54 protein-coding genes and 1 tRNA gene (2 of these 55 running past the window's edge) are annotated in these 56,253 nt (G+C 62.9%); 28 read left to right on the plus strand and 27 right to left on the minus strand.

Translation table 11 applies throughout. The features are described 5' to 3' along the window. A protein-coding gene (locus BLS75_RS26635; protein WP_072452099.1) for a glycogen/starch/alpha-glucan phosphorylase crosses the window boundary here: on the minus strand, positions 1-297 show its beginning. 2,154 nt of this gene lie to the left of the window's left edge; only the first 297 of its 2,451 coding nucleotides appear in the window; its start codon is at positions 295-297; the stop codon falls past the left edge of the window. A 269-nt stretch (positions 298-566) separates the two neighbouring features. Here BLS75_RS26635 and BLS75_RS26640 point away from each other — a divergent pair, with 269 nt between their 5' ends. Continuing rightward, on the plus strand, positions 567-1,007 hold the full coding sequence (locus BLS75_RS26640; protein WP_026020056.1) for a YkgJ family cysteine cluster protein: 441 nt from the start codon (positions 567-569) through the stop codon (positions 1,005-1,007). Between the two features lie 269 nt (positions 1,008-1,276). Here BLS75_RS26640 and typA read toward each other — a convergent pair whose 3' ends face one another. Together typA and thiI are read right to left on the minus strand one after the other, a co-directional pair. Next, positions 1,277-3,097: a translational GTPase TypA gene (gene typA / locus BLS75_RS26645; protein ID WP_019093868.1), complete on the minus strand. Its 1,821-nt coding sequence runs from the start codon at positions 3,095-3,097 to the stop codon at positions 1,277-1,279. A 139-nt stretch (positions 3,098-3,236) separates the two neighbouring features. Beyond that, positions 3,237-4,691 (minus strand): tRNA uracil 4-sulfurtransferase ThiI, encoded by a 1,455-nt coding sequence (thiI, locus tag BLS75_RS26650; RefSeq protein WP_011058762.1) that lies wholly within the window; start codon positions 4,689-4,691, stop codon positions 3,237-3,239. 331 nt (positions 4,692-5,022) lie between these two features. On the opposite strand from thiI, the gene glnA reads away from it, so the two are divergent. The 3 genes from glnA to BLS75_RS26670 all read left to right on the plus strand — a co-directional run bounded on the left by glnA (position 5,023) and on the right by BLS75_RS26670 (position 7,695). Next, positions 5,023-6,429 carry a glutamate--ammonia ligase gene (glnA, locus tag BLS75_RS26660; protein ID WP_011058761.1) on the plus strand — a complete coding sequence of 469 codons (1,407 nt, stop codon included), beginning with the start codon at positions 5,023-5,025 and terminating at the stop codon, positions 6,427-6,429. Between the two features lie 136 nt (positions 6,430-6,565). Beyond that, on the plus strand, positions 6,566-7,120 hold the full coding sequence (locus tag BLS75_RS26665) for a chorismate mutase (protein ID WP_072452100.1): 555 nt from the start codon (positions 6,566-6,568) through the stop codon (positions 7,118-7,120). A 68-nt stretch (positions 7,121-7,188) separates the two neighbouring features. Next, positions 7,189-7,695, plus strand: coding sequence for a DUF4124 domain-containing protein (locus BLS75_RS26670; RefSeq protein WP_072452101.1), 507 nt, complete (start codon positions 7,189-7,191; stop codon positions 7,693-7,695). 3 nt (positions 7,696-7,698) lie between these two features. On the opposite strand, the gene BLS75_RS26675 is transcribed toward BLS75_RS26670, so the two are convergent. Together BLS75_RS26675 and BLS75_RS26680 are read right to left on the minus strand one after the other, a co-directional pair. Beyond that, entirely contained in the window at positions 7,699-8,886 is a 1,188-nt protein-coding gene (locus BLS75_RS26675) for a CaiB/BaiF CoA transferase family protein (protein ID WP_072452102.1), read from the minus strand. A 35-nt stretch (positions 8,887-8,921) separates the two neighbouring features. Continuing rightward, positions 8,922-10,643 carry an acyl-CoA dehydrogenase family protein gene (locus tag BLS75_RS26680; RefSeq protein ID WP_072452103.1) on the minus strand — a complete coding sequence of 574 codons (1,722 nt, stop codon included), beginning with the start codon at positions 10,641-10,643 and terminating at the stop codon, positions 8,922-8,924. Positions 10,644-10,753: 110 nt separating this feature from the next. Between BLS75_RS26680 and BLS75_RS26685 the strand changes: the two genes are divergently transcribed. Both BLS75_RS26685 and BLS75_RS26690 read left to right on the plus strand, forming a co-directional pair. Then, on the plus strand, positions 10,754-11,653 hold the full coding sequence (locus BLS75_RS26685) for a LysR family transcriptional regulator (protein WP_011058756.1): 900 nt from the start codon (positions 10,754-10,756) through the stop codon (positions 11,651-11,653). A gap of 157 nt (positions 11,654-11,810) precedes the next feature. Then, a complete protein-coding gene (locus BLS75_RS26690; protein WP_072452104.1) occupies positions 11,811-13,223 on the plus strand; it encodes an MFS transporter in 1,413 nt (470 codons plus the stop codon). Here BLS75_RS26690 and BLS75_RS26695 read toward each other — a convergent pair. Next, the gene (locus tag BLS75_RS26695) at positions 13,206-14,300 is read right to left on the minus strand and encodes a bifunctional transcriptional activator/DNA repair enzyme AdaA (protein WP_011058754.1); all 1,095 of its coding nucleotides are present in this window, start codon (positions 14,298-14,300) and stop codon (positions 13,206-13,208) included. The two genes, BLS75_RS26690 and BLS75_RS26695, sit on opposite strands and share 18 nt — an antisense overlap. A 371-nt stretch (positions 14,301-14,671) precedes the next feature. Between BLS75_RS26695 and glnL the strand changes: the two genes are divergently transcribed. Beyond that, positions 14,672-15,757: a nitrogen regulation protein NR(II) gene (gene glnL / locus BLS75_RS26700; RefSeq protein WP_011058753.1), complete on the plus strand. Its 1,086-nt coding sequence runs from the start codon at positions 14,672-14,674 to the stop codon at positions 15,755-15,757. Next, positions 15,754-17,190, plus strand: a complete 1,437-nt coding sequence (ntrC, locus tag BLS75_RS26705) for a nitrogen regulation protein NR(I) (protein ID WP_047283560.1) — start codon at positions 15,754-15,756, stop codon at positions 17,188-17,190. Before glnL ends, ntrC begins: the two co-directional genes overlap by 4 nt. Positions 17,191-17,874: 684 nt before the next feature. On the opposite strand, the gene BLS75_RS26710 is transcribed toward ntrC, so the two are convergent. Beyond that, positions 17,875-18,315: a hypothetical protein gene (locus BLS75_RS26710; RefSeq protein ID WP_011058751.1), complete on the minus strand. Its 441-nt coding sequence runs from the start codon at positions 18,313-18,315 to the stop codon at positions 17,875-17,877. Between BLS75_RS26710 and trmL the strand changes: the two genes are divergently transcribed. Next, positions 18,314-18,769, plus strand: a complete 456-nt coding sequence (trmL, locus tag BLS75_RS26715; RefSeq protein ID WP_047283558.1) for a tRNA (uridine(34)/cytosine(34)/5-carboxymethylaminomethyluridine(34)-2'-O)-methyltransferase TrmL — start codon at positions 18,314-18,316, stop codon at positions 18,767-18,769. The genes BLS75_RS26710 and trmL overlap by 2 nt on opposite strands. A gap of 95 nt (positions 18,770-18,864) precedes the next feature. Here trmL and secB read toward each other — a convergent pair whose 3' ends face one another. Genes secB through BLS75_RS26730 form a run of 3 tightly spaced genes read right to left on the minus strand, consistent with a single transcriptional unit; the run spans position 18,865 to position 20,054 of the window. Beyond that, positions 18,865-19,344 carry a protein-export chaperone SecB gene (gene secB / locus BLS75_RS26720; RefSeq protein WP_011058749.1) on the minus strand — a complete coding sequence of 160 codons (480 nt, stop codon included), beginning with the start codon at positions 19,342-19,344 and terminating at the stop codon, positions 18,865-18,867. Between the two features lie 42 nt (positions 19,345-19,386). Continuing rightward, positions 19,387-19,641 (minus strand): glutaredoxin 3, encoded by a 255-nt coding sequence (gene grxC / locus BLS75_RS26725; protein WP_011058748.1) that lies wholly within the window; start codon positions 19,639-19,641, stop codon positions 19,387-19,389. After that, entirely contained in the window at positions 19,641-20,054 is a 414-nt protein-coding gene (locus BLS75_RS26730) for a rhodanese-like domain-containing protein (RefSeq protein WP_011058747.1), read from the minus strand. The genes grxC and BLS75_RS26730 overlap by 1 nt, the downstream gene beginning before the upstream one ends. Before the next feature lie 164 nt (positions 20,055-20,218). Between BLS75_RS26730 and gpmI the strand changes: the two genes are divergently transcribed. From gpmI to BLS75_RS26755, 5 genes are all read left to right on the plus strand, one after another. Continuing rightward, entirely contained in the window at positions 20,219-21,760 is a 1,542-nt protein-coding gene (gene gpmI, locus BLS75_RS26735; protein ID WP_011058746.1) for a 2,3-bisphosphoglycerate-independent phosphoglycerate mutase, read from the plus strand. 165 nt (positions 21,761-21,925) lie between these two features. Continuing rightward, entirely contained in the window at positions 21,926-22,840 is a 915-nt protein-coding gene (locus tag BLS75_RS26740; protein ID WP_072452105.1) for a DUF1460 domain-containing protein, read from the plus strand. Between the two features lie 174 nt (positions 22,841-23,014). Further along, entirely contained in the window at positions 23,015-24,301 is a 1,287-nt protein-coding gene (locus BLS75_RS26745) for a murein hydrolase activator EnvC family protein (protein ID WP_019093876.1), read from the plus strand. Between the two features lie 31 nt (positions 24,302-24,332). Next, a complete protein-coding gene (locus BLS75_RS26750; RefSeq protein WP_011058743.1) occupies positions 24,333-25,643 on the plus strand; it encodes a S41 family peptidase in 1,311 nt (436 codons plus the stop codon). Between the two features lie 115 nt (positions 25,644-25,758). Further along, positions 25,759-26,565, plus strand: a complete 807-nt coding sequence (locus BLS75_RS26755) for a divergent polysaccharide deacetylase family protein (protein ID WP_072452106.1) — start codon at positions 25,759-25,761, stop codon at positions 26,563-26,565. A gap of 38 nt (positions 26,566-26,603) precedes the next feature. Here BLS75_RS26755 and BLS75_RS26760 read toward each other — a convergent pair whose 3' ends face one another. The 7 genes from BLS75_RS26760 to BLS75_RS26790 all read right to left on the minus strand — a co-directional run bounded on the left by BLS75_RS26760 (position 26,604) and on the right by BLS75_RS26790 (position 32,374). Beyond that, on the minus strand, positions 26,604-27,359 hold the full coding sequence (locus tag BLS75_RS26760; protein ID WP_011058741.1) for a substrate-binding periplasmic protein: 756 nt from the start codon (positions 27,357-27,359) through the stop codon (positions 26,604-26,606). Positions 27,360-27,422: 63 nt separating this feature from the next. Beyond that, complete coding sequence (gene hisF, locus BLS75_RS26765) at positions 27,423-28,193, minus strand: imidazole glycerol phosphate synthase subunit HisF (RefSeq protein ID WP_015633827.1); 771 nt, start codon at positions 28,191-28,193, stop codon at positions 27,423-27,425. A gap of 9 nt (positions 28,194-28,202) precedes the next feature. Next, on the minus strand, positions 28,203-28,940 hold the full coding sequence (gene hisA, locus BLS75_RS26770; RefSeq protein WP_019093879.1) for a 1-(5-phosphoribosyl)-5-[(5-phosphoribosylamino)methylideneamino]imidazole-4-carboxamide isomerase: 738 nt from the start codon (positions 28,938-28,940) through the stop codon (positions 28,203-28,205). Positions 28,941-28,982: 42 nt separating this feature from the next. Beyond that, complete coding sequence (locus BLS75_RS26775) at positions 28,983-29,243, minus strand: DUF2164 domain-containing protein (protein ID WP_011058738.1); 261 nt, start codon at positions 29,241-29,243, stop codon at positions 28,983-28,985. Next, entirely contained in the window at positions 29,244-29,882 is a 639-nt protein-coding gene (gene hisH, locus BLS75_RS26780; RefSeq protein WP_019093880.1) for an imidazole glycerol phosphate synthase subunit HisH, read from the minus strand. Then, complete coding sequence (gene hisB / locus BLS75_RS26785) at positions 29,882-30,475, minus strand: imidazoleglycerol-phosphate dehydratase HisB (protein WP_011058736.1); 594 nt, start codon at positions 30,473-30,475, stop codon at positions 29,882-29,884. The genes hisH and hisB overlap by 1 nt, the downstream gene beginning before the upstream one ends. A 237-nt stretch (positions 30,476-30,712) precedes the next feature. Continuing rightward, positions 30,713-32,374, minus strand: a complete 1,662-nt coding sequence (locus tag BLS75_RS26790; protein WP_072452107.1) for an OFA family MFS transporter — start codon at positions 32,372-32,374, stop codon at positions 30,713-30,715. Between the two features lie 342 nt (positions 32,375-32,716). Here BLS75_RS26790 and BLS75_RS26795 point away from each other — a divergent pair, with 342 nt between their 5' ends. From BLS75_RS26795 to BLS75_RS26815, 5 genes are all read left to right on the plus strand, one after another. After that, positions 32,717-34,942 carry an AsmA family protein gene (locus tag BLS75_RS26795; protein WP_072452108.1) on the plus strand — a complete coding sequence of 742 codons (2,226 nt, stop codon included), beginning with the start codon at positions 32,717-32,719 and terminating at the stop codon, positions 34,940-34,942. Further along, entirely contained in the window at positions 34,939-36,006 is a 1,068-nt protein-coding gene (gene mutY, locus BLS75_RS26800) for an A/G-specific adenine glycosylase (RefSeq protein ID WP_011058733.1), read from the plus strand. The genes BLS75_RS26795 and mutY overlap by 4 nt, the downstream gene beginning before the upstream one ends. Further along, positions 36,003-36,275 (plus strand): oxidative damage protection protein, encoded by a 273-nt coding sequence (locus tag BLS75_RS26805; protein WP_011058732.1) that lies wholly within the window; start codon positions 36,003-36,005, stop codon positions 36,273-36,275. Before mutY ends, BLS75_RS26805 begins: the two co-directional genes overlap by 4 nt. Before the next feature lie 105 nt (positions 36,276-36,380). Continuing rightward, positions 36,381-36,456: transfer RNA gene (locus tag BLS75_RS26810), tRNA-Phe, on the plus strand. A 320-nt stretch (positions 36,457-36,776) separates the two neighbouring features. Then, on the plus strand, positions 36,777-37,931 hold the full coding sequence (locus tag BLS75_RS26815) for a Fic family protein (protein ID WP_072452109.1): 1,155 nt from the start codon (positions 36,777-36,779) through the stop codon (positions 37,929-37,931). Between the two features lie 73 nt (positions 37,932-38,004). Here BLS75_RS26815 and BLS75_RS26820 read toward each other — a convergent pair whose 3' ends face one another. The 4 genes from BLS75_RS26820 to BLS75_RS26835 form a co-directional block, all read right to left on the minus strand. Further along, entirely contained in the window at positions 38,005-38,283 is a 279-nt protein-coding gene (locus BLS75_RS26820) for a hypothetical protein (protein WP_072452110.1), read from the minus strand. Between the two features lie 295 nt (positions 38,284-38,578). Beyond that, the gene (locus tag BLS75_RS26825) at positions 38,579-39,619 is read right to left on the minus strand and encodes a DMT family transporter (RefSeq protein WP_072452111.1); all 1,041 of its coding nucleotides are present in this window, start codon (positions 39,617-39,619) and stop codon (positions 38,579-38,581) included. Positions 39,620-39,821: 202 nt separating this feature from the next. Further along, the gene (locus BLS75_RS26830) at positions 39,822-40,280 is read right to left on the minus strand and encodes a hypothetical protein (protein WP_072452112.1); all 459 of its coding nucleotides are present in this window, start codon (positions 40,278-40,280) and stop codon (positions 39,822-39,824) included. Positions 40,281-40,532: 252 nt separating this feature from the next. Continuing rightward, positions 40,533-40,874, minus strand: coding sequence for an isochorismate lyase (locus tag BLS75_RS26835; RefSeq protein ID WP_011058729.1), 342 nt, complete (start codon positions 40,872-40,874; stop codon positions 40,533-40,535). Between the two features lie 122 nt (positions 40,875-40,996). Here BLS75_RS26835 and BLS75_RS26840 point away from each other — a divergent pair, with 122 nt between their 5' ends. Beyond that, the gene (locus BLS75_RS26840; RefSeq protein ID WP_072452113.1) at positions 40,997-41,326 is read left to right on the plus strand and encodes a hypothetical protein; all 330 of its coding nucleotides are present in this window, start codon (positions 40,997-40,999) and stop codon (positions 41,324-41,326) included. Positions 41,327-41,375: 49 nt separating this feature from the next. Next, positions 41,376-42,353 carry an alpha/beta hydrolase family protein gene (locus BLS75_RS26845; protein WP_041115266.1) on the plus strand — a complete coding sequence of 326 codons (978 nt, stop codon included), beginning with the start codon at positions 41,376-41,378 and terminating at the stop codon, positions 42,351-42,353. Here BLS75_RS26845 and gltS read toward each other — a convergent pair whose 3' ends face one another. From gltS to BLS75_RS26860, 3 genes are read right to left on the minus strand one after another with little or no spacing between them, the layout of a single operon-like run. Next, on the minus strand, positions 42,354-43,562 hold the full coding sequence (gene gltS, locus BLS75_RS26850) for a sodium/glutamate symporter (RefSeq protein WP_065364941.1): 1,209 nt from the start codon (positions 43,560-43,562) through the stop codon (positions 42,354-42,356). Positions 43,563-43,614: 52 nt separating this feature from the next. Beyond that, positions 43,615-44,553: a formimidoylglutamase gene (gene hutG, locus BLS75_RS26855; RefSeq protein ID WP_072452114.1), complete on the minus strand. Its 939-nt coding sequence runs from the start codon at positions 44,551-44,553 to the stop codon at positions 43,615-43,617. A gap of 18 nt (positions 44,554-44,571) precedes the next feature. Further along, the gene (locus BLS75_RS26860; protein WP_019093890.1) at positions 44,572-45,297 is read right to left on the minus strand and encodes an IclR family transcriptional regulator; all 726 of its coding nucleotides are present in this window, start codon (positions 45,295-45,297) and stop codon (positions 44,572-44,574) included. Between the two features lie 259 nt (positions 45,298-45,556). Between BLS75_RS26860 and BLS75_RS26865 the strand changes: the two genes are divergently transcribed. Further along, positions 45,557-45,967: a hypothetical protein gene (locus BLS75_RS26865; protein WP_011058723.1), complete on the plus strand. Its 411-nt coding sequence runs from the start codon at positions 45,557-45,559 to the stop codon at positions 45,965-45,967. Positions 45,968-46,049: 82 nt separating this feature from the next. Here BLS75_RS26865 and BLS75_RS26870 read toward each other — a convergent pair whose 3' ends face one another. The 3 genes from BLS75_RS26870 to gabP form a co-directional block, all read right to left on the minus strand. Further along, a complete protein-coding gene (locus BLS75_RS26870; RefSeq protein ID WP_011058722.1) occupies positions 46,050-46,370 on the minus strand; it encodes a hypothetical protein in 321 nt (106 codons plus the stop codon). 358 nt (positions 46,371-46,728) lie between these two features. After that, complete coding sequence (locus BLS75_RS26875; protein WP_072452115.1) at positions 46,729-48,759, minus strand: DKNYY domain-containing protein; 2,031 nt, start codon at positions 48,757-48,759, stop codon at positions 46,729-46,731. Between the two features lie 186 nt (positions 48,760-48,945). Next, on the minus strand, positions 48,946-50,337 hold the full coding sequence (gene gabP / locus BLS75_RS26880) for a GABA permease (protein ID WP_015633814.1): 1,392 nt from the start codon (positions 50,335-50,337) through the stop codon (positions 48,946-48,948). Between the two features lie 565 nt (positions 50,338-50,902). Here gabP and BLS75_RS26885 point away from each other — a divergent pair. From BLS75_RS26885 to BLS75_RS26910, 6 genes are all read left to right on the plus strand, one after another. After that, on the plus strand, positions 50,903-51,676 hold the full coding sequence (locus BLS75_RS26885) for an ABC transporter ATP-binding protein (protein WP_011058719.1): 774 nt from the start codon (positions 50,903-50,905) through the stop codon (positions 51,674-51,676). Positions 51,677-51,689: 13 nt separating this feature from the next. After that, complete coding sequence (locus BLS75_RS26890; protein WP_011058718.1) at positions 51,690-52,442, plus strand: ABC transporter substrate-binding protein; 753 nt, start codon at positions 51,690-51,692, stop codon at positions 52,440-52,442. 65 nt (positions 52,443-52,507) lie between these two features. Then, on the plus strand, positions 52,508-53,200 hold the full coding sequence (locus BLS75_RS26895) for an ABC transporter permease (protein ID WP_011058717.1): 693 nt from the start codon (positions 52,508-52,510) through the stop codon (positions 53,198-53,200). Next, complete coding sequence (locus tag BLS75_RS26900; protein WP_072452116.1) at positions 53,200-53,889, plus strand: ABC transporter permease; 690 nt, start codon at positions 53,200-53,202, stop codon at positions 53,887-53,889. Before BLS75_RS26895 ends, BLS75_RS26900 begins: the two co-directional genes overlap by 1 nt. Before the next feature lie 49 nt (positions 53,890-53,938). Beyond that, positions 53,939-55,150, plus strand: a complete 1,212-nt coding sequence (locus BLS75_RS26905) for a methyltransferase (RefSeq protein WP_072452201.1) — start codon at positions 53,939-53,941, stop codon at positions 55,148-55,150. A gap of 294 nt (positions 55,151-55,444) precedes the next feature. After that, positions 55,445-56,253 carry the 5' portion of a BBE domain-containing protein gene (locus BLS75_RS26910; protein ID WP_072452117.1) on the plus strand. Its footprint extends 823 nt past the window's final position, so the window shows 809 of its 1,632 coding nt (coding positions 1-809); its start codon is at positions 55,445-55,447; its stop codon lies beyond the right edge, outside the window.

Below are 56,253 nucleotides of genomic sequence, written 5' to 3' on the forward strand. Positions count from 1 at the left end.
GGCCTCGCGGGCCACCTCCAGCAGCCCGAGGTTGCTCAGGCTGTCGAACAGCAGGCGGCCGATAAGGAACTCCAGGGACAGGTAGTACACCCGCTTCTGGCCCTTGCGGTAGATCTGCCGCGTGTGATCCATCCAGTGGTCGACCATGTGGTCCCGCGCGGCCAGGGCAATGGCTTCGAACCAGTCGTGGTCGAAGGCGTGATCCGGGTCTTTGCCTACCGCGTAGGTGAGTTTGGTCAAGACGGCTTCGCGAAAAGCGGCCACCTCAGCGTCGCGAACAAGGGGTTCCTGAGTCATCGATACGACCTCTGACGAGATACACAGTGAGCATGGAATTGTCTGAGCCTAGTCGGTCTGACACGAGGCGAAGGCTCTGGTTCGGCGCTATTTCAAATGGCTCGGCTAAACAGGGAGTCTTCTGCGCCAGCGGGAGAAAAGGATGCAGTTGCCGTGCCGCCAGGTATTGTTCGGCGCCACATGAAGAAAAATCCGACCTAAAGTCGTTCAAAAATCCACCAGTCCCGGTATGATCGCGCGCCCTGGAACACCTGCCGGAAATGACCTTGATGAAGTCCAACCTGATCGCCGCCGCGGAAATCGATCGTCTCGATACCTGGGCCAAGTACACCGCCCCCATGTGCGGCTCCTGCATGTCCAGCTGCTGCACACTGCCGGTGGAAGTGAAGATCAAGGACCTGATCCGCATCGGCATCGTCGATGAGTTCGAACGCGGCGAGCCGGCGAAGAACATCGCCAAGCGCCTGCAGAAGGAAGGCATCGTCGAGCGCTACAACCAGAAGTCGGAAATCTTCACCCTGCAGCGCATGAGCAACAACGACTGCCTGTATCTGGATCGTAAAAGCCGCCTGTGCACCATTTATGACAAGCGCCCGGACACCTGCCGCAACCATCCGAAGATCGGCCCGCGCCCGGGTTACTGCGCTTACAAGCCCAAGCCCCAGGTGCGCCCGACCAATACCAGCAGCCGGACCCTGGAACGTTTCTGAGCCCCGGCCTGCGCCTGCAACCCCGTTCCCCATGTAACCCTGCCGCCCTGTAGCCGCAGCCGAGCCTTGGCGAGGCTGCGAACGGCTGCAAAGCCGCCGCAGTACGGGCTACTGCAGAGTTTCAGATACACCGCTTTACGACCGCTACGCGGTCGAGCGCAGCCTCGCAGGCTCGGCAGTGGCGACAGGACCCGAGCTTTTTCACAGATCAAAAAAAACGCCCCCGGCCGCAAGGCCGGGGGCGTTTTCATTCAGCCGGAACTAAAGACTCAGTTCTTGGCTTTCTTGGCAGCGCGAGTACGCTCGCCTTCGTCCAGGATCTTCTTGCGAAGACGGATGGACTTAGGAGTCACTTCACACAGCTCGTCGTCCTGGATGAATTCCAGAGCCTGTTCCAGGGTGAAACGGACCGGCGGAACCAGGGCGATGGTTTCGTCCTTGCCCGAAGCACGCATGTTGTCGAGCTTCTTGCCTTTGGTTGGGTTCACACCCAGGTCGTTGTCACGGCTGTTCAGACCAACGATCTGACCGTTGTAGATTTCCTGGCCGTGCTCGACGAACAGCTTGCCGCGCGCCTGCAGGGTTTCCAGGGAGTAGGTCAGGGCCTTGCCGGTTTCTACCGATACCAGTACGCCGTTCTGACGGCCGGACATGTGGCCGGACTTCATCGGAGCGTAGCGATCGAAGATCGAGGTCAGGATGCCTGCACCGTTGGTCAGGGTCAGGAACTGGTTACGGAAACCGATCAGACCACGGGCTGGAATGTTGTATTCCAGGCGTACACGGCCCTTGCCATCCGGAACCATGTTGCTCAGGTCACCCTTACGCAGGCCCATTTCTTCCATGACCTTGCCCTGGGAATCTTCAGGGATGTCGATGGTGACGTTTTCGAACGGTTCCTGCTTCACGCCGTCAACTTCACGGATGATCACTTCAGGACGGCCAACGCCCATTTCGAAACCTTCGCGACGCATGGTTTCGATCAGTACCGACAGGTGCAGCTCACCACGGCCGGAAACCTTGAACTTGTCGGCCGAGTCGCCTTCTTCGACACGCAGAGCAACGTTGTACAGCAGCTCCTTGTCCAGACGCTCCTTGATGTTACGGGAGGTCACGAACTTGCCTTCTTTACCGCAGAATGGCGAGTCGTTGACCTGGAAGGTCATGGAAACGGTTGGCTCGTCGACGGTCAGCGGCTTCATCGCTTCAACAGCGGTCGGGTCGCACAGGGTGTCGGAGATGAACAGCTCGTCGAAACCGCTGATGCAGACGATGTCGCCGGCAGCGGCTTCTTCAACGTCTACGCGGTGCAGACCGTGGTGGCCCATCAGCTTGAGGATACGACCGTTGCGGCGCTTGCCGTCGACGTCGATGGCCACTACCGGGGTATTGGGCTTGACGCGACCGCGAGCGATACGGCCAACGCCGATCACACCCAGGAAGCTGTTGTAGTCCAGAGCGGAGATCTGCATCTGGAACGGACCGTCACGGTCAACGCTTGGCGCTGGCACGTTGTCGACGATCGACTGGTACAGCGGGGTCATGTCTTCGGCCATTTCGGTGTGGTCCAGACCGGCGATGCCGTTCAGGGCCGAGGCGTAGACGACTTTGAAGTCCAGCTGTTCTTCGGTGGCGCCGAGGTTGTCGAACAGGTCGAAGATCTGGTCCAGAACCCAGTCAGGACGCGCGCCCGGACGGTCGACCTTGTTGATCACCACGATTGGACGCAGGCCGGCTTCGAAAGCCTTCTTGGTCACGAAACGGGTTTGCGGCATAGGGCCGTCTTGAGCGTCGACCAGCAGCAGCACGGAGTCGACCATGGACATTACGCGCTCAACTTCGCCGCCGAAGTCGGCGTGGCCCGGGGTGTCCACGATGTTGATGTGGTAGCCGTTCCAGTTGATGGCGGTGTTTTTCGCCAGGATGGTAATGCCGCGCTCTTTTTCCTGGTCGTTGGAGTCCATCACGCGCTCGTCGTTGAGCTCGTTGCGCTCCAAGGTGCCGGATTGACGCAGGAGTTTGTCTACCAGGGTGGTCTTACCATGGTCAACGTGGGCAATGATGGCGATGTTGCGTAGATTTTCGATCACTTGTGTATCTCGATCAGAGGATTCGGTGTGCTGACAAATGCTGGCAGCGATTAACAATAGATTCAGGCCTGGCCGTTACAGCTGGACGGCGGCGTCGGGGGGCCGGTGACGCAAGCCACAGGCGAACATCCCCGGGCACTTAGCTCGGTCTATAAACGCGCACATTGGCATGTCCCTCACTGAGCAGATGGTGAGCATGCAGGCGACTCATGACGCCTTTGTCGCAATACAGCAGGTACTGGCGCGTAGGGTCCAGTTCCTTGAAGCGGGCGTTCAATGCATAGAACGGCAGCGCTTTTACTTCGATGCCCGCGAGCTCCAGCGGCTGGTCTTCCTCGGCATCCGGATGACGGATGTCGATGACGATCTGACCGGCCAGCGCTTCACTGACTTCTTCAATCTGCACATCCTGGCCCAACTCGTCGATCACTCGATCGATCGGCACCAGTTTGGCCCGCTCGATCGCACGCTCGAGCACCGCCATATCGAATTCTTTCTCTTCATGCTCGACGCGATGGCGCTTGGCATGGGTCTTGGGGTTCACCGAGATGACCCCGCAGTACTCCGGCATGTGCTTGGCGAAGTCGGCGGTGCCGATCTCCACGGCCAGGTCGATGATGTCCTGCTTGTGGCTGGCGATCAGGGGGCGCAGTACCAGTTTCTCGGTCACGCAGTCGATCACCGACAGGTTCGGCAGGGTCTGGCTGGACACCTGGGAAATCGCCTCGCCGGTCACCAGCGCATCGATGTGCAGGCGGTCGGCGATGCTCGACGCGGCACGCAACATCATACGCTTCAAAATGACGCCCATATGACTGTTGTCGACTTTGCCGAGGATTTCCCCGAGCACTTCCTCGAACGGCACGCTGACGAACAGCACGCGCTGGGAGCTGCCGTACTTCTTCCATATATAGTGCGCGACTTCCATCACGCCCAGTTCATGGGCACGCCCGCCCAGGTTGAAGAAGCAGAAATGCCCCATCAGGCCGCGGCGCATGATCTGGTACGCCGCCACCGTGGAATCGAAACCGCCGGACATCAGGACCAGGGTCTGTTCCAGGGCGCCCAGCGGGTAGCCGCCGATGCCGTTGTGCTGGCTGTGGATCACGAACAACCGTTGGTCGCGAATTTCCATCCGCACTTCGATTTCAGGCTCTTTCAGGGAAATTCCGGCGGCGCCGCACTGCCGACGCAGTTGGCTGCCGACGTATTTTTCCACGTCCATGGAGCTGAATTCATGCTTGCCGGCACGCTTGCAGCGCACGGCAAAAACCTTCCCCGGGAGGGCTTCGCCAAAGTGCTGCTTGCACTTGGCGACGATGTCGTCGAAGTCGCCCAGCGGGTACTCGTCGACCTGCAGGAAATGCGCGATGCCGGGCATGCAGCTCAGGCGCTCGGTCATGTCCTTCAGGGCCTTGGGCTCGCTGACGGCGGTTTCCAGCTCGAGGTTGTCCCACACACCATTGACCACCACGGCCGGGTCCAGGTCGCGGAGCACGGCACGGATGTTCTTCGCCAACTGACGGATGAAACGCGTCCGAACCGGGCGGCTCTTGATGGTGATTTCCGGGAAAACTTTAACGATTAGTTTCATGAAAACAGCGCGCGCTGGGCCAGCCGAAAAAGGGGGGCGCGGATTATAGCGGAAATTGCTCAAGGTTTAACCAGTTTATGTGCAGAAGGTTTTCGATGCACCAAAACGGGTCATTTATTGGCAAAGACGCTACATTGCAGTGCGCCGAATGCCGGCATTCAACCCAATACGTCGCAGAAAGCGTGATTTTGGGGCAGAAAACCCATCTCGGGGCACTGGCATGCAATTTGCTCCCTTGTGAGGCAGGTTGCCATGGCAGAGTATTCGCGCCGGCATCACCCACATTCTAAGGGCACTCCAACACCAAGCCCGAAGCCACCCGGAGGACACTATGTCGAAGTCGGTTCAACTCATCAAAGATCATGACGTCAAATGGATTGATCTGCGCTTCACTGACACCAAGGGCACTCAACATCACGTGACCATGCCGGCTCGTGATGCGCTGGATGAAGACTTCTTCGAAGCTGGCAAGATGTTCGACGGCTCCTCCATCGCTGGCTGGAAAGGCATCGAAGCCTCCGACATGATCCTGATGCCGGACGACGAAACCGCCGTACTGGACCCGTTCACCGAAGAACCGACCCTGATCCTGGTGTGCGACATCATCGAGCCTTCGAGCATGCAGGGTTACGATCGTGACCCACGTGCCATCGCCAAGCGCGCCGAAGAGCACCTGAAAGCCACCGGTATCGGCGACACCGTATTCGCCGGCCCAGAGCCAGAGTTCTTCATCTTCGACCAGGTGAAATTCAAGTCCGACATCTCCGGCTCCATGTTCAAGATCTACTCCGAACAAGGTTCGTGGATGTCCGACCAGGACATCGAAGGCGGTAACAAGGGCCACCGTCCAGGCGTCAAGGGCGGCTACTTCCCGGTTCCACCGTTCGACCACGACCACGAAATCCGTACCTCCATGTGCAACGCACTGGAAGAAATGGGCCTGACCGTCGAAGTTCACCACCACGAAGTGGCGACTGCCGGCCAGAACGAAATCGGCGTCAAGTTCAACACCCTGGTGAAGAAGGCCGACGAAACCCAGACCCTGAAGTACGTGGTGCACAACGTGGCTGACGCCTACGGCCGCACTGCCACCTTCATGCCCAAGCCTCTGTACGGCGACAACGGCTCGGGCATGCACGTCCACATGTCGATCTGGAAAGACGGCAAGAACACCTTCGCAGGTGAAGGCTATGCCGGCCTGTCCGATACCGCCCTGTACTTCATCGGCGGCATCATCAAGCACGGTAAGGCCCTGAACGGCTTCACCAACCCGGCGACCAACTCCTACAAGCGTCTGGTGCCAGGCTTCGAAGCCCCGGTCATGCTGGCCTACTCGGCGCGCAACCGTTCCGCTTCGATCCGTATTCCTTACGTGTCGAGCCCTAAGGCCCGCCGTATCGAAGCCCGTTTCCCGGACCCGGCTGCCAACCCGTACCTGGCCTTCGCTGCCCTGCTGATGGCCGGCCTGGACGGTATCCAGAACAAGATCCACCCTGGCGACGCTGCTGACAAAAACCTGTACGACCTGCCGCCTGAAGAGGCCAAAGAGATCCCACAAGTTTGCGGCAGCCTGAAGGAAGCCCTGGAAGAGCTGGACAAAGGTCGTGCGTTCCTGACCAAAGGCGGCGTTTTCAGCGACGACTTCATCGACGCCTACATCGCCCTGAAAAGCGAAGAAGAAATCAAGGTACGTACCTTCGTACACCCACTGGAATACGAGCTGTACTACAGCTGCTGATCCGGTAGCACCGGCGCAAGCCGCGTGATCAAGAGGCCTCCTTCGGGAGGCCTTTTTTATGCCCGCGCATTTGCCCTGCCCGGGGTGGTTGCGTGCATCATGGGCGCCGTCTCCCCATCAGCAGCCGAGCCCGCCCATGACTTCGCGCCTCAACCTGTGCCTCGCCCTGACTTGCAGCCTGTTCGCCACCGCCGCCTGCGCCAGTGACGCCCCGCCCGCCCTCGCCCCGCTGCTGCAGAGCATCGGCGAACGCCTGGCGATTGCCGATCAGGTGGCCCTGAGCAAATGGGACAGCCACAAGGCCGTGGAAGACCGCCCGCGGGAACAACAGGTGATCGCCGGGGCAACCGCCCAGGCCGCAACCTATCACTTGAGCGAAGAAACGGTTGGGCAGTTCTTCGCCGCCCAGATCGAAGCCAACAAGCTGGTGCAATACGCCCGACTCTCGGCCTGGCACTTGCAAGGCCGGGCACCGGACACTCCGCGCCAGGACCTGGCCGGGCAGATCCGCCCCCAACTTGATCAGTTACAAAAACGCCTGCTGCAGCAACTGGCCGACTTCAGCCCGCAGCGCACCGACCGCCAATGCCCGCAATGGCTGGCCCGGGCCAATCAGGCCAGCAGCAGCGACCCACTGCGACGACTGGCGATGGTTCGTGCCACGGCAGAGTTATGTGTGTTCAAAGGTTAACGGCGCCTGCGCCACGCGCAGCAGCACCCTATGCTGGAGCCTTTCAGGCACCCGCCAGGATCAGCGAGATGCACCTCGTCATTGCTTGCCTGCTGTGGATCAGCGCATTGCCAGCCGGCGCGCAGATCTACCAGTACACCGACTCGGCCGGTAATCGCGCCTATAGCGACCAGCCGCCGGGAACCTCGTACCGGCAGATTGAAACGCCCGCGCCGAATCGCCTCCCCAGCCCGGCCACCCCGGTGCCACATACGCCGGCAGCACAACCTGCCAGCACCCTTCTGGCCTACGAACGGCTGCAACTGAGCGGCGTACCGGAGCACGGTGCCTTGCGCGCCAACAACGGCAGTTTCAGCGTGCAGGTGGAGTTGCAGCCCAGCCTGCGGCCCGGCCACCGTCTGCGCCTGCTGCTGGATGGCCAGCCCTATGGCCAGGCCGGCCAGGGGCCCGCGCTGCAACTGGTGAATATCGACCGTGGCCAGCACCGGTTGGCGGTGCAGGTGCTGGCTGGCGACAAGGTCCTGCAACAGAGCCCGGCCATCAGCTTCACTCTGCTGCGGGCCCGCCGCCCCTGAGCCTCAACCGTGCACCACGCCACTGGCCAGCAGGGCGGCGATGGTCGATTCATCCAGGCCCAGCCCCTGCAATACCGCCCGGGTGTCCTGCCCCAGGCTCGGCGGCGCCGTACGGTAGCTGGCCGGCGTGCGTGACAACTTCACCGGCGAACCTATGCCCCGGTAGCCATCGAGTTCCACCAGCAGCCCGCGATGCCGGGTGTGGGGATGAGCCACCACCTGGTCGACGGTGGCGATCGAACCACAAGGCACCCCCTGGCCGATCAGCCGCGGGGCCAGCAACGCGCCGTCGTGCGCCGACAGGTAATGCTCCAGTTGCTGCTTCAAGGCCTCGCGGTTGACCGAGCGCTTGCCGTTGTCGGTAAAGCGCGGGTCCTCCAGCAACGCGCCGGCCCCCAGTTCCTGGCACAGCCGGGCGAACTGGCGGTCGTTGCCCACCGCCAGGAAAATCGGCTCGCCAGCGGTGCGGTAGCTGTCGTAGGGAGCAATGTTGGGATGGGCGTTGCCCGTGCGTCTGGGCGTCTTGCCGGCGGCGAAGTAGTTCGGCAGGTGCGGGTGCAACAGAGACACGCCACAGTCGTACAGGGAGATGTCCAGTGACTGCCCGAGGCCGCTGCGCTGGCGCTCGTTGAGGGCCAGGAGAATCCCCGCCAGGGCATTCAGGCCTGTGACCATATCGACAATCGGCAAGCCGATGCGCAACGGCCCGCCGTCGCCTTCGCCGTTGACGCTCATCAGCCCGGCCATGGCCTGGATCACCGCGTCGTAACCCGGTAGCCCGCCCAGCGGGCCATCGGCGCCAAAGCCGGAAATCCCGCAGTGGATCAACGCCGGAAAACGCTGGCTCAGCACCTCCTGGTAACCGATGCCCCAACGCTGCAGGGTGCCCGGCTTGAAGTTCTCGATCAGCACGTCGGCGCCTTCCAGCAACTGCATCAGCAGTTCCAGGCCTTCGGGGCGCGACAGGTCGACGGCGATCCCCTGCTTGTTACGGTTGATGCCGCGAAAATACGCCGCGTCATCACCTTCGAAAGGCGGCCCCCAGCCCCGGGTCTCATCACCGCTCAAAGGTTCCAGCTTGATCACCTCGGCGCCGTGGTCGGCCAGGGCCTGGGAGCAGTAGGGGCCGCCCAGCACACGGCTGAGATCGATGATTTTCACGCCCGCCAGGGCGCCTTGGGCAAACGTCATGGATGTACTCCGGCAGATCGGACAAGGACGGCCATTCAGGCCGGCAGCAATTGCATGGCCTGGGCCTGGGACAGCGGGCTTTCATTGGCCAGGCGCGCCAGCAGCTCGGCATCGATCACCGGCTCCAGGCCCAACGGATCGCGCGGCAATACCTTGTGCACCAGCACCAGGTGAGCCAGGGCCAGGCGCCGATGGTCCGCACCCTGGCGCGCGGCCTCCCAGGCCATGAAGATGGCGCTGGCCAGGTGATAGAGAACGCTGCCCACCTGCCGTACCTGCTCGTCCCGGCGCTGCTGCGCCACGGCATGGAAGCCGGTCACGGTGCGCAACAGGGCCGAATCGAACAGCCGGCGGCTCGCCGGTGGCAAATCGGCCTCGGCCAGCAGCCCGGCCAGATAGCCCTGCAACGGCTCCAGCGCCTGCTCCCGAGTCACCGCCCGGGCAATGTCCAGGGCGACGATGTTGCTGGTGCCCTCCCAGATCGACCCCAGGTGCGCATCGCGCACCAGCCGGGCATCGCTCCACTCCTCGATATAGCCAACCCCGCCGCGCACTTCCATGGCATCGCCGGTCACCCGGCGGGCATCACGGCAGGCGCGGAACTTGATCAGCGGCGTGAGGATCCGCACGCACTTGCGCGCCGTCTCATCGCCGCCATCGGCCCGGGGCAGCAAGCTGGCGATCTGCATGAACATCGAGCGCGCCTGTTCGGTGGGCAGCATCATCTTCAGCAACTGGCGCTGCATCAGCGGCATTTCGATCAGGTGCTTGCCGAAGGCCCGGCGCTGGCGGGCGATGTACAACGCCTCGCTCAGCCCCCGGCGCATCAGCCCCGCCGCGCGCACGCCATTGGACAGGCGCGACATGTTGATCATGTCGGCCATCTGCTGAAAACCGCGGCCGACCTCACCGATCAGGTAGGCCGTGGCGCCTTCCAGGGTGATCTCGCCACTGGCCATGGAGCGGCTGCCCAGCTTGTCCTTCAGGCGCTGGATCCGGTAGTGGTTGCGCGAGCCGTCGGGCAGCACCTTGGGCAACAGGAACAGGGTCACCCCGGCCATGCCCGGTGGTGCGTCTTCCGGGCGCGCCAGGACCATGGCCAGGTCGGCATCCGGGTTGGAGCAGAACCACTTCTCACCGAACAGGCGCCATTGGCCATCTTCCAGCCGGGCCCGGGTTTCGGTGCGTGAAACGTCTGAACCGGCGGCCTGTTCGGTCATGAACATCGCCCCCTGGAACAGCGTCTCGAACTCCTGGGACTGCAACTGCGGCAGGTAGCGCGCCACCAGTTCCGGCGTACCGAACTTGCACAGGGTGCGGGTCAGGGAGTCGGTCATGCTCACCGGGCAGCACAGGCCGAACTCGGCCTGGACGAACAGGTAGGTCAGGGCGTACTTGATCAGCGGCGGCGGGCCTCCGGGCTGGTGGCTCATGGCAGCCAGCCCCAGTTCGGCAAAGGCCACCCGTTCCAGGGTGACGTAGTCCGGATGCTTGGCGATGCTTTGCAGGTTCTCGCCGCGGCGGGTACGCGGTTGCAGCACCGGGGGATTCTTGTCGGCGCTCAGGGCCAGCACATCCAGCTCGCCACCGGCCCGGGCGCCCAGGCGCTGCAAGGTGGGCAACCACTGCTGGTAGACCGCCGAGGGCAGGTAGACCTGGAGCAGCGCGGCCAGGCCGGCGTCGCACTCGAACAGGTTGATGCCGCGGCTGTCGGGGATGTTGAGGCTGTCTTCAATGGGGCGGGGCTCGGCGGTCATGGCGCGTCTCCTGTTTTTTGTAGGCCGAGACTAGAGCCGCCATCGATAAGTATCTAATACAAAATCAATCAACTACGATAAGAAATCCATATCGTAGAACCGGAGTCGCCATGGACCTCAAACAGTTGCGCTACTTCGTCGCGGTAGCCGAAGAACTGCATTTCGGGCGGGCCGCGAACCGTCTGTGCATTTCCCAGCCGGCCCTGAGTTTCGACATCAAGAAGCTTGAGGGGCAACTGGAAGTCCAACTGCTCAATCGCAACAACAAGTCCGTGAGCCTGACCAACGCCGGCCAGGTTCTGCTGGACGAGGCCCGCTACCTGCTGCTGCGTGCCGACCAGGCGCGGCACCTGACCCAGCGCTCGGCAGAAGGCTTTGCCGGGCGCCTGAGCCTGGGTTTCGTCAATTCGATCCTGCACCGCGGGCTGCCCGAGGCGGTCAAGGCCTTCGAACAGCAATACCCGGAAACCGAAGTGGTGCTGATGGAAATGAACAGTGCCGACCAGACCCAGGCCCTGCAACGCGGCCAGATCGACATCGGTTTCGTCCATGGCAGCACCTTTGCCGCCGGCATCCACAGCGAACCGCTGCTGGCCGAGCCGTTCCTCTGCTGCCTGCCCCAGAGCCACTCGCTGGCCACCCAGGCGCGGATCGACCTGGCGCAACTGGCCAATGACGATTTCATCCTGTTTCCGCGGGCGGTCTCGCCGCACTACCACGACCTGATCATTTCCCGCTGCGTGGCGGCCGGGTTCAGCCCGCGCATTCGCCACGAGACGCGGCTATGGCAAACGGTGGTGGCAATGGTGGCCCACGAGATGGGCGTGGCGCTGGTGCCACAGACCCTGGCCATGCTCGGCCAGCCGGGCGTGCATTACGGCGAGCTCGAAGGCTCCGGCGCGCCTTCGCAGATCCAGGCGATCCGCCTGGAGGACAAGCCTTCGGCGGCGGCCGAAAGCTTTCTCGGGCTGCTCAAGTCCCTGATCAAACCGGCCGCCGGAGGGCGCTGAGCGTTGGGGCGCGATACGCAATCACGTATCAAACCATAAGATTTAATCATTATATTTTTCGATTCCTGCCTGTATAGGCTCCCAGCGGTCGGACCTTGCCAGAGGCCCATGCGCCCGATCAGGGGCGCATATAACAATAAAAACGCAGGAATTGAACATGAACGCTGCCCAGGATGCCGCTGCCCACAAGAGAGCCCGCAAGGCGGGTATCGCCTCATTCATCGGCACCACCATCGAGTGGTATGACTTCTACGCCTACGGCATCGCCGCCGCCCTGGTGTTCGGCAAGGTGTTCTTTCCCGCCGACCTGCCCCCCGGCACGGCCACCCTGCTGTCCTTCCTGACCCTGTGGGCCGGGTTCATCGCCCGCCCCGTCGGCGGCATCATCTTCGGCCACATGGGCGACAAGATCGGCCGCAAGACCACCCTGGTGATCACCCTGATCATGATGGGCCTGGCCACCACCTGCATCGGCCTGCTGCCCAGCTACCTGCAGATCGGCGTCTGGGCCCCCATTGCCCTGGTGACCCTGCGCATCATCCAGGGCATCGCGGTGGGCGGTGAATGGGGCGGGGCGATCCTCATCGCCAGCGAAAGCGCGCCCAAGGGCAAGGGCATTCTCTATGCCGCCTTCGCCCAGCAGGGTTCGCCGGCCGGCAACCTGCTGGCAACCCTGGTGTTCTTCGGCCTCAGCGCCCTGCCGACTCCGGACTTTCTGCTCTGGGGCTGGCGCATTCCGTTCCTGCTGTCGGCGGTGCTGGTGATCATCGGCATGGTCATCCGCCTCAAGCTGGAAGAATCCGATGACATGAAGCGCCTGATGGAGCAGAAAAAGACCGTCAAGCTGCCGATTCTCGAAGTCCTGCGCGACCACTGGCGCCTGGTACTGCTGGGGGCCGGGGTGCTGCCGATCATCCACGTCACCTATTTCAAGAGCACCTTCGCCCTGTCCTGGGCCACCAAGGAGCTGGGCTACAGCCAGGGCAGCTTCCTCAGCGTGATCGTCATCGCCCTGGTGGTGCAGTTCATCACCCAGCCCCTGGGTGCGGTGCTGGTTTCACGCATGGACATGCGCAAGGCCATGGTGCTGATGGTGGTGCCCGAGCTGCTGCTGATGCCGGCGATGTTCTTCGCCGTGGAGACCGGGCACTACTGGATCGCGGTGCTGGGCATGTGCCTGGCCACGGTGCCGCACTCGATGTTCTATGGCGCGGTGGGCGGCATCCTGGCGCGGGCGTTTCCGACCCGGGTGCGCTACAGCGGGCTGTCGATCTCCTATCAGCTGTGTTCACTGCTGGTGGGCGGCGCCACGCCGGTGCTGGCCCAGAGCATCCTCAATGGCACCGGCAGCATCATCGGCGTGGCCATCGCCTCGGCCTGCTACGCCCTGGTCTCGCTGGCATGCATGCTGGCCCTGCTCAAGCGCATCGGCCATAACGCCGCCGAACTGTCCACGGCGGAACAGGCGGATGCCGACGAACTGGCGCGCCAGACTGGCGCCCAGCCACCTGTGGACAAGGTTTCCCGGCCCGACCCGGTGCCCGGCAGCGAGCTACAGCCCGCTCGCTGATGCACCCTGCAAGTGGTGCAGGCGCCGCTCATGCTCCAGCAGCCAGCGCTTGCGCCACAGGCCACCGCCATAGCCGGTCAGGGAGCCATCGGCGCCAATCACCCGGTGGCAGGCAATGACAATGGAAATCTGGTTGGCGGCATTGGCCCGGGCCACCGCGCGCACCGCTGAGGGCGAGCCGACCTGCCGCGCCACTTCGGCGTAGCTGCAGGTGGTACCCAGGGGAATGGCCCGCAACGCCTGCCAGACGGTACGGGTAAAGGGCGAGGCGCTCATCGCCAGCGGTGTGGCGAAGTGCACCGCCTCGCCGGCGAAGTAACGCTGCAGTTCGGCCTCGATCTGGTCGATGGGGGCAAAACGCCCGAAACCTATGCTCGAACCGCTGCTCTTCTGCAGGTTCTGCAACTCATTGGCCAGTGCCGGGCGGTCGAAGAATTCCAGCAGATGCAGGACCTGGGCGTCGGCCACCGCCAGCATCACGCCGATCGGGGTCTGCAACCAATCGACCTTGAGCAGTTCCCGCCCCCGTAGGTTCGACGGCGGCTGGCCCGCCAGGCGGCTGAAGGCGTGGCGAAAGCCGCTGTCGGAGTCGAAGCCGGCGCTGATCTGCGCCTCGATCACCGGCTCTCCCGAGGCCAGTTGCTGCATGCCCTGGCCCATGCGACGCAGGCGCGCCATTTCCAGGAAGGTGACGCCGAAATAGCGCTTGAACGCACGGCGCACGGTGGATGGGTCCAGCCCCTGGGCGACCAGGTCGTCCTCGTACCAACGGCGTTCCGGGTCGCGGCCCAACTGCTCGAGCAAGGTCTGCACCCAGGGCTCCTGGACCCCGGCCCGCTCCAGCGGACGACAGCGCAGGCAGGCGCGGAACCCTGCTTCGACACAACCCTTGATGGAGCCGAAGAACACCGTGTTCTCGCGCTTGGGCTTGCGTGCAGCGCAGGTCAGGCGGCAGAACACGCCGGTGCTCTTCACCCCGACAAAGGCAAAGCCTTCATAGGCCGGGTCCCGTGCCAGCAGCGCCTGGTACAGGGTGTCGTCATCGGGAAGCTGGAACAGCAGAGGGGCATTTTCCATGGCCGCATCCTAAACCTTGAAGCATCGGGTTCGAGCACTCTAAACCCGCCCTTTGCCCCGCGCCGCTGAAAAACGGGCGTTGATTCTTCTATCAACGCGCGCCCATCGAGCGCCGCTTAGATTCATGCACTATATTGGTGCAATGCCTTGCACTCAGGTGCCAATACCAGCCCATTTTGGTTCGAAAATACCCGCCAGAGCTGGCAAAACGCCACAGAACCAGGCTTCAAACGCCTGTTTCAGGGCATGCGCGCTTCTTTTCGGAGCCTTGGTTTGGTTTTTGCATTTTCTCCACCACAGCGCCTTAGCCGCGCGCGCACTTCGGGACCGGCCCCGGATTGTCTTGCTTCAAAAGAGGTCACCATCTACCCATGACCATCAGCGACCCACTGCACCGCCTGCTTCTGGACAACCTGACCACCGCCACCATCCTGCTCAATGCCGACCTGCGCCTTGAGTACATGAACCCGGCGGCGGAAATGCTCCTGGCCATCAGCGGCCAGCGCAGCCATGGGCAATTCATCAGCGAGCTGTTCACCGAATCCGCCGAGGCCCTGAGCTCCCTGCGCCAGGCGGTGGAGCAGGCGCACCCCTTCACCAAGCGCGAAGCCATGCTCACCGCACTGACCGGCCAGACCCTGACCGTCGACTACGCGGTGACGCCGATCCTCAGCAACGGCGACACCTTGCTGCTACTGGAAGTCCACCCCCGGGACCGGCTGCTGCGGATCACCAAGGAAGAGGCCCAGTTGTCCAAGCAGGAAACCAGCAAGATGCTGGTGCGCGGCCTGGCCCATGAAATCAAGAACCCCTTGGGGGGCATTCGCGGCGCCGCACAGTTGCTGGCCCGGGAGCTGCCCGAGGAAAGCCTCAAGGACTACACCAACGTCATCATCGAAGAAGCCGACCGCCTGCGGAACCTGGTGGACCGCATGCTCGGCTCGAACAAGCTGCCATCCCTGGCCCTGACCAACATCCATGAAGTGCTGGAGCGGGTCAGCAGCCTGGTGGAAGCCGAAAGCCAGGGCTGTATCACCCTGGTGCGCGATTACGACCCGAGCATTCCCGATGTGCTGATCGACCGCGAACAGATGATCCAGGCGGTGCTCAACATCGTGCGCAACGCCATGCAGGCCATCAGCAGCCAGAATGAAATGCGCCTGGGGCGCATCACCCTGCGCAGCCGCACCATGCGCCAGTTCACCATCGGCCACGTGCGCCATCGCCTGGTGAGCAAGATCGAGATCATCGACAACGGCCCGGGCATCCCCGCAGAACTGCAGGACACCCTCTTCTTCCCCATGGTCAGCGGCCGCCCGGACGGTACCGGGCTGGGCCTGGCCATCACCCAGAACATCATCAGCCAGCACCAGGGTCTGATCGAATGTGACAGCCATCCCGGCCACACCACGTTCTCGATCTTTCTGCCACTGGAACAAGGAGCCCCATCGACATGAGCCGTAGTGAAACCGTGTGGATCGTCGATGACGACCGTTCTATCCGTTGGGTCCTGGAAAAAGCCTTGCAGCAGGAAGGGATGACCACCCAGAGCTTCGACAGCGCCGATGGGGTGATGAGCCGCCTGGCCCGCCAGGCCCCGGACGTGATCATTTCCGACATTCGCATGCCCGGCGCCAGTGGCCTGGACCTGCTGGCACGGATTCGCGAGCAGCACCCGCGCCTGCCGGTGATCATCATGACCGCGCATTCGGACCTGGATAGCGCTGTCGCTTCCTACCAGGGCGGCGCCTTCGAATACCTGCCCAAGCCGTTCGATGTCGATGAAGCGGTGTCGCTGGTCAAGCGCGCCAATCAGCACGCCCAGGAACAGCAAGGCCTGGAAGTGCCGCCGACCCTGACTCGCACTCCGGAAATCATCGGTGAGGCGCCGGCCATGCAGGAGGTGTTCCGAGCCATCGGGCGCCTGAGCCACTCCAACATCACAGTGCTGATCAACGGCGAATCCGGTACCGGCAAGGAACTGGTAGCCCATGCCCTGCATCGCCACAGCCCGCGTGCGGCTTCGCCGTTCATCGCCCTGAACATGGCGGCGATCCCCAAGGACCTGATGGAATCCGAGCTGTTCGGCCATGAAAAGGGCGCCTTCACCGGCGCGGCCAACCTGCGGCGCGGGCGCTTCGAGCAGGCGGACGGCGGCACTCTGTTCCTCGACGAGATCGGCGACATGCCAGCCGACACCCAGACCCGCCTGCTGCGGGTCCTGGCCGATGGCGAGTTCTATCGGGTCGGTGGCCATACCCCGGTCAAGGTCGATGTACGCATCATCGCCGCGACCCACCAGAACCTGGAAACCCTGGTGCACGCCGGCAAGTTCCGTGAGGACCTGTTCCACCGCCTCAACGTGATCCGCATCCATATCCCGCGCCTGTCGGACCGTCGCGAAGACATCCCGACCCTGGCCAGGCACTTCCTCAGCCGCGCCGCCCAGGAGCTGGCGGTGGAACCCAAGTTGCTGAAAAACGAAACCGAGGAATACCTGAAGAACCTGCCGTGGCCGGGCAACGTGCGCCAGCTGGAGAACACCTGCCGCTGGATCACGGTCATGGCCTCGGGTCGCGAGGTGCATATCAGCGACCTGCCACCGGAGTTGCTGAGCCTGCCCCAGGATTCGGCGCCGGTCACCAATTGGGAACAGGCCCTGCGCCAATGGGCCGACCAGGCCCTGGCCCGCGGGCAATCGAACCTGCTGGACAGCGCGGTACCGAGTTTCGAGCGGATCATGATCGAGACCGCCCTCAAGCACACCGCCGGCCGCCGCCGCGATGCCGCAGTCCTGTTGGGCTGGGGGCGCAATACCCTGACCCGCAAGATCAAGGAGCTGGGGATGAAGGTCGACGGTGGCGACGAGGATGAAGGCGAGGAAGGCTGAAGCCCCGGCCGCGGCATGTAGGAGCTGGCTTGCCAGCGAAGAGGCCCTTGAACCTTGCAGTGCGCCCACAGGCGCTTTCGCCGGCAAGCCGGCTCCTACGATGAGGATGTGCGTGCACCAGGATGGGGTGCATGCACTGCCCGAAGGCGCGCTGCAGTGCCATCCAGCCCGGGTACAACCCGCGCCTCAGCTCTGAAAAGCCCTCCGTCGAAAACGCAAAAGCCCCGGATTACGGGGCTTTCGGCTTTTTATCCCAGCAATCAACGCCTCTGCAGCCAAAACTGGCACGCCACCTGCAATAACCCAGTCACTACCCAGTTTCGGGGACCTTGGTACAGGCAGGCCGGGGATTCCCCTCTTTAACACCTGGCTCGGCACGCACATCGCGACGGCCAAAGGTTTCGGGAACCCCAGTACAGGCAGGCTGGGACTTCCCTCTTTAACACCAGGCCCACCCCGCTCACAGCGACGGGCCACGCTTTCGGGAACCCCGGTACAGGCAGGCCGGGACTTCCCTCTTTAATACCCGGCCCATCCCGCGCATCGCGACGGGCCACGCTTTTGGGGACCCTGGTACAGGCAGGCCGGGAATCCCCTTCTTTACACCGGGACTCATCGCCCTCGTGGCGCTCAGCCCCTCCCGCTTTTGGGGGCCTTGGTACAGGCAGGCCGGGGTTCCCTCTTTTATTCCTCCCGCAGGTGGATCGCCAGGCGCCAGCGCCCCTCCACCTCGCTCCCGTCCCACTGCCCCCGCAGCGGCCGCGCGGCCACCAGGTTCAGCAGCAGGCCCTGGTCCGCCCGGCGCACCCGCCAGTTCACATTGCGCTGATTGACCTGCAACTGGCCCTTCTGTGCCTGCCCCTGGGCATCGAACAGCAGCGCCACGGTGCCATCGATGTGTTCCCCATGGAGCTTGGGCTCATGGTTGAACCACAGCACCAGCCCATCGGGCGCCACCTCGACCTGCTGCAACGCCACCGGATCAGGCTGGGTCAGGCGGCCGATCATCAGCCCTACCATCACCCCGACAATCGCCAGGGAGCCGAACACCCGCAGCATTAGCTTCGGTCGCGAGTACGCTTCAGGCGTAGAATGCAGCCTGTCTTTCTCTTCGGAGCCGTGCATGTTTCACGTCATCCTCTTTCAACCAGAAATTCCGCCGAATACCGGCAACGTTATCAGGCTGTGCGCCAACAGCGGCTGCCACCTGCATTTGATCGAGCCGCTGGGTTTCGAAATGGACGACAAGCGCCTGCGCCGCGCCGGCCTCGACTATCACGAATACGCCACCCTGCAACGCCATGCCGACCTTGCCAGTTGCCTGGAAAGCCTCGGCCAGCCGCGCCTGTTCGCCTTCACCACCAAGGGCTCGCGGCCGTTCCACGACGCCAGCTTTCAGGAGGGCGACGCCTTCCTGTTCGGCCCCGAGAGCCGGGGCCTGCCGGCGGACGTGCTGGACGCCCTGCCCGGCGAACAGCGCCTGCGCCTGCCCATGCGCGAAGGCTGCCGCAGCCTGAACCTGTCCAACACCGTGGCCGTTGCGGTCTATGAAGGCTGGAGACAGTTGGGGTTCAAGTAGAGCCTGGGGTTCGCGGGCAAGCCCGCTCCTACAGGTTTTGCCCGAGCATGAAAAAAGCGCCGTTACAGGCGCTTTTTTCGTACCGCAACCAGCACTTACTGAACGGTGTTTTCGCCAGCGGACTGCAGGCGTTGCAGCTCTTGGGCGTACAGCGCATCGAAGTTCACCGGGGCCAGCATCAGCGCCGGGAACGAACCGCGGGTCACCAGGCTGTCCAGCGCTTCACGAGCGTAAGGGAACAGGATGTTCGGGCAGAAAGCACCCAGGGTGTGGCTCATGGAAGCCTCATCCAGGTTCTTGATCAGGAAGATACCGGCCTGCTGGACTTCAGCGATGAAGGCCACTTCGTCGCCGTTCTTCACGGTCACGGACAGGGTCAGCACCACTTCGTGGAAGTCGGCTTCCAACGCTGTCTGGCGGGTATTGAGGTCCAGGCCGACGCTAGGTTCCCACTGCTGACGGAAGATCGCCGGGCTTTTCGGCGCTTCGAAGGACAGGTCACGCACGTAGATACGCTGCAGGGAGAATTGCGGTGCGCTTTCGTCGTCGGCAACGGTGTTCTGTTGGTCAGTCATCTCAGAGTCCTTCTTGATCTTGGGTCTATAGGGTTGGGAATTTCAGGCCGCTAGCAGCGCGTCGAGCTTGCCGGCACGCTCCAGGGCGAACAAATCATCACAGCCACCTACGTGGGTGGCGCCGATCCAGATCTGCGGCACGGACGTACGCCCGGCCTTCTGGGCCATCTCGGCGCGTACCTGGGGCTTGCCATCGACCTTGATCTCTTCGAAGGCTACGCCTTTGCTCGCCAGCAGATGCTTGGCGCGCGAGCAGTAAGGGCAGTAATCACTGGAGTAGACGATGACCTTGGACATTACTTCACCAATGGCAGGTTATCGGCCTTCCAGCTGGCCACACCGCCGGACAGCTTGGCCGCGGTGAAACCGGACTTGAGCAGCTCGCGGGCGTGGGTGCCGGCGTGCTGGCCCTGGGCGTCCACCAGGATGATGGTCTTGGACTTGTGCTTCTCCAGCTCGCCGACACGGGCGGCCAGCTTGTCCTGGGGAATGTTCAGTGCACCGACGATATGGCCGGCGGCATAGTCCTTGGATGGACGGATATCGATCACGACGCCCTGCTCGCTGTTGACCAGCGCGGTCAGTTCACGGGTGCTGAGGCTGCGGCCACCGCGGCTCAATTCATGAGCGATCAACAGAGCCAGCAGGATGGCGAAGGCGCCGACGAGCAAGTAGTGTTCAGTGGCGAATTGAATCAGGTGAGCAACCATCTAAGGAGGTTCCAGGGCGTTAAAATGTCGGCCAGTATACACAGCCCTCCGGGTCGACCAAACCCCGCCCGGCGGTGACTCCACCGGAACTTCGCTTTAAACTGCCACTCCCTTTTTCAACACCTCCCTTTCATCTCTTTCCTATCCAGCCACGAGTGGACGCCATGACTACCACGCCTAAACCTTTGGTCCTGATGATTCTGGATGGCTTCGGTCACAGCGAAAGCCACGAATCCAACGCCGTCTATGCGGCCAAGAAGCCGGTCCTGGACCGCTTGTGCGCCAGCATGCCCAACGGCCTGATCTCGGGTTCGGGCATGGATGTCGGCCTGCCGGACGGGCAGATGGGCAACTCCGAAGTCGGCCACATGAACCTCGGCGCCGGCCGCGTGGTGTACCAGGACTTCACCCGGGTGACCAAGGCCATCCGTGACGGTGAGTTCTTCGAGAACCCGACTATTTGCGCGGCCGTGGACAAGGCCGTGGATGCCGGCAAGGCGGTGCACATCCTCGGCCTGCTGTCCGACGGCGGCGTGCACAGCCACCAGGACCACCTGATCGCCATGGCCGAACTGGCCTTCAAGCGCGGCGCCGAGAAAATCTACCTGCATGCCTTCCTCGATGGCCGCGACACCCCGCCCAAAAGCGCCCAGTCGTCCATCGAACTGCTGGACGAAACCTTCAAGACCCTGGGCAAGGGCCGCATCGCCAGCCTGATCGGCCGTTACTTCGCCATGGACCGCGACAACCGCTGGGACCGTGTGGCCCAGGCCTACAACCTGATCGTCGACGGCCAGGGCCAGTTCAACGCCGCCACCGCCCAGGAAGGCCTGCAAGCCGCCTACGCACGTGAAGAGAGCGACGAATTCGTCAAGGCCACCACCATCGGCGAACCGGTCAAGGTCGAGGACGGCGATGCCGTGGTGTTCATGAACTTCCGCGCCGACCGTGCACGGGAGCTGACCCGGGTCTTCGTCGAGGACGACTTCAAGGACTTCGAACGCCCACGCCAGCCTAAGCTGGCCGGCTTCGTCATGCTCACCCAGTACGCCGCCAGCATCCCCGCGCCATCGGCCTTTGCCCCGGGCAGCCTGGAGAACGTGCTGGGCGACTATTTGGCGAAAAACGGCAAGACCCAACTGCGCATCGCCGAGACCGAGAAGTATGCCCACGTCACCTTCTTCTTCTCCGGTGGCCGCGAAGAGCCGTTCCCGGGCGAGGAGCGCATCCTGATCCCGTCGCCGAAAGTCGCCACCTACGACCTGCAGCCGGAAATGAGTGCCCCGGAAGTCACCGACAAGATCGTCGACGCCATCGAGCACCAGCGTTATGACGTGATCATCGTCAACTACGCCAACGGCGACATGGTCGGCCACAGCGGCGTGTTCGAGGCGGCGGTCAAAGCCGTGGAATGCCTGGACCTGTGCGTCGGACGTATCGTCGATGCCCTGGAAAAGGTCGGCGGCGAAGCCCTGATCACCGCCGACCACGGCAACGTCGAGCAGATGTCCGACGAATCCACCGGCCAGGCCCACACCGCCCACACCACCGAGCCGGTGCCATTCATCTATGTCGGCAAACGCGCGTTGAAAGTCCGTGAAGGCGGGGTTCTGGCGGACGTGGCGCCCACCATGCTCAAGTTGCTGGGCCTGCCCAAGCCCGCGGAAATGACCGGCACGTCGATCCTGGTGGACCCGGCGCACTGATCCTCCAGCTCGCCATTGCAGGCAAAAACGCCCGATGCAACCGTCGGGCGTTTTTCATGGTGGCCTTGCACAGGGCGAATCAGGGCCATGGAAGTAAAAGCAGACAAGCGCCGGGCACTTATTGAATAATGATTATCATTATCAATAACAGCAGAGAGAATCTCCATGAACAAGACGGCTACGCTGCTTCTGGCCTCCCTCCTGTCAGGCTGTGCAAGCCAGATTCCTGCTCAACAGCCGGTGGATGCCAGTGCCCTCGCACAGCAACACAGCCCGGTGGAAATGGATGCTCAGACCGCCGATAAATTGAAAGCACTGCTGAAGATCCAGCCTCCTCGGGGCTCTACCGACATAGGCCAGATGAACGACCTGATTTCCCGGGAGTTCCTGCACACGCCTTACGCGGCGAACCGGCTGCACGGCTCCGCAACCCTGGCCGAGAAGCTGGTGGTCGACTTCAGGGGCCTGGACTGCTTCACCTACCTGGATTACGTCGAGGCCTTGCGCCAGTCCAGCGACGAGGCCGGCTTCATCAACAACCTGGTGCAGATTCGCTACGTGAACGGCGATATCAACTTCCTCAACCGCCGCCACTTCTTCACCGATTGGGCCCATGCCGGGCAACCCATGGCCGAGGATGTGACCGCCCAGCTGAGTGCGAACGCGGTGACCGTGGCCAAGCGCCTCAATCAAAAGGCCGATGGCGGCCGCTACCTGCCCGGCCTGCCCGTGGCCGAACGCGACATCACCTACATTCCCAGCGCATTGATTGACCAGCATCTGCTCAGCCACCTGCGAACCGGCGACTACATCGGCATCTATACCCACCTCTCGGGCCTGGACGTCACCCATACCGGGCTGTTCATCCAGACGGCCCAGGGCCCCGTCCTGCGCAACGCCTCCTCGAAAAAGGACCAGGGCGCGGTGATCGACTCACCCTTCATGGAGTACGTGCACAACGTCCCGGGAATCGTGGTCCTGCGGGCCCGGCAAGACAGCCAGGCCAGCCAGGATGCCTCGGCCGCGAAGGCCGGCACCCAGGCGCTGCCGCATCAGGCTCGCTCGCCCGCACAAGGTTGATCGGCGCCACCGCCCCAGGCCACGGCGGCGGCACGCTGATAGCAAATGGCCCAATAACGGTCCGGAAACGGCTTTTTATGACGAACGCCTCAAAGCAGTTGGCTTTGAGGCGTTTTTTTTGCAGCGATGGGCGGGCATACTAGGCCGTCCCTTTCCCTGGTGTCGCCCGCCTCTATGCTTCGCGCCCTGATTACCCTTGCTCTGATCTGCCTGCTCCAACCGGCTTTCGCCGACGAGCGCGCGCAAACCCAACAACAGTTGGACGCCACGCGTCAGGACATTGCCGAGCTGAAAAAGCTGCTGGGCAAGCTGCAGGAAGAGAAGTCCGGGGTGCAGAAAGAACTGCGCGGCACCGAAACCGAGATGGGCAAGCTGGAAAAGCAGGTCGAGGCCCTGCAAAAAGAGCTGAAGAAAAGCGAATCCGAGCTGCAGCGACTCGATGAGGAGAAAAAAAAACTCCAGAGCGCGCGCACTGAACAGCAACGACTGATCGCCATCCAGGCCCGCGCGGCCTACCAGAACGGGCGCCAGGAATACCTCAAGCTGCTGCTCAACCAGCAGAACCCGGAAAAATTCGCCCGCACCCTGACCTATTACGACTACCTGAGCCAGGCCCGCCTGGAGCAGTTGAAGAATTTCAACGAGACCCTGCGCCAGCTGGCCAATGTGGAAAAGGACATCTCCCTGCAGCAGGCCCAGTTGCTGGTGCAGAAAAGCAGCCTCGACACCCAGCGCGAAGAACTCGACAAGGTGCGCAAGGAGCGCCAGCTGGCCCTGGCCAAGCTGAACAACGATGTGAAGGCCCGTGACGACAAGCTCAAGGCCCGCGAACAGGACCAGGCCGACCTGGCCAAGGTCCTGAAAACCATCGAGGAAACCCTGGCACGCCAGGCTCGCGAGGCAGAGGAAGCGCGGCAGAAAGCGCTGATCGCCCAGCAGGAAGCCGAAAAAAAGCGCTTGCGTGAGGCCCAGGCCGACGCCAGCGATGAGCCGCGCAAACCCGCAAGATCAAGCCCTGGAGCCCTGGTTTCCAGCGCCGGCCCTTCCTATGGCGGGGCATTTGCTTCAGCCCGGGGAAAACTTCCATGGCCCGTTGATGGTCGACTACTGGCACGCTTTGGTGAAACCCGTGGCGACGACTCCCGCTCCAAGTGGGACGGCGTGATGATCAGCGCCGCCGCCGGCAGCCAGGTGCACGCCGTGCACGGTGGCCGGGTAGTGTTCGCCGACTGGCTGCGCGGCGCCGGCCTGCTGGTGATCCTCGATCACGGCAACGGTTACCTGAGCCTCTACGGACACAACCAGACGCTGCTCAAGGAAGCCGGCGACGTGGTCAAGGCCGGAGAGTCCATCTCCACCGTCGGTAATAGTGGCGGACAGGACACTCCTGCGCTGTACTTTGCAATTCGTCAGCAGGGCCGCCCCAGCGACCCGGCACAGTGGTGCCACGCGCAAGGATAAGCGCTGCATCTAAACTAGGAGTTCGTTCGACATGCTGCATTTGTCCCGCCTTACCTCGCTGGCCCTGACGATCGCCCTGGTGATCGGAGCGCCTCAGGCGTTTGCCGCCGAAACCGCTCAAGCAGCAACCGCCGCGACCACCAAGGCGCCCTTGCCGCTGGAAGAGCTGCGCACCTTCGCCGAGGTCATGGACCGCATCAAGGCCGCGTATGTCGAACCCGTAGACGACAAGACCCTGCTGGAGAATGCCATCAAGGGCATGCTCAGCAACCTCGACCCGCACTCTGCCTATCTGGGCCCGGAAGACTTCGCCGAACTGCAGGAAAGCACCAGCGGCGAATTCGGCGGCCTGGGCATCGAAGTCGGCGCCGAGGATGGCTTCATCAAGGTGGTCTCGCCCATCGACGACACCCCGGCATCCAAGGCCGGGATCCAGGCCGGCGACCTGATCGTCAAGATCAACGGCCAGCCGACCCGTGGCCAGACCATGACCGAAGCCGTGGACAAGATGCGCGGCAAGATCGGCCAGAAGATCACCCTGACCCTGGTGCGCGACGGCGGCACGCCGTTCGACGTGACCCTGGCCCGCGCCACCATCCAGGTGAAGAGCGTGAAGAGTCAGCTGCTGGAGTCGGGCTACGGCTACATCCGCATCACCCAGTTCCAGGTCAAGACCGGCGAGGAAGTCTCCAAGGCCCTGGCCAAGCTGCGCAAGGACAACGGCAAGAAGCTCAACGGCATCATCCTCGACCTGCGCAACAACCCGGGCGGCGTGCTGCAAGCCGCGGTGGAGGTGGTCGACCACTTCATCACCAAGGGCCTGATCGTCTACACCAAGGGCCGCATCGCCAACTCCGAGCTGCGCTTCTCCGCCACCGGCAAGGACGAAAGCGAAGCCGTGCCGATGGTGGTACTGATCAACGGTGGCAGCGCCTCGGCTTCGGAGATCGTCGCCGGTGCCCTGCAGGATCAGAAGCGCGCAGTACTGATGGGCACCACCAGCTTCGGCAAGGGCTCGGTGCAGACCGTGCTGCCGCTGAACAACGACCGGGCGCTGAAGATCACCACCGCGCTGTACTTCACCCCCAACGGGCGTTCGATCCAGGCCCAGGGCATCGTTCCGGACATCGAAGTGCGCCGCGCCAAGATCACCAGCGAGTCCCAGGACGGCGAGTACTTCAAGGAAGCCGACCTGCAGGGTCACCTGGGCAATGGCAACGGCGGCGCCGACAAGCCCAGTGGTGCAGCGAGCAAGGCCAAGCCGATGCCGCAGGACGACGACTACCAGTTGGCCCAGGCCCTGAGCCTGCTCAAAGGGCTGAGCATCACCCGCGGCAAATGATTGAACCCTTCGCCGGCAAGCCGGCTCCTACAGGAGCCGGCTTGCGTAGGAGCTGGCTCGCCAGCCAAGCGCCCGCCAGGGTGCCCATTCCCCTAAAGGCCTGATCCCGATCCCCATGATTTCCCGCTGCTCACTGCTGTTGCGCTCGCTCCAGGCCCCGCTGCTCACCCTGCTGTGCCTCTTGCCCCTCGCGACCCAAGCCGCCGAACCCACAGCCGTCGCGCCCAAGGCCTACCTGAGCCTGATCATCGACGACCTGGGCCAGAACCTGCCCCGTGACCGCCGGGTACTGGCCCTGCCCGGCCCGGTCACCACGGCGATCATGCCGGACACGCCCCACGCTGCCGAATTCGCCCGCGAGGCCCATCGCGCCGGCAAGATCGTCATCCTGCACATGCCCATGGACCCGGCCACCGGGCCGTTTGCCTGGCACCCCGAGTTGCCCATCGAAGAGCTGCAAAAACGCCTGGACGCCGCCTTCCAGGCCGTGCCCTACACCAGCGGCATCAACAACCACATGGGCAGCCGCATGACCGCCCAACCCCAGGCCATGGCCTGGCTGATGGGCGAGTTGCAACGGCGGCACAAATTCTTCGTCGACAGCCGCACCAGCGCCCAGACGGTGGCCGCCGCCGAAGCGCAGAAGATCGGCCTGGCCAGTGTTTCCCGGGATGTGTTCCTGGATGACGAACGTACCGAAGCGGCGATCAGCCAACAGTTGCAGACCGCGATCAAACTGGCGCGCAAACAGGGTTCGGCGGTGATGATCGGCCACCCTTATCCACAGACCCTGGCAGTGCTCGAACGTGAGCTGCCCAGGCTCAAGGCCCAGGGCATCGAGTGGATCGATATCAAGTCGATGATCAGCCTGCGCAGCAACAAGGCCATGGCCGGGCATGGCAAGAACGGGGTTTATCGCTAGAGGCCTTCGCCACAGGAACTGGCTTGCCAGCGAAGCGCCTACAGGTAACGCCCCATGATCTCTTCCACCAGCCCCTCTTGGCGCATCTGGTCCAGGGCCGCCTGGAGCTTGGCCACCACCTCATCGGAGACATCCTTGTTCAGGGCCAGGTACAGCTCGGCGCTGTTGAAGCGCAGCACCGTCTTGAGGCCGCTGATGCCCTCCTGCTTGGCCAGGTAGCGCCCGGCCGGGTCGCCGGTGGCCCAGAGGTCGATCTGCCCCGCCACCAGCTTCCTGGCATTGTCCTGGTCACGCAGTACCACTTGGGGCGCCAGGCCCTGCTTGGTCAGGGTCTCGGCAATGGCATCGCCCTTGTAGGCGCCGATCTTGTATTTGCGCGCCTGTTCCAGGGATTCTAGGGTGATCTTGCTGCCGGCCTTGGCCAGCATGATCCAGTCATCCGGGCCGATGGGGCCGACCCACTTGAAGAGCGGCTCGCGGTCCGGCAGGCGCGCCATGACGAACACACCATAGCCCGGCTGCTCCAGCGCCATCTTGTAGATACGCTCCCATGGAAAACGCAGGGTCAGGCTGTAGTTGATTCCGGCGCGTTTGAACATTTCACGGACGATATCCACGGCGATGCCGTCGATATTCTCGCCCTGGGCGAAGTTCTTGCCGTTCTTGGCCATGTTGTAGGGGGGGAAGTTTTCCGTCAGCAACACCAGGGAGGTGTCGGCGGGTTCATCAGCGCGGGCGAGGCCGCAAAGAACAAGCGAAGCGCTGGCGACAACCACTAGAAGACGTTTGAACATGACGGGCTACCGGAATCCATGGCGTGCTCAAGAGTGCCGTGAGCCCGCCATGCTGTCCAGTGGCTACCGCACAACAATCCCGCGCTGAGCCATATAGGCCTTGGCCTCGGGAACCGTGTATTCGCCGAAGTGGAAAATGCTCGCCGCCAGCACCGCGCTGGCATGGCCTTCAATGATACCGTCGGCCAGGTGCTGGAGGTTGCCGACACCGCCGGAAGCGATCACCGGAATCCCCAGGGCATCGCTGATGGCCCGGGTCACGCCCAGGTCGAAGCCGTTTTTCATGCCGTCCTGATCCATGCTGGTGAGCAGGATCTCGCCGGCACCCAGGCCTTCCATCTTCTTCGCCCACTCCACCGCGTCCAGCCCGGTGGGCTTGCGCCCGCCATGGGTGAAGATTTCCCAGCGCGGGGTTTCACCCGGGCCGGAGACTTTCTTCGCGTCAATGGCGACCACGATGCACTGAGAACCAAAGTGCTGCGCCGCTTCGCCGACGAACTCCGGGTTGAACACTGCTGCGGTGTTGATCGAAACCTTGTCCGCGCCGGCATTGAGCAGGTTGCGGATGTCCTGCACGGTGCGCACGCCACCGCCCACGGTCAGCGGGATGAACACCTGGCTGGCCATGCGCTCGACGGTATGGAGGGTGGTATCACGCCCATCGACGCTGGCGGTGATGTCGAGGAAAGTGATTTCGTCGGCACCCTGCTCGTCGTAGCGACGGGCAATTTCCACCGGGTCACCGGCGTCGCGGATGTTCTCGAACTTGACGCCCTTGACCACCCGGCCGTTGTCCACGTCCAGGCAAGGGATGATGCGTTTGGCCAGTGCCATGGCGAATCCTCAGCCTTGGTACGAATCGCAGAAAGCCTGGGCTTCTGCGACATCGAGGGTGCCTTCATAGATCGCGCGGCCAGTAATGGCGCCGATGATTCCTGGCGCCTTGGCATCCAGCAGGGCCTTGATGTCGCCCAGGTTGTGGATACCGCCGGAAGCGATCACCGGGATCTTGGTGGCCGCCGCCAGGGCTGCGGTGAAGGGAACGTTGCAGCCCTGCATCATGCCGTCTTTGGCGATGTCGGTATAAACGATGGCGGACACGCCGTCGGCTTCGAAGCGCTTGGCCAGGTCGATGACCTGCACGCTGCTGACTTCAGCCCAGCCGTCGGTGGCGACGAAACCGTCCTTGGCGTCCAGGCCGACAATCACCTTGCCGGGGAACGCGCGACAGGCCTGGGCGACGAACTCCGGCTCCTTGACCGCCTTGGTGCCGATGATCACGTAGCTCACGCCAGCCTTGACGTAGTGCTCGATGGTTTCCAGGGAACGGATGCCGCCGCCGATCTGGATCGGCAGGTTCGGGTAGCGCTTGGCGATTGCGGTGACCACCTCGCCGTTGACCGGCTGGCCTTCGAAGGCACCGTTCAGGTCCACCAGATGCAAGCGTCGGCAACCCCCTTCAACCCATTTGGCGGCCATGCTCACCGGGTCATCGGAGAACACCGTGGAGTCTTCCATGCGGCCTTGGCGCAGACGCACACAGGCGCCGTCCTTGAGATCGATAGCGGGAATAATCAGCATCTGGCAAACCTTCAAGTTCGATTGTTCAGCTTCACTCGGAAATCAGTTTTTCTCGAGCGCCCACAGGTCGCTTTCGATGCTTTCGAACCTCTCCTTGAGGTGCGCCTGCACATCGAAAATCGCCCGGTTGTAATAGTGCGGAGCAATTTCGCGGGTAAACAGTTCAAGAACCTCCGCCGCTTCGAACGAGCCCAGCTCGAGCTCGAACCGATCCTCCAGGAAACGCTTGATCTTGTGCGTCGCCTCGCTCTCCTGTTCGGCAGTGAGGCTCAGGATCGGCGGCTTGGGTTTCTTGATCGCCATTTACCAGCGACCGTCCCAGGCGGCGAAATTCTGCAGCAGCTGCAGGCCGTGGGTATGGCTTTTCTCCGGGTGGAACTGCACGGCGAAACGCGAGCCGTCGGCCAGCGCCGCGGCGAAATCCACGCCATAGTGACCGCTGCCCACCACCTGCCGCGCGTTACCGGCATTGATGTAGTAGCTGTGCACGAAGTAGAAGCGCGCCAGGTCCGCAATGTTGTGCCACAGCGGGTGATCCACCGCCTGCTTCACTTCGTTCCAGCCCATGTGCGGCACCTTCAGGTGCTCGCCATCCTCGATCAGGCCCTTGCCGAAGAACTTCACCTGGCCGGGAAACAGGCCGATGCAGTCCACGCCTTCGTTCTCTTCACTGTGGTCGAGCAGCGCCTGCATACCCACGCAGATACCGAGGAACGGACGGTCCTGGCTGACCTCGCGCACCAGGGCATCGAAGCCCAGGCGGCGGATCTCGGCCATGCAGTCACGGATCGCGCCCACTCCGGGGAACACCACCCGGTCGGCTTCGCGAATCACGCTGGCATCGCTGGTGATCAGCACCTTGCCGGCGCCCACGTGCTCCAGGGCCTTGGCCACCGAGTGCAGGTTGCCCATGCCGTAGTCGATGACGGCGACGGTCTGCATTACAGCACGCCCTTGGTCGACGGCATCTGGCCGGCCATGCGCTCGTCCAGCTCCACCGCCATGCGCAGTGCACGGCCGAAGGCCTTGAACACGGTCTCGATCTGGTGGTGAGTGTTGGTGCCGCGCAGGGTGTCGATGTGCAGGGTCACGTTGGCGTGGTTGACGAAGCCCTGGAAGAACTCCTGGAACAGGTCGACATCGAAACCACCGACGGTGGCGCGGGTGAACGGCACATGCATCTGCAGGCCGGGGCGGCCGGAGAAGTCGATCACCACGCGGGACAGGGCTTCATCCAGCGGCACATAGGCATGGCCGTAGCGACGGATGCCTTTCTTGTCGCCGATGGCCTTGCTGAACGCCTGGCCGAGGGTGATACCGACATCCTCCACGGTGTGGTGGTCGTCGATATGCAGGTCGCCCTTGCTTTCGATGTCCAGGTCGATCAGCCCGTGCCGGGCGATCTGGTCCAGCATGTGCTCAAGGAAGGGCACGCCGATATCGAATCGGGCCTTTCCGGTGCCATCCAGGTTGATCGAGGCTTTGATCTGGGTTTCCAGAGTGTCGCGCTCGACAGATGCCTTACGTTCGGCCATCACCAGCTCCGCAAAATCATTGGGCGAAAAAGGCGAATAGTATAGGCCCCACGGCGGCTAAACAGAAACACGATGGACAATATCCTGACGGGCGCCAGCCAATGGCTGCGGGGCTGTACCTGTCATGACAACTATAGAAAACGGCTTGCCGGTGAAGGCGCCAGGCCTGGCAGGCCCGGGCACCTTGTTCGCCGGCCAGCCGGCTCCTGCGCAGGAGCTGGCTGGCCGGCGAAGCCCTTAATGGAACAGCACCGCGGTCTTCTGCAGGGTGACCCACACGCCCCACGCCAGGGGAATGCCCACGGCCAGCCAGGCAGCGATCACCAGCGGCAGGCTGGCGGATGAGGCCTTCCACTCCAGCACGACGCTGTTGTCGGCGCCCTTGTCATGGCCCAGGGCCTGCTCGGCCGCCAGTTGCTCGTCGGTCATGAAGTACTTGTCGGCCACCGGGCGCACCAGCAGGTTGCACAAAAAGCCCAGCACCAGCAGGCCGGCGAGGATGTACAGGGTGATGTCGTAAGCCGCAGCGCGCTCGACGCCGATGCTCAGCTGGTACTCGCGCAGGTAGTTCACCAGCACCGGGCCCAGCACGCCCGCCGCGGCCCAGGCGGTCAGCAGGCGGCCGTGGATAGCGCCCACCATCTGGGTGCCGAACAGGTCCGCCAGGTAGGCCGGCACCGTGGCGAAACCGCCGCCGTACATCGACAGGATGATGCAGAACGCCGCCACGAACAGGGCGATATTGCCCAGGTGGCCGAGGTTCGGGATCAGCGCATAAAGGGCAAAGCCCAGGGCAAAGAACACGAAATAGGTGTTCTTGCGGCCCAGGTAGTCGGAGAACGACGCCCAGAAGAACCGCCCGCCGATGTTGAACAGGCTCAGCAAACCGGTGAAGCCGGCGGCAATCGCGGCAATCTGCGCCAGTTGCCCGGCGTCCAGCTGGCTGAAGGTCAGGCCATTGCCCAGCAGCTTGCCGGCAAACACTTCCTGCAGCAGGGGCGAGGCCATGCCGAGGATGCCGATACCGGCCGAAACGTTAAGGCACAGCACCAGCCACACCAGGCGGAACTGCGGGGTCTTCCAGGCCACGTTCACGTGCACGTGGCGGTGGGTGATCATCGCATTGGCGGCTTTCTTCGCCGGTGCGTTCCAGCCCTCAGGCTTCCAGCCGGTAGGCGGAACCCGGTAGGCCAGGGCGCCACCGATCATGAACACGAAGTAGATGGCCGCCATCACCAGGAAGCTCTGCCACACGCCAACGCTGGTCGGCGTTGCAAAGTGGCCCATCAGGGCCGCCGCCAGGGGCGCACCGACCATGGCGCCGCCGCCAAAGCCCATGATCGCCATGCCGGTGGCCATGCCGCGCTTGTCCGGGAACCACTTGATCAGGGTCGACACGGGGGAGATATAGCCCAGGCCCAGGCCGATACCGCCGATGACCCCTGAGCCTATCCACATCAGCCAGATCTGGTGGGTGTAGATCCCCAGCGCCGAGATCAGCAGGCCGCCGCACCAGCACAGTGCCGAAACCACACCGGCCTTGCGCGGGCCGGCATGTTCCAGCCAGCCGCCCCAGATCGCCGCCGAGCACCCCAGGAAGATGAAGAACAGGGTGTAGATCCAGCCGAGCATGGAGATCGGCCAGTCACATTGGGACGAAAAGATCTGCGCGATGAAGCCCATGCCGGGCTCGCAAGCCACGGGCGCACTGACGCCCAGGGCCTTGGACAACGGCAGCCAGAACACCGAAAAGCCATAGGCCATGCCGATGCACAGGTGGATGGCCAGAGCGGCCGGTGGAACCAGCCAGCGGTTGAAACCGGGCTTGGCGATGATGCGTTCTTTGGACAAGAACGCTGGCTGAGCGGACGGACTGGCCGCCGCATTGCTAGTGCTCATGGATGTTTCCCCCAATTATTAGAATTGTTCATCGGCCACTCTTCTGCGACGACCTTGGCACACCGGCGCGGTCGTTTTATTGAGTAAAGCTCCATTTGGGCAGACGCGACATTAAGTCGCACAAGGGCGGACGAACCGCGAGAGGTTACCATTTGCGACAAACTAAAAAACCAAACTGACATCACCTTTTTTCCCGCCGCTGCTTTGCCCACAGGCCAGGCCGCTGGCCAAAAAAAACCGCTACAACGAAAAAACCTCTAACTGCAATGGGTGACCAGTCGTCAGGTTCAGAGCGCTATACTCCCCCGCTAAATTTTGAATTCGACATACAAGGACTCGCCCATGAAAGCGTTCGGCAAAATCCTGGGTCTGGTAATTCTCGGGCTGTTGCTGATCATCGTGGCTCTGGGCTTCGCCCTGACCCACCTGTTTGATCCCAACGACTACAAAGACGAGATTCGCCAGATTGCCCGCGACAAGGCCCACATCGAGCTGACGCTCAATGGCGACATCGGCTGGAGCCTGTTCCCCTGGCTGGGCCTGGAACTGCACGATGCCGGCGTCGCCACCCTGGCCAACCCGACCCAACCTTTCGCCGACCTGCAGATGCTCGGCCTGTCGGTCCGGGTGTTGCCGCTGCTGCGCCGCGAAGTGCAGATGAGCGATGTGCGTGTCGAAGGCCTGAACCTGCGCCTGACCCGCAACAAGGACGGCCACGGCAACTGGCAGGACATTGGCAAGGCCGCACCGACCGACAAGCAGGCCGAGACTCCGGCCGCCAGCACCGGCCAAGCCAGCCAACCACCAGCCGGCGCGGACAAACCCGCGCAGCCGATCCGCCTGGACATCGACAGCCTGACCGTGAACAACGCCCGGGTTGAGTACAACGATGAACAGACCGACAAGCAGTTCACCGCCGAAAGCATCCAGCTGAGTACCGGGCCGATTCACGAAGCCACCAACACCCCGGTCAAGCTCACGGCCTTCCTCGCCAGCAGCCAACCCGCAGTGCGCGTGCGCACCGAGCTCAATGGCGAACTGCGCTTCGACCGCGCCCTGCAGCGCTACCAGTTTGAAGACATGCGCCTGTCCGGCGAAGCCGCCGGCGACCCGTTACAAGGCAAGACCCTGACCTTCGCAGCCCAGGGCCAGCTGCTGCTGGACCAGGCCGCCAACGTTGCCCAGTGGACCGGCCTGAAGGTCTCCCTCAATCAGTTGCGCGCCCTGGGTGAGCTCAAGGTCAACGACCTGGACAAGACTCCGCAGATCAGCGGCGGCATCTCCATTGCCCAGTTCGACCTGGCGAGATTCGTCGACAGCATCGGCCAGACCCTGCCCACCATGGGTGAAGGCAGCCTGAGCAAGGTCGAGCTGGTCAGCCGCCTGCAAGGCACGCCCAGCAGCCTGGCCCTGGAAGACCTGAACCTGAAGCTCGACGACAGCACCTTCAGCGGCCGCCTGGCCATCGAGGACTTCGACAAGCAATCCCTGCGCGCCCAGCTCAAGGCCGACACCTTCAATGTCGACCGCTACCTGCCGCCCAAGTCCGCCGAAGCCAACAGCGCGGCATCGGCACGCAAGGCCGAAGTGCAGAGCAGCGAAGCCGATGCCATGGCCGGAGCCGGCAGCACCCCGCTGCCCAACGCACCGACCAAGGGCGCCTGGAGCACTGACCGCCTGCTGCCGGTGGAACGCCTGAGCAAACTCGACGTCGATGCCGACCTGAACTTCGGCCAACTGACCCTGGACAAGCTGCCGATCCAGAATGCCGCACTCAAGGCCTCCGGCCAGGGTGGCCTGCTCAAGCTCTCCAGCCTGCGCGGCGAGCTGTACAACGGCAGCTTCGATGCCAGCGGCAACCTCGATGTGCGCCAGAGCACACCGCAGTTGAGCTTGCAGACCAAGATCAACCGGGTGCCGGTGGAACGCATCCTCGAAAGCCAGGGCCAGAATCCTCCGGTCAAGGGCCTGGTGACCCTGAACAGCAACCTCAGCGGCAGCGGCAACAGCCAGAAGGCACTGATCGACAGCCTCAACGGCACCGCCAGCTTCGTCATCAACAACGGCGTGCTGCTCAACGCCAATATCGAACAGCAGCTGTGCCAGGGCATCGCCGTGCTCAACCGCAAGAACCTCAGCAGCACGCCACGGGGCAAGGACACGCCCTTCCAGGAACTCAAGGGCAACCTGACGCTACGCAATGGCGTGGCCAGCAACCCGGACCTGAAAGTGCGCATCCCCGGCATGACGGTGAACGGCAACGGCGACATCGACCTGCGAGTGCTGGGCATGGACTACCGGGTCGGCATCATTGTCGAAGGCGACCTGCGGGATAACCCGGACCCGGCCTGCCAGGTGGGCGAGCGCTTTACCGGCATCGAGCTGCCGCTGCGCTGCCGCGGCCCGCTGGAGCTGGGGGCCAAGGCCTGCCGCCTGGACAAGGACGGCCTGGGCCAGGTAGCAGCCAAGCTGGCTGGTGACCGCCTGCAGCAAAAGATCGACGAGAAACTGGGGGACAAGGTCAGCCCGGAACTGAAGAACGCGCTCAAGGGGCTGTTCAAGCGATGAGAGCCGAGGCGTTTTCAACGGCGGTGCTGGACTGGTACGACCGCCACGGCCGCCATGACCTGCCCTGGCAGCAGGACATCAACCCGTATCGGGTGTGGGTCTCGGAGATCATGCTGCAACAGACCCAGGTCAGCACCGTGCTCAACTACTTCGACCGCTTCATGGCCTCGCTGCCCACGGTGCAGGCCCTGGCCGAAGCCCCGGAAGACGAAGTGCTGCACCTGTGGACCGGCCTGGGCTACTACACCCGGGCGCGCAACCTGCAGAAGACCGCGAAGATCGTCATGGCCGAATACGGCGGCGAGTTCCCCCGGGACGTGGAAAAGCTCACCGAACTGCCGGGCATCGGCCTGTCCACCGCCGGCGCCATCGCCAGCATCAGCATGGGCCTGCGGGCGCCGATCCTCGACGGCAACGTCAAGCGGGTGCTGGCACGCTTCACGGCCCAGGAGGGCTACCCCGGGGAGCCCAAGGTGGCCAAGCAGCTGTGGGCCGCCGCCGAGCGCTTCACGCCCCACAGCCGGGTCAACCACTACACCCAGGCGATGATGGACCTGGGGGCGACCCTCTGCACCCGGAGCAAGCCCAGCTGCCTGTTGTGCCCCCTGGAGCGCGGCTGCGAAGCCCACATGCTCGGCCTGGAAACCCGCTACCCGATCCCCAAGCCACGCAAGGAAGTGCCTCAGAAGCGCACCCTGATGCCGATGCTGGCCAACCGCGAAGGCGCCATCCTGCTTTACCGGCGGCCCTCCAGCGGCCTCTGGGGCGGGTTGTGGAGCCTGCCGGAGCTGGATGGCCTGGACGACATCCAGCACCTGGCCCTGCAGCACTCCCTGGAACTGGGCCAGCAACAGCAGATGCCCGGGCTGGTGCACACCTTCAGCCACTTCCAACTGGCCATCGAACCCTGGCTGATCCGGGTCGAAGAGTCGGCCCTGCACGTCGCCGAGGCCGACTGGCTCTGGTATAACCTCGCCACCCCGCCGCGCCTGGGCCTTGCCGCCCCGGTGAAAACACTGCTCAAACGCGCGGCCGAAGTCTTGAATGCAGGAGAGTCGTCATGACCCGCACCGTAATGTGCCGCAAGTACCAGGAAGAACTGCCGGGCCTGGAGCGCCCTCCCTACCCGGGGGCCAAGGGCCAGGATATTTTCGATCACGTCTCGGCCAAGGCCTGGGCCGACTGGCAGAAACACCAGACCCTGCTGATCAACGAAAAGCGCCTGAACATGATGAATGCCGACGATCGCAAATATCTGCAGGGCGAGATGGACAAGTTTTTCTCCGGCGAGGAATACGCCAAGGCCGACGGCTACGTGCCGCCGGCTGAGTAAAGCTGTTGAAAATCGGGGGTGGAACGTAAGCGACGGTAATAATTAAACATTTTTTTCAAAACTTGCTTGACGCCCCCCTGAAAAACCCGTTTAATGCGCCCCGTTGCCCAGATAGCTCAGTCGGTAGAGCAGGGGATTGAAAATCCCCGTGTCGGCGGTTCGATTCCGTCTCTGGGCACCACCTTCAGCTTTCAGGTGGTGAACGCATCACGTGAAAGCAACCAAGAAACCCGCCTAGTGCGGGTTTTTTGTTGCCTGAGATTTGGCCCTTCCCTCCCCCTGCGCGATACCTCCGCTTTCTTTCCTGCACAACCAAGCCCCCTGCACGACCATCACGCCGCCAACACAGCGCATCTCGCCTCAGCTTTTCTCAAGCGTTCACTTAAATGAAGAACCATCTTGAGATAATCATCTTTTGATATTCGACCAAAACCCCTATAGAACAGGCCCTACAGCAAAAAAATCATAGATGTTTTTTTCGGCTTTCGAGATGTTTGCACAATGCCTGCATTCTTCCATCACGATCTTGAGCTGCTAAACCCGTCCTTCGACTCCCATCTGGTGGACGTGCTCAGCGAGCTTGAGCACCTTCGGCGCTTGCGACTGGAAGGCGATACGCCTCCTGCGGTCTTCTATCAGCTGAAAACGATCTTCCACATCCTGGAAAGCCTGGGTTCGGCGCGCATCGAAGGCAACCACACAACACTTGCCGACTACATCGAGAGCAAGGTTGAAGGCACAGCCGAGGACACCGATCAGCTACGCGAAGTGGCGAACATCGAAAAAGCCTTGGACTACATCGAGCAAACCATTCGCCCGGGAACACCGATTACCGAGCTCACCATCAGAGAGCTGCACGCGATGACCGTCCAGGACCTGGAGCGAGAGGGCGATAGGACGCCTGGAGCTTATCGCCAGGGCGCAGTGCAGATCGCTCAGGCCACCCACCTACCTCCAGATGCCCTGATGGTGCCCAGCTACATGCAAGAGCTGGTGGAGTTCGTCAATCGGGAGGACCTGCCCAAATACGACTTGATGAAAGTGGCCTTGACCCATCACCGGTTTGGCTGGATTCACCCCTTTGGCAACGGCAATGGTCGCGTGGTGCGCCTCCTGACTTACGCACAGCTGATGAAATATGGCTTCAACGTCGATACGGGTGGCCGCGTACTCAACCCTACCGCTGTTTTCTTCAATGATCGGGAACGCTACTACGCCATGCTCGCCACCGCGGACCAAGGAACCAAGGCCGGGCTGGAGACCTGGTGTACCTATGCTCTAGAGGGCATTAGGGACGATCTGGAAAAGGTCAACCGCCTCACCGACTATCGCTACCTGACCCGGTACATCCTGGCTCCCGCCATTACCTTTGCTCGGGATCGACAATGGATCACTGCTGCGGAAGAAACGGTACTGACCACGGCGATCAAGTCAGGTGTTGTTAAATCGAGCGATATCGCCCAGGCGCTGCCCAAGCTGACTGCCGGGCAAAGGACCTATCAAATAAAGAAACTGGTGGACCAGGGCATGCTGTTACCCATCAGCACCAACGCCCGGCAGTACACCATCGGTTTCTCCAACAGCTACCTCATCAGAGGAATGATCAAGGCGCTTCGAGAGCAAGGGTTCATACCAGCACCGCTTGAGGCGCCGTGACACTCTCTTGGGCTCTCCAAGGGCGCCCAGAATCAAACTGATCCTGGGCGCGCTGGCGCACCGCCTGCGCCGATCAGGAGGCCCTGTCGGCACTCTCCATCGCCCGCCCCTGAGCCACATCGAGCAGGGCCACGCCATCACCGAGCAGTAGCGAGGCGATGTCGGCGATCTGGAACAGGTCGCTGGCGTCGGCCGTTTGCGCGGTCATGCAGGACAGGCTGTTCATCAGTTTGTGAAGGGCGCGTATGCGCTGATCGGCGCAGGCCAGAAGATCGACCAGCGGCGCATGGGGATTGATCAGCAGGACGGGGTTGTCCGCTGGCGTGTGTTGAAGAGGGATATATCCGTTCATTGGTGTAGCTCCGTGCGTTAGGGAAGCTCCCCCCAAGCTCTCCTACAAGCCGGGTGGCAGCTGTACGCGGGGTAGGAGACCGGTCGCACAACCCGGCCACGCCGAAGCGTGCCCGCGCACAGCCGCCATAAAACACAGGGCAGCAAGAAGCACCCAAGAAAAGCTGGGCGCCTGTGCACGGTGCGACTCTCGGGCTCCTACACCCGGCCGCTGATTTGGCAGCGACCGGCGCAGAGTAAAGAGCAGGTCCGATCAGCGCAAGCCCTCACCTGGTGACTGAAAGTAACCGGCCCGCTCAGTGCTTGTGCCGATGATGAATATCGGGGAAGTGCGCGTGGCTATGCCGGATCGGCGCGTGCTCATGGGGATGACTGTGGGGCGCTGAGCCGTCCCACTCAAAGCCGTGTTCATGCTGGTGGTGCTCGTCATGCCGGTGGCGATGGTTGTGCGCGAGAGGCTCATGCTGATGCTCGTGGGCATGATTCTCCATGAGGTGAATCAACACGCCGATGGCCATCAGTGTCGCCGCCACCAGGAACCACAGAGAAACCGGCTCGCCCAGGATCAGAATCGAGATCACTGCTCCCAGGAATGGCGCCGTGGAGAAGTACGCCCCGGTTCGCGCACTGCCCAACCCACGCAGGGCCAGGACGAACAACACCAGGCTGACGCCGTACCCCAGAAACCCCACCAGCAGTATCGGGCTCAGCGTGGTCACAGCAGGCAGTTGCGCGCCGATGGCCAACGCCAGGCTGGTGTTGACCACCCCCGCCGCCAAGCCTTTGCTGCCCGCAATGAACAGCGCATCCGAGGCGGAGACTTTCCGGGTCAGGTTGTTATCAATGGCCCAGCAAAGACAGGCGAAAGCCACCGCCAGCGGTCCCGTCCAGTCATGCGCAGTGGCGCTCTGGTGCGGCCATGACAGAACGATCCCGCCTAATACGATGGCAATCATGCCGATCACGATCCGTCGATCGGCGTTCTCCCTGAACACCACCCACGCCAGCAACGCCGTGAGTACCGACTCCAGGTTGAGCATCAATGAGGCGGTGGCACCCGCCGTCCGTGTCAGGCCGAACATCAGGGCGACCGGGGCAAGCACGCCGCCAAAGAGGATGGCTCCCATCAGCCACGGCCACTCGCGCACCGTCAGCCCCGTACGTTGCCAACCTCGATCCCGAGCGAAACGAACAATGGCCAGGCCGACACCACTGCTCAGATACAACAACCCGGCCAGGAGCATCGGCGCAACATCCACCCCCAACAGCTTGGCCAGAGGCGTACTGGCGCCGAACAAGGCGGCGGCAGCCAATGCATAGAGAACACTCAGATTCATATTCGGATCGCCTGTCAGGCTCGTTGCGTGCGGTGACGCATGATGGCTTGGCCTGTGTGGAAATGATGTGAATCGCCCCGCACCAGACAAGCGCGCCCTCTCCCAGCCAATAGCAAAAACCCTGAACCTTTCGATTCAGGGTTTTCAGACCTGGAATTGGGCATCACCCATGCTCAACGCCGGGCACCCCACCACCCCTCTCTCAGTAACCGTTATTCCAGTGGACGTTGAGATCACGCATGGTCGCCACTTTCATATCGACCATGCTCCGCTGTTCCAGCCCTTTGCGGGTGGTGATGACCTGGTATCTGCCGGCCGGCAACTGCACAAAGACGATCGGGCCCACTCCGCTCAGGCTCAACAGCTGATGCCCTTGCGGGTTCTGGATCAGCACATCGACATCCGAGGTGTATTCGTTCCCTGAGCCGACGGAAAAGGTCATGTGCAGGTTGTAACCCTTGGCCTGCTGAATGGCCCGCGACTCGTCCAGGCCGATGCCGCCGCTGACATAGGAAATACCGTTCTGTTGCAGCGGCTCCAATTGCACGCCAGCCGGGTCGATCGGCTCATTGCTGGTGGAGGCGGAGCGCACGCTCACTGGTGCGGCCAATAGCAGCACCGCGATAACACCTGACAGGACACTCATAGAAAAGGACTTCATGATGACCACTCCCGGGCTCGTCTCGAACCACTGAATGGGACGCCACCGTCAGGCCTCTGGCCCCGGGACGGCAGCGCCCGGGTCTCCCCTGCTTCATCTTGAATGGCCAGGCCATGTCTCAGGCCAGAAGCCGAATGAAAACCCTCGCTCGCCTTGTGCAACCAGGCTCGCCCATAGCTCCTGCTATTGAGTGTAAAACCTGACACAGGGCGGTTTAGATCGATTCGGCGTGAGGCCTTTAACCAAAGGAGCCTAGGCTAGGGGACCAGCCCCTCGGCTCGGAGCCTGCGCCGCCTGCCAATGCTTCATCTCCTCGGCGATGAAGTGCTGCACCAGATCGCTGTACATCTTCTCGATGGCATCCGGGTTCAGGCCTTCGGCCGCCGCCCAGTCGCGACGAGTGGCCAGCATGGCTTTGAAACGCTCCTCGGCGCGCACGGTGGCCGCCGAGGTCTTGAATTTCGATGCTGCCAGTACGTACTGGAAGCGCGCGCCGAGCAAGGCGATGACCGCTCGATCCAGGGCATCGATTTCCCGGCGGATATCGTCCATGCCCTGGCATTGTTCCGGGCTCATCTGATTCTTCACTTCCATGCTCAAGGCTCCATCGACGTATAGGGGTACCCGGGCTCGACCGGGCCCGGATTATTCCCATGGGCCCGCCTGGGAGTAAAGTTGCAGGCATCCGCCCATCCGGGCGCAAAGGAACTGCTCTCGTGAACCAGAAACGAACCCGAGTCCGCCTGCCCCATCCCCAGCCCGGCAAGACCCGCAGCGGGGCCTGGTTTTTTTTGCTGATCGGCAGCGTGCTGCTGGCACTGACTGCGCTGCTGGGCTGGACCCTGGTAAGCGCGGTGCTGGACGGACAGATCGTCACCAGCAACCGTGCCGGGCCGAAGCTCGCCTACAGCCAGGCGTTGCAGCCCACCAAGTTTTATATCGAGCTGCTCTGGCAGGGCACCAGCACCCTGTTGCTGGGAGCCCTGGCAGTTGCCGCGCTGTGGATCGCCCGGGTATTAATGGGCGCACAAAAAAATCGTCGCTGAACGCCTGGGGTCGCTCCGGTCCGTTACAGCCGCCAAGGAACAACCGCCCATGTCCCTGCTGTCCTCGCCCGACCTGCCTGCCGCCCGCCCCGCCACTGCCGAGCCGGCGCCCGGCCCCAGTGAACGCTTCAGCGAAGTGGCGGCGGACGGTTTCCGCCTTGGCGGCTTCAGCTGGCGCCACGCGCAAGCCGATCCGGCGCGCGCAGTGGTGATCATCAACGCCGCGACCTCGGTGCGCTGCCGCTATTACTTCCGCTTCGCCGACTACCTGTTCGCCAACGGCTTCGACGTGATGACCTACGACTACCGCGGCATCGGCGAGTCGCGCCCGGCCTCGCTCAAGGGGCTCAAGGCATCCTGGTCGGATTGGGGCGCGCTGGATTTCGAAGCCATGCTGCAACGCGCCCGGCGCGAGTTTCCCGGGCAACCGATCGACGTGGTGGGCCACAGCTTCGGCGGCTGCGCCCTGGGCCTGGCGGCCTCCGCCGGGGTGATCCGCCGCGCGGCCACCATGGGCGCGCAGTTCGCCTACTGGCGCGACTACGTGCCCGCCCAGCGCTGGCGCATGCTGGGCAAGTGGCATGTGCTGATGCCCCTGCTGACCCGCCTGTACGGCTACTTCCCCGGCAAGCGCCTGGGCTGGATGGAAGACACCCCCGCCGGGGTGGTCCGCGACTGGGCCACCCCGCACCCGCGCTACGAAGGCCGCCCCAGCGGCCGCAGGCTGGCCGCAGAGCGCAGTGGGCAGCCCTTCGCCCAGGTCAGCGCCCCGATCCTCGCCATCAGCGTCAGCGACGACCCCTTCGGCACCGTGGCAGCCATCGAGCGGCTACTGGGCTACTTCGACAACAGCACGCGCACCCATTGGCGCATTCGCCCCGAGGACATCGGTGAGGTCGAGATCGGCCACTTCGCCTTCTTCCACAGCCGCTTCGAAAGCCGGCTCTGGCCGCTGCTGCTGCACTGGCTGCAGCACGCAAGCCCGGCCCCGAACAGCCCGGGGCAAGAGCTGACGCCGGGGCGCTGATCAGGCAAAGGCGTTGATGAACCAGGTGATCAGCGGGATCGCCACGATGTCGATCAATACCGCACCGCACAGCGGCACGATGATGAAGGCCTTGTAGGAAAAGACCTTGTAGTGATCACAGATCGCGCCCATGTTGGCCACCGCATTGGGCGTGGCCCCCAGGCCGTGGCCCATGAAGCCGGCACACAACACCGCCGCGTCGTAGTTGCCGCCAAACAGGCGGAACAGCAGGAACACGCACAGCAGCACCATCACCAGCACCTGCACCACCAGGATCACCAGCAGCGGCAGGCCGAGCTGTTCCAGTTCCCAGAACTTCAGGCTCATCATGGCCATGGTCAGGAACACCCCCAGGCATACGTCGCCCAGGGTGCTCACGGCGCTGTCGGGGATGTCGATGATCCGCGCCCGGTCATTGAGATTGCGCAGGATGATCGCCACGAACATCGCCCCCACGTAGCTTGGCAGGACGATGCCCAGGTGCTCGTTCAGCGCGCTACCGATCCAGAAACCCAGCACCATGATCAGCAGAATGCAGGTCAGCAGGCGCAGCAGGGTCGGCGCATCCAAAGGCGCCACCGAACCCTGGGCAGCGTTTTCCAGGTGCTGCAGGGTACTGACCTGATCGGCCTGGATCTGCAGGCGGTTGCGCTCGATCAGCCAGCGCGCCAGCGGGCTGCCCAACAAGCCGCCGGCAACCATGCCGAAGGTTGCCGAGGCCAGGGCCGCCGTGGTGGCCCCCACCGCCCCGAGGTTTTCCGCGATCGGGCCAAAGGCCGCCGCCGCGCCAAAGCCACCCTCCAGGGACACCGCACCGGCCATGATGCCCAGCAGCGGGTCGATGCCCAGCGCCTTGGCGGCACCGACCCCTACCAGGTTCTGCAGCAGCGCCAGGGACCAGCAGGCCCCCAGGTAGACGAACAGGATCTTGCCGCCACGACGCAGCAGGCCGAGGCTGCCCCCCAGGCCCACGGTGGTGAAGAACGCCACCATCAAGGGCGTCTGGATCGCGGTGTCGAGCTTGATCGCCAGCAGTTGCTGATCGCGCAGCAGCCAGACGATCAGGGCAAAGCCGAAACCGCCGATCACCGGCGCCGGGACACAGAGCTGGGTCAGCCAGCGGCTGCGTTTCTTCAGCTGGGCTCCCACCCCCAGCAGGATCAGGGCTAGCGCCAGGGTGGTCAGCGCGTCCAATTCAAAAGTCGGCATGGCAAACATCTCTTCTTGTCATTGTGGTGTTGCGCGGCGAGGGGCATGCCCCTCAGTGAATCAGGCTGGCCAGCAGACGCGCGGCCACGCGGGCGGTGCGCTGGTCCTGGTCGAGCCCGGGATTGAGTTCGGCAATGTCGGCCACGCGCAATTTGCCGCTGGCCCGAGCACGGCGTACCAGGTGCTCGACCACCTGTATATCCACCCCGTGGGCCGAGGGCGCACTGACGCCGGGAGCCTGGCTGGCCGGCAGCACATCCAGACACAGGGTCATGTAGAGCACGTCGATACCGTCGAGAAAAGCGTCCAGGCAGGCCTCGACTGCCGGCAGGTTCCAGCCCTGCATCTGCCGGTCCAGCAGGTAGCGCACATCGAGCTCCCGGGCTTGCTCGAACAGCGCCTGGGTGTTGCTCAACTCGCTGACCCCCAGACAGCAATACTCGAAAGGCATGCCGGCCTGCCGGCAGTACTCGGCGATCTGCCGGAACGGCGTACCGGAGCTGCTTTGCGGCGCATGGCGCAGATCGAAGTGGGCATCGAAATTGAGAATGCCGATGCGCGGGCAGGGCTGTTGGCGGCGCAGGTGATCGGCCAGGCCACTGAAGCTGGCAAAGGCGATTTCATGACCACCGCCCAGCCCCAGGGCCAGGTGCCCCTGTTCGAGCAACAGGCCGAGGCGCTCGGCGTAGCGCTGCTGGGCGCTTTCCAGGTGGTGGTCGGTGCAAGTCACGTCCCCTGCGTCATACAGCGGGCCGGTGCCGTGCCAGGCCAGGTTGGCCAGGGCCGCGCGCAAGGCTGCCGGGCCCTGGCTGGCACCGGTGCGCCCCTGGTTGCGCTTGACCCCTTCGTCACAGGCCAGCCCGAGCAAGGCGATACCCGCCGGCTGCTGTTCGGCCCAGGGCTGCACCCACTGGTGCCAGCGCCGGGCGGCAAGGCCTTCGGACAGGTCGATACGACCCTGCCACAGGTGCATGGGGGCGGTGCTGATCATGGTCTTGCTCCAGTCAATTCAATCCAGTCGGGCGCTCAGGCGCTGGGCCGCTTCGCGGGTCCAGCGGATCAGCCGCTCACTGCGCTGTTCGGCGCGGAACGCCGGGGCCATGAGGCTGATGGCGCCTTGCAAGCGGTCACGGCTGTCCAGCAAGGGCGCGCTGACACCCCAGATGCCCAGATCGATCTCGCTCAGGCTCACCGCATGCCCGGCGGCGCGAATGGCCCCGTAGCTGTCCAGGTGCGCGGCGAAATCCGCCTCCTCGACGCCCTGCTGGCGCAGGATCGACAAGCACAGCTCAGGCTCCATGTAGGCCAGCAACACCTTGGCCGAGGCGCCCAGCAGCAGCGGCTGCGCCAGGCCTTTCTGGTAGCAGCAGCGCAAGGGCTGCGGGCTGTCCACCAGCTCGATGCAGATCGCCTGCCCGTTGCTTGGCACCATCAGCGCGACGCTTTCCTGGCTGAGTTCGGCCAGACGGTTGAGCTCCGGCTTGGCCAGGGTCACCAGCAGGCCTTCGCGGTCGAACTTCTTCGCCAGTTGCAGGCAAGCGGGCCCGGGCAGGTAACGGCCCTGGCCATTGTCCTGGGCCAGCCCCCAGCGCAGCAGGGTCTTGAGGTGGCGATAGGTGCTGCTCAGGGGCTGCTGCAGGTTCAGCGACAGCTCCTTGGCAGACATGGCCTCCGGTGATTGCCCCAGGGCCACGAGTATTTGCAGCAGACGGTCGGTGGGCGTGTGGTAGTGCATAGCGGCCTCTTGCAGCCATGGTGCATGGAGTTTCCCGGCAAATGAAATCAGATTCCCATGCAGTGGGAAAAGGCTGCAAAAAACCTTCGGCACAGGTGCTGCGCCGCAATGGACCTCTGCCCATGCAGGATCGTCGGTACCCGCCTTGAGGCCTTGGCGGGTGCCAGCGCAGCGATTTGCTGGCATCCTTTCCCGCCTGACCGGCCGTTCGCCCCGAATTCGCGAGCGCCGCCCCTTTGCGCAACAAGGTAAGACGCCCATGGCATCGATCGACAAACAACACAAACGTGCCGCCCGGGCAAAGGCCAAGGCCAAGCAGAACCGCGCCAAGCGCACTGCACCGACCTCGGAGCTGGAACTGGACCCCAACGACAGCCGCATCGACTTCGAATCGGTGGACCTGACCGAGCTGTTCGTGAAGATGCGCGACGCCGAGAAAACCAGCCAGCAGGCGCTGTGCACGGTCTTCCTCTCGGACCCGCTGCTGGAGCTGGTCTATGAGCAGGAGGGCGAACAGGGCGCCACGGACTTCATCCTTGCGGCGCTGATCGAATACCGTAACTGGTCCACCGAGGCCGACGAGGCCACGGCCCTGGCCTGGATCGAGTCCGAGGCCTTCCAGGCCGACTACATGGCCGCATCCCAGGCACTGTTCAGCGCCGAAGGCTGAGTTTCTTCCGGGCATGAAAAAAGGGCGCACTCAGCAATGAATGCGCCCTTTTTCGTTTCAGCCAAACAGCCTGGCGTGATGCTCAGGCAGCTTCGAGCCGAGGGATTTCCATGCCGATGCGCGAGCTGGCGAAGTTCAGGTCGCCGCTGGCGATGGACTGGGCCTTGAAGCCTGCGCCGATCAGGTCGCGTACATACAGCTTGTTGTAGATGAACATGAACACCAGGTTGCTCAGGCCGAAGGTGAACATGGCCAGCAGGAACATGATGGCAGCCCATTTCCAGTCGGCGCGGAACAGCGCCGGGATGAAGCCGAAGAAGAACACGGTCCAGGAGAAACCAACTGGCGCTTCCTTGATGGCTCCGGTGTTCGGGTTTTTGAAGATGATTTTAGTGAACGCCATGCGCGTCTCCTTGCCGCCCTTTCTTTAAGGGACCAATGGCCGGGCGATCACCATTGAACCCTGAATGCTCGTTCTTCGAACCGGGACTGTCAGGCAGGCGCTGACACTCAGGAACCATGGCGGCCACGCAGGGAACAAGGGACAGAAGCAGAAGGCGGATTCAGGGCCCCGACAAGCATTCAATCCCTTGCAATACAGCGCTATTCCATAGCTCCTCTCACGCTGGCACGCAAGAGCTCTTATCGAAGAGCGCGCAGGCTACTATTTCGCCAGCGGGCTGTCCATGAAACGCCATGTAACAAGTCACAAATCCAGCAAAAAGGCCGCCGTCAATGCTGACGGCAGCCTTTTTTGCCTTTCAGAACGCCAAACTCTCAGAGCCGGTATCCCCAGCCGAGGCCTTCGTCAGTGCCTGGTGGTATTGCTGGGCACTGATTTCGCTGAGCGTCGCGTAACCGTCGTACTGGTAGAAACGCTGCTTGTCCCGGGCATAGCGCTGGGCAACAAACTCCAGGCTGGCCAGGTCGATGCGCTTGGCACTCACCGGCCGCCGGCCACAGAACAGCTTGCGCGTGCCCAATTGCAGAAAGTCCGGATGTGGAACCATCACTTCCTCCGGGCTGAATTCCACCTCCAGCGGTTTGCCGGCAGCAAACATCAGTGTCGCGGTGAAGGCGTAGCTGCCCATGACGCGAGTGTGCGCCGGGTCGAGGGGCTTCTTTCTTGCGCCGTAGTAATACACCGCCCCCTTGTCCCGGGCCCAGCCATGCCCGCATGACTCGAAGCTGGCCAGATCCGCTTTGGCCATAGGCTCGGGCACCTGATAAAAGACACTGTGGCAAAAAACCCTCTGGCCATCTGTCAGGTACGGGCCGCCCAGGGCACGGTAATGATCGGCGCAGGCCGAAGAGAATCGCTCCGGCACCCGGGTCTCGGCGCGATGAAAGGGGATCAGGTACAAGCCATTGGCGTCGCCACACAGGTGTGTGTCCAGCAGCTTGAAACTGCCGGCATCCAGACCATTGATGGGGCGGCCATGGAAGTGCACCTGGCTCCCCAGCTCGAACCCGGAGCCGATGGAACGCAAGGCCTGGGCTGTTGACACCGATGGTGCCTGCAAGCGATGCCACCAATAATCTTGCAACTGCGGATGCGCCTCGAAGTACGCCGACCACTCTTGCAGCATGGTGTCATCGATCACCCCATCCGAACCGAGCGGGCCGTGCCTGTCACCCACCAGCAACGGCGAATAGTTGCCTTCGCCACGCTCCAGCTGGGCCACTACAAAACTCTCTACATCCACGTCCAGCGGCTTGCTGCGCCGGTAGACGCGATGCCGGTCAGCGTAGTAGTCGAATCCCAGGTGACGGAAACTCGGGCCATCGGCACCACGCAGGCGGGTGCCATTGCAGTAGACGAACTGATCGTCCACGGCAAAGTACGGGTCCGCCGCTTCACTCTGGCTCAAGATCCGGCCACCGGCATCGAACACCGACTGAACACGGTTCAGCAGGCGGAAGTCACCGACATAGCGCAGGGTTTTTCCGGTCAGGTAATAAGCCCGCCGTGCGTCCTTGGCGTAGCGCTCGTTGAGCACGCTGAAAGTAGCCAGATCGACGTTGTCGATGCGGTAGAAATACTCATAGGCGATGCTCGAGCCCTGCTGCGCCTGGACGATCACCGAATGCCCATCCGTACCCCAGCGCCAGGCCAGCATCTGGAAGCCATCCGGATTGGCAATAGGCAACGGCGAACCGTCCTTCTGATGCAGCACAATGCCGCCCCGGCAGACCTGGCCGCTGATCACTTGATAAGCCGGATGGTTGGTACCGCGTACCTGCTGCTCCGCCCCGGCGATCGCCCGGGCGCCGAGGAAGACCTTGTCCCCGTCACTGAACAGCACCGACCCCGCAGGCCAGTTTTCTGGCACCGGGTGCACAAGCGCCAGGCGCTCAGGCTGCGCGCCGTCGATCACCTCCTGCCCGTAGTCATGACAGAAGTAGGCACGGCACTGATCACGCCAATGGTCATGGCCCAGGCTCTGCAAGCCCCGACACGCACGCACCGGCAAGGCTTGCAACGGGTGGTAGCCATAACGCGCGAAGTAACGGGGCAACGCATAATAATCGGCCCGCGCATCACGCAGCAGGTGCCGATGAACACGATGTCGCCAGAGCGGCTCGCCCTCTACCAGGGGGGAAGCCGGGAATTGCTCGGTCGCGGCCTGGCAAGCCTGCTCAGCCGGGGTCCGCCCTTCACGCTGCAGCATGAGGTACACATCCCGGGCTCGCTCCTCCACCAACAGCGCCCCCTCCACGAAGGCGAACCCTTGATGCCATTCGAGGTCGAGCAGTTCCCACTCGGCATCATCCATATCCAGGTCTTTCATCGCTGCATCCCAAGCTAACCGAGTGGCGGATTATCAGCAGGCGCCCCGGGTGGGTAAAGCGCCCCGTCGCCAGGCCGCGAGCGAGCCTCTGCCCGCCACCAGCAGCCCCCCCAAGTTGCATCCGGACATGAAAAAGGCCGCGGTCATTTCTGAGCGCGGCCTTTTCATAAAGAGCTGAGCAAACCGTCAGTTCAGTGCCAGGGCACCATTGCGCTCGGCCTTGCGCCGACGGGCCACCAACAGGCCGGCAGCGATGACGATGACACTGAGCAGGCCAGTGGCGAGGATCTCCACCCGGTGCTCTTCCTGGAACAGCATGATGCCCAGCACCGCGACGATGAACACGATCACAGCGTAAGTCAGGCCCGGGAACAGCCACATGCGGAAGGCGATCTTCTCGCCGGCAGCCATGCGCTTGTGGCGCATGCGCAGTTGCGAGACGGCAATCACCAGGTACACCAGCAAGGCAATGGCGCCGGAGCTGGCCAGGAGGAATTCGAACACCGCCGCCGGAGCGACATAGTTGGCGAACACCGCGAGGAAGGCCGCAGCGGTGGACAGGATCACCGCCCAATAAGGCGTGCCGCTGGCGTTGGTGCGCTTGGCGGCGGCCGGGGCATCGCCACGCTTGCCCAGGGAGAACAGCATGCGCGAGGCAGTGTAGAGCGCCGAGTTCAGGCAACTGGTCACGGCCACCAGCACCACCAGGTCAACGATCAGCTTGGCATTGGGGATGCCCATGCGGTCGAGCACGGTCTGGTAGGAGCCGACCTGGGCCAGACTCGGGTCGTTCCAAGGCACCAGCGCCACAACGATAAAGATCGATACCAGGTAGAACAGGCCGATCCGCCAGATCACCGAATTGGTGGCCTTGGAGATCTGCTTGCCCGGGTTGTGGGATTCCGCCGCGGCGATGGTGACGATCTCGGTGCCCATGAAGGAGAACATGGTGGTCAGCATGGCGGCCAGTACCGCGCCCATGCCGTTGGGCATGAAGCCCTGGGTGTCCACCAGATGCGATACGCCACTGACCTGGCTGTTGGGTAGCAGGCCGCAGATGGCGGCGAGGCCGAGGATCACGAAGCCGATGATGGCTACCACCTTGATCAGGGCGAACCAGAACTCGAACTCACCGTAGTTCTTCACGCTGAACAGGTTGGTGGCGGTCAGCAGCAGGGTGATCACCAGAGTGAAGACCCAGATCGCCACGTTGGGGAACCAGGCATGCAGGATGGTCGCGGCAGCGTTGGCTTCCAGGGGAATCACCAGCACCCAGAACCACCAGTACAGCCAACCGATGGTGAAACCGGCCCAGTGGCCGATGGCGCGGTCCGCGTAGGTGGAGAACGATCCGGTGTCCGGCGAAGCCACGGCCATTTCCGCCAGCATGCGCATCACCAGCACCACTAGGGTGCCGGCGGCAGCATAGGCCAGCAGCACGGCGGGGCCGGCTTCGGCAATGGCGTGGCCAGAGCCGACGAAGAGGCCTGCGCCGATCACGCCGGCAATCGACAGCATGGTCACATGCCGCGGTTTGAGCCCCTGTTCGAGGTCATTGGAGAGTTGCGTACCGCTCATGAAAAGCACCTTTGCAACGAAAAAAGAGTAACTCCACCCGGTCTGCATTCGTTCTCGTAAAAAGAATCCAACAGGGCGTTCTTTATATCGCACGCAAGAATTGCGCCAAAATGTTACAGAACCCCGGGCAACAAGGGTTGGCGAGCCGACCGATGGAAATCCCAAGTCATTGAGAACAATGGCATTTCGCCATTTCGTTACCGGCCGACTCACTTGCAGGACGAAATGGCGCACCAAAAACACACCCGAAAAGCAGCCGATGAGCGATTAGAGTGCAGATCCATGACCTTTGGCCCGTTAACCCTTCCAACACCCGGCCAAAGCTGGCACCATCGCGCCTTTTTTTACGCGACACCTACCGGATTTCAGGCGGATCCAGGGTTCAAACAGGCGTTCGGTTGTTGATGGGGCGACAGTCTTCTGTGCTGATGCGACAACCTGCCACACACCGTCTGTTTACCTCCGGTAGCGCTGTTGGCTGCGCTTGGAACCCTATGCTAGCTTGGCGCCTCGCCAGGAAGGCCGCCCAACAGCAGGAGCACAATGAACTCAATGAGGACCGCACATGGCTGAGGCCACGCCCGCGCTTGAAATCCGCAACTTGCACAAACGCTACGGCACTCAGGAGGTACTCAAGGGTATCTCGCTGACCGCACGCGACGGTGACGTGATATCGATCCTGGGTTCCTCCGGCTCCGGCAAGTCCACTTTCCTGCGTTGCATCAACCTGCTGGAAAACCCGCACCAGGGCCAGATCCTGGTGGCCGGCGAAGAGCTCAAGCTCAAGGCCGCGAAAAACGGCGAGCTGGTAGCCGCCGACGGCAAGCAGATCAACCGCCTGCGCAGCGAAATCGGGTTCGTCTTCCAGAATTTCAATCTCTGGCCGCACATGAGCGTGCTCGACAACATCATCGAGGCGCCACGCCGGGTGCTGGGCCAGAGCAAGGCCGAGGCCATCGAAGTGGCCGAGGCGCTGCTGGCCAAGGTCGGCATCGCCGACAAGCGCCACGCCTACCCGGCACAGCTGTCCGGCGGCCAGCAGCAGCGCGCCGCCATCGCCCGGACCCTGGCGATGCAACCCAAAGTCATCCTGTTCGACGAGCCGACCTCGGCCCTGGACCCGGAAATGGTCCAGGAAGTCCTCAACGTGATCCGCGCCCTCGCCGAAGAAGGCCGCACCATGCTGCTGGTCACCCACGAAATGAGCTTTGCCCGTCAGGTCTCCAGCGAAGTGGTGTTTCTGCACCAGGGTCTGGTAGAAGAGCAAGGATCGCCACAGCAGGTCTTCGAGAACCCGCTTTCGGCACGCTGCAAACAATTCATGTCCAGCAACCGCTAACGGAGCTACACGCATGCAGAGCTATAAGAAAATCCTCCTGGCCGCTGCCGTCACCCTGGCCTTCAGCGCCAGCGCTGCCGCCGAGACCCTGAAGATGGGCATCGAAGCAGCCTACCCACCGTTCAACAACAAGGACGCCAGCGGCCAGGTCGTGGGCTTCGACAAGGACATCGGTGACGCCCTGTGCGCCAAGATGAAAGTCGAGTGCACCGTGGTCACCTCCGACTGGGACGGCATCATCCCGGCCCTGAACGCGAAGAAGTTCGACTTCCTGATCTCCTCGCTGTCGATCACCGATGAGCGCAAGCAGGCGGTGGACTTCACCGACCCGTACTACTCCAACAAGCTGCAGTTCATCGCGCCCAAGGCCAAGACCGACTTCAAGACCGACAAGGCCTCGCTCAAGGGCAAGATCATCGGCGCGCAACGGGCGACCCTGGCCGGCACCTGGCTGGAAGACAACCTGGGCGACGACATCACCATCAAGCTCTACGACACCCAGGAAAACGCTTACCTGGACCTGACCTCCGGCCGCCTGGACGCGATCCTGGCCGACAAGTACGTCAACTACGAGTGGCTCAAGAGCGACGCGGGCAAGCCTTATGAGTTCAAGGGCGAGCCAATGGTGGAAAGCGACAAGATCGGGATTGCCGTGCGCAAGAAAGATCCACTGCGCGAGAAGCTGAACGCCGCCCTGAAAGAAATCGTGGCCGACGGCACCTACAAGAAGATCAACGACAAGTACTTCCCGTTCAGCATCTATTGATACTGACTTGCCTGACCGGCGCTCGCCCCCTGGGCGCCGGTCCTTAGCAAAGCCATCCAGACCCCATGAATATCGATCTCTACGGATTCGGCCCGGCGCTCGCCGCCGGCGCGCTGATGACCGTCAAGCTGGCCCTCTCGGCGTTATGCCTGGGGCTGGTGCTCGGCCTGCTCGGCGCCTTGGCCAAGACTTCCCCGTACAAGCCACTGCGCTGGCTTGGCGAAACCTATTCGACCATCGTGCGCGGCGTCCCGGAACTGCTGTGGGTGCTGCTGATCTACTACGGCACGGTGAACATGATGAGCGCGCTGGGCGAGCATTTCGGCAACCCCGACCTGGCCCTCAGTCCGTTTCTCGCCGGGGTGATCGCCCTCGGGCTGTGCTTTGGCGCCTATGCCACTGAAGTGTTTCGTGGCGCGATCCTGGCCATCCCCAAGGGCCACCGCGAGGCCGGCACCGCGCTGGGCCTTTCCAAGTTTCGGATCTTCAGCCGCCTGATCCTGCCGCAGATGTGGCGCATCGCCCTGCCGGGCCTGGGCAACCTGTTCATGATCCTGATGAAGGACACCGCGCTGGTGTCGGTGATCGGCCTTGAAGAAATCATGCGCCACGCGCAGAACGCCGTGACCTTCGCCAAGCATCCCTTCACCTTCTTCATGGTCGCGGCCTTCATGTACCTGGGCCTGACCGTGCTGGCCATGACCGGCATGCACTTCCTGGAAAAACGCGCCGCCCGCGGCTTTGTGAGGACGACGTAATGGAATGGGAAGTCATCTACAAATGGCTGCCGAAGTTCATCCAGGGCGCGACACTGACCCTGGAGCTGGTGGGCATCGCCGTGATTCTCGGCCTGCTGCTGGCCATCCCGCTGGGCATCGCCCGCTCGTCCAAGCTCTGGTACGTGCGCGCCCTGCCCTACGCCTACATCTTCTTCTTTCGCGGCACGCCGCTGCTGGTGCAGCTGTTCCTGGTGTATTACGGCCTGGCGCAGTTCGACGCGGTGCGCGACAGCTTCATGTGGCCCTACCTGCGCGACCCGTTCTGGTGCGCCACCGCCACCATGACCCTGCACACCGCGGCCTACATCGCCGAGATCCTGCGCGGCGCCATCCAGGCCATTCCCCCGGGTGAAATCGAAGCCGCACGGGCCCTGGGCATGTCCCGGCCCAAGGCGCTGTTCTACATCATCCTGCCGCGGGCGGCGCGCATCGGCCTGCCGGCCTACAGCAACGAAGTGATCCTGATGCTCAAGGCCAGCTCCCTGGCCAGTACCGTGACCCTGCTGGAACTGACCGGCATGGCGCGCACCATCATTGCCCGCAACTACCTGACGGTGGACATGTTCTTTACCGCCGGGGTGTTCTACCTGTTGATGTCGTTCATGCTGGTCCAGGCCTTCCGCCAACTGGAACGCTGGCTGCGGGTCGACGCCTGCCAGGGACGCTGATCTTCTCCCGCTCCCGCCAGGGAGCGGGTCTGCCCCGGACGCCATGACCATGCCTGCGATTCTCCAAGGCCCTGCGCTGCTCAGCCGTTTCCAGGCCCTTGACCGTTTTTTGCTGGAACACCAGACCCTCTGGCGCCCGCGTCCGTTCAACCACCTGCAACTGCCGTGGGAAACCGCTCATCCCGAACTCGCCCAGTGGTTGCGCCAGCGCTCCCTGGAAGACGCCGAAGCGGCCCACAACCACCCGGAGCACCTCCAGGCACCGGCCCCCTTTACCCCACTGGCGGAGCAGGCCCGAGCACTTGGGGCGGTGGGCGAACTCCCCATAAAGGCACTGCCCGCGCCTCACCCACGCCTCAATGTCGACGTACCCGGGCGCAAGTGGCAGCAGATCGAAGCCTTCGCCGCCTGCCTGCAATTCGACCGCACACCGACTCACTGGCTCGACTGGTGCTCCGGCAAGGGCCACCTCGGCAGGCGCCTGCTGCAACCCGAGCAGCAACTGACCTGCCTGGAATACGACCCGGCGCTGATCGAGAGTGGCGAACAACTGAGCCGGCACCACGGTTTGCCCGCCCGCCATCTGCAACAGGACGTGCTGGCCGATGACACAGCCCTGCGCCTGCACGCCGAGCACAGCCCGGTGGCCCTGCACGCGTGCGGCGATTTGCATGTGCGCTTGATCCAGCTGGCCAGCCAGCAGGGTTGTCCACAGCTGGCCATCGCCCCGTGCTGCTACAACCGCACCCGCGCCAGCCACTACCAGGGCTTATCCACAGCCGCCCAGGCATCACGCCTGGACCTGTCCCTGGAAGACCTGGCCTTGCCCATGAGCGAAACCGTCACTGCCGGTGCCCGAGTTCGGCGTCAGCGCGACACCTCCATGGCCCGGCGCCTGGCATTCGACCTGCTGCAACGGCAAGTACGTGGCCTCGACGAATACCTGCCGACGCCGTCCCTGCCCAGCCACTGGCTGAACAAACCCTTCGCCGACTACTGCCGCGACCTCGCCGCCCTCAAGGACTTATCCACAGTCGATTGCCAGGATTGGGCCGCGCTCGAAGCGGCCGGCTGGCAGCGCCTGGGCCAGGTGCGCAACCTGGAACTGCTGCGGGGCCTGTTCCGCCGTCCCATGGAGTTGTGGCTGGCGTTGGACCGCGGGCTGTTCCTGCAAGAGCAGGGCTATGCCGTGCGCCTCGGAACCTTCTGCGAGGCCCCCTTGACCCCGCGCAATCTGCTGCTGCTGGCAGAGCGCCCGTAACCGCCTGGTACGACAGGTCCGACTCACGCTCGTTGTGCATAACCACTGCGACCAGTGACCTCACTAACGGACGTCGGGCACCCCTTGGGTAACCCGCAACCCATTGAAAGTCGCCGATCAAGCCGGGGGATGTCCCTCAACTTCACGAAAGAAAAAAACCAAGCTCATTACGCCTACTAGTCTCTAAGGCGAGCTGGACACCAGCAGCACTCAAGCCACAGCTCTGGCGCAACTAAAGCGGTCATTTTTCGACAGGAAGTCGCCAAGTCCCAACACACATACAGGGAGTTACTCATGAACGTCATAGACCCTCAGTCACACACCTACGAAACCCTGCAAAAGGGGTTCAACTTGCGCTGGCCGCCCAGTATCGAACAGGGCGCAAAGCGGATTTATGTGTGTACGACACCCGATGAAGTTCTGGCCGCAGCCAATACGGCACTGCGTGACGGCTATCGCATCACGGTGCGCAGTGGCGGCCACTGCTACGAGGGTTTTGTTTCCAACAAGTTAAGCGGCGAAACAGAAAGCCTGGCAATTATCGACATCGGTGAAATGAAAGGCCTGAAGTACGAAGAGAGCCAATCCATCACATCTCCCTGGGACAACCAGAACAAGAAGTATCGATTCATGGCATTGACCGGCAATCAGAATTGGGACGGTTACCTGTCGCTGTACAAGCAGGCCGGGCGCACCATTCCTGGCGGCTCATGCTATTCGGTCGGTTTGGGCGGGCACATCAGCGGCGGCGGTTACGGTTTGTTATCGCGCCTTCAGGGCTTGACCGTGGACTGGGTAACCGGCGTCGACATTCTTGTGCCTGTGGAAAACTCGCGGCAACTGAAGTTCCGGCATGTTCGCGCAGACAGTCCATCGAAAGAAGACAAGGCATTGTTTACCGCCTGTTGCGGGGCCGGCGGTGGCAACTTCGGCATCATCATCGGCTACTACTTCGACCAACTGCCCCAAGCCCCGCAACAAGCCTACTGGATTCCCCTGGCCTACCCGTGGAAAGAGCTGATTCCCAACTTCTCGAACTTCCTGCGGGCCTATTGGCAATGGTTCTCGGATAACGACGCCGCCGCGACCAGCCCAGTGGAAGG

The sequence above is a fragment of the Pseudomonas sp. NFPP12 genome (assembly GCF_900103205.1).
Classification (GTDB): domain Bacteria; phylum Pseudomonadota; class Gammaproteobacteria; order Pseudomonadales; family Pseudomonadaceae; genus Aquipseudomonas; species Aquipseudomonas protegens.

What these genes read in the sequence shown, in the direction of transcription:
- BLS75_RS26640 (WP_026020056.1), top strand. Translation starts at nt 567, where the DNA reads ATGAAGTCCAACCTGATCGCCGCCGCGGAAATCGATCGTCTCGATACC.
- thiI (WP_011058762.1), bottom strand. Translation starts at nt 4,691, where the DNA reads ATGAAACTAATCGTTAAAGTTTTCCCGGAAATCACCATCAAGAGCCGC.
- glnA (WP_011058761.1), top strand. Translation starts at nt 5,023, where the DNA reads ATGTCGAAGTCGGTTCAACTCATCAAAGATCATGACGTCAAATGGATT.
- BLS75_RS26665 (WP_072452100.1), top strand. Translation starts at nt 6,566, where the DNA reads ATGACTTCGCGCCTCAACCTGTGCCTCGCCCTGACTTGCAGCCTGTTC.
- BLS75_RS26670 (WP_072452101.1), top strand. Translation starts at nt 7,189, where the DNA reads ATGCACCTCGTCATTGCTTGCCTGCTGTGGATCAGCGCATTGCCAGCC.
- BLS75_RS26675 (WP_072452102.1), bottom strand. Translation starts at nt 8,886, where the DNA reads ATGACGTTTGCCCAAGGCGCCCTGGCGGGCGTGAAAATCATCGATCTC.
- BLS75_RS26680 (WP_072452103.1), bottom strand. Translation starts at nt 10,643, where the DNA reads ATGACCGCCGAGCCCCGCCCCATTGAAGACAGCCTCAACATCCCCGAC.
- BLS75_RS26685 (WP_011058756.1), top strand. Translation starts at nt 10,754, where the DNA reads ATGGACCTCAAACAGTTGCGCTACTTCGTCGCGGTAGCCGAAGAACTG.
- BLS75_RS26690 (WP_072452104.1), top strand. Translation starts at nt 11,811, where the DNA reads ATGAACGCTGCCCAGGATGCCGCTGCCCACAAGAGAGCCCGCAAGGCG.
- BLS75_RS26695 (WP_011058754.1), bottom strand. Translation starts at nt 14,300, where the DNA reads ATGGAAAATGCCCCTCTGCTGTTCCAGCTTCCCGATGACGACACCCTG.
- glnL (WP_011058753.1), top strand. Translation starts at nt 14,672, where the DNA reads ATGACCATCAGCGACCCACTGCACCGCCTGCTTCTGGACAACCTGACC.
- ntrC (WP_047283560.1), top strand. Translation starts at nt 15,754, where the DNA reads ATGAGCCGTAGTGAAACCGTGTGGATCGTCGATGACGACCGTTCTATC.
- trmL (WP_047283558.1), top strand. Translation starts at nt 18,314, where the DNA reads ATGTTTCACGTCATCCTCTTTCAACCAGAAATTCCGCCGAATACCGGC.
- BLS75_RS26710 (WP_011058751.1), bottom strand. Translation starts at nt 18,315, where the DNA reads ATGCACGGCTCCGAAGAGAAAGACAGGCTGCATTCTACGCCTGAAGCG.
- secB (WP_011058749.1), bottom strand. Translation starts at nt 19,344, where the DNA reads ATGACTGACCAACAGAACACCGTTGCCGACGACGAAAGCGCACCGCAA.
- grxC (WP_011058748.1), bottom strand. Translation starts at nt 19,641, where the DNA reads ATGTCCAAGGTCATCGTCTACTCCAGTGATTACTGCCCTTACTGCTCG.
- BLS75_RS26730 (WP_011058747.1), bottom strand. Translation starts at nt 20,054, where the DNA reads ATGGTTGCTCACCTGATTCAATTCGCCACTGAACACTACTTGCTCGTC.
- gpmI (WP_011058746.1), top strand. Translation starts at nt 20,219, where the DNA reads ATGACTACCACGCCTAAACCTTTGGTCCTGATGATTCTGGATGGCTTC.
- BLS75_RS26740 (WP_072452105.1), top strand. Translation starts at nt 21,926, where the DNA reads ATGAACAAGACGGCTACGCTGCTTCTGGCCTCCCTCCTGTCAGGCTGT.
- BLS75_RS26745 (WP_019093876.1), top strand. Translation starts at nt 23,015, where the DNA reads ATGCTTCGCGCCCTGATTACCCTTGCTCTGATCTGCCTGCTCCAACCG.
- BLS75_RS26750 (WP_011058743.1), top strand. Translation starts at nt 24,333, where the DNA reads ATGCTGCATTTGTCCCGCCTTACCTCGCTGGCCCTGACGATCGCCCTG.
- BLS75_RS26755 (WP_072452106.1), top strand. Translation starts at nt 25,759, where the DNA reads ATGATTTCCCGCTGCTCACTGCTGTTGCGCTCGCTCCAGGCCCCGCTG.
- BLS75_RS26760 (WP_011058741.1), bottom strand. Translation starts at nt 27,359, where the DNA reads ATGTTCAAACGTCTTCTAGTGGTTGTCGCCAGCGCTTCGCTTGTTCTT.
- hisF (WP_015633827.1), bottom strand. Translation starts at nt 28,193, where the DNA reads ATGGCACTGGCCAAACGCATCATCCCTTGCCTGGACGTGGACAACGGC.
- hisA (WP_019093879.1), bottom strand. Translation starts at nt 28,940, where the DNA reads ATGCTGATTATTCCCGCTATCGATCTCAAGGACGGCGCCTGTGTGCGT.
- BLS75_RS26775 (WP_011058738.1), bottom strand. Translation starts at nt 29,243, where the DNA reads ATGGCGATCAAGAAACCCAAGCCGCCGATCCTGAGCCTCACTGCCGAA.
- hisH (WP_019093880.1), bottom strand. Translation starts at nt 29,882, where the DNA reads ATGCAGACCGTCGCCGTCATCGACTACGGCATGGGCAACCTGCACTCG.
- hisB (WP_011058736.1), bottom strand. Translation starts at nt 30,475, where the DNA reads ATGGCCGAACGTAAGGCATCTGTCGAGCGCGACACTCTGGAAACCCAG.
- BLS75_RS26790 (WP_072452107.1), bottom strand. Translation starts at nt 32,374, where the DNA reads ATGAGCACTAGCAATGCGGCGGCCAGTCCGTCCGCTCAGCCAGCGTTC.
- BLS75_RS26795 (WP_072452108.1), top strand. Translation starts at nt 32,717, where the DNA reads ATGAAAGCGTTCGGCAAAATCCTGGGTCTGGTAATTCTCGGGCTGTTG.
- mutY (WP_011058733.1), top strand. Translation starts at nt 34,939, where the DNA reads ATGAGAGCCGAGGCGTTTTCAACGGCGGTGCTGGACTGGTACGACCGC.
- BLS75_RS26805 (WP_011058732.1), top strand. Translation starts at nt 36,003, where the DNA reads ATGACCCGCACCGTAATGTGCCGCAAGTACCAGGAAGAACTGCCGGGC.
- BLS75_RS26815 (WP_072452109.1), top strand. Translation starts at nt 36,777, where the DNA reads ATGCCTGCATTCTTCCATCACGATCTTGAGCTGCTAAACCCGTCCTTC.
- BLS75_RS26820 (WP_072452110.1), bottom strand. Translation starts at nt 38,283, where the DNA reads ATGAACGGATATATCCCTCTTCAACACACGCCAGCGGACAACCCCGTC.
- BLS75_RS26825 (WP_072452111.1), bottom strand. Translation starts at nt 39,619, where the DNA reads ATGAATCTGAGTGTTCTCTATGCATTGGCTGCCGCCGCCTTGTTCGGC.
- BLS75_RS26830 (WP_072452112.1), bottom strand. Translation starts at nt 40,280, where the DNA reads ATGAAGTCCTTTTCTATGAGTGTCCTGTCAGGTGTTATCGCGGTGCTG.
- BLS75_RS26835 (WP_011058729.1), bottom strand. Translation starts at nt 40,874, where the DNA reads ATGGAAGTGAAGAATCAGATGAGCCCGGAACAATGCCAGGGCATGGAC.
- BLS75_RS26845 (WP_041115266.1), top strand. Translation starts at nt 41,376, where the DNA reads ATGTCCCTGCTGTCCTCGCCCGACCTGCCTGCCGCCCGCCCCGCCACT.
- gltS (WP_065364941.1), bottom strand. Translation starts at nt 43,562, where the DNA reads ATGCCGACTTTTGAATTGGACGCGCTGACCACCCTGGCGCTAGCCCTG.
- hutG (WP_072452114.1), bottom strand. Translation starts at nt 44,553, where the DNA reads ATGATCAGCACCGCCCCCATGCACCTGTGGCAGGGTCGTATCGACCTG.
- BLS75_RS26860 (WP_019093890.1), bottom strand. Translation starts at nt 45,297, where the DNA reads ATGCACTACCACACGCCCACCGACCGTCTGCTGCAAATACTCGTGGCC.
- BLS75_RS26865 (WP_011058723.1), top strand. Translation starts at nt 45,557, where the DNA reads ATGGCATCGATCGACAAACAACACAAACGTGCCGCCCGGGCAAAGGCC.
- BLS75_RS26870 (WP_011058722.1), bottom strand. Translation starts at nt 46,370, where the DNA reads ATGGCGTTCACTAAAATCATCTTCAAAAACCCGAACACCGGAGCCATC.
- BLS75_RS26875 (WP_072452115.1), bottom strand. Translation starts at nt 48,759, where the DNA reads ATGAAAGACCTGGATATGGATGATGCCGAGTGGGAACTGCTCGACCTC.
- gabP (WP_015633814.1), bottom strand. Translation starts at nt 50,337, where the DNA reads ATGAGCGGTACGCAACTCTCCAATGACCTCGAACAGGGGCTCAAACCG.
- BLS75_RS26885 (WP_011058719.1), top strand. Translation starts at nt 50,903, where the DNA reads ATGGCTGAGGCCACGCCCGCGCTTGAAATCCGCAACTTGCACAAACGC.
- BLS75_RS26890 (WP_011058718.1), top strand. Translation starts at nt 51,690, where the DNA reads ATGCAGAGCTATAAGAAAATCCTCCTGGCCGCTGCCGTCACCCTGGCC.
- BLS75_RS26895 (WP_011058717.1), top strand. Translation starts at nt 52,508, where the DNA reads ATGAATATCGATCTCTACGGATTCGGCCCGGCGCTCGCCGCCGGCGCG.
- BLS75_RS26900 (WP_072452116.1), top strand. Translation starts at nt 53,200, where the DNA reads ATGGAATGGGAAGTCATCTACAAATGGCTGCCGAAGTTCATCCAGGGC.
- BLS75_RS26905 (WP_072452201.1), top strand. Translation starts at nt 53,939, where the DNA reads ATGCCTGCGATTCTCCAAGGCCCTGCGCTGCTCAGCCGTTTCCAGGCC.